At 62.5% G+C, this 56399-nt stretch carries 51 protein-coding genes and 3 pseudogenes (2 of these 54 only partly in view); 15 read left to right on the forward strand and 39 right to left on the reverse strand.

The features are described 5' to 3' along the window. The 5 genes from FBX99_RS04160 to FBX99_RS04180 all read right to left on the reverse strand — a co-directional run. A protein-coding gene (locus FBX99_RS04160) for a gamma-glutamyltransferase family protein (protein ID WP_144922539.1) crosses the window boundary here: on the reverse strand, positions 1–74 show its 5' end (the start). It extends 1537 nt beyond the left edge of the window; the window shows 74 of its 1611 coding nt (coding positions 1–74); the start codon lies at positions 72–74; its stop codon lies off the left edge, out of view. 28 nt (positions 75–102) lie between these two features. Beyond that, positions 103–882 (reverse strand): amino acid ABC transporter ATP-binding protein, encoded by a 780-nt coding sequence (locus FBX99_RS04165; RefSeq protein ID WP_144922542.1) that lies wholly within the window; start codon positions 880–882, stop codon positions 103–105. 2 nt (positions 883–884) lie between these two features. Continuing rightward, positions 885–1661 (reverse strand): amino acid ABC transporter permease, encoded by a 777-nt coding sequence (locus tag FBX99_RS04170; RefSeq protein WP_144922545.1) that lies wholly within the window; start codon positions 1659–1661, stop codon positions 885–887. Positions 1662–1672: 11 nt separating this feature from the next. Beyond that, positions 1673–2479 carry an ABC transporter substrate-binding protein gene (locus tag FBX99_RS04175; protein WP_144922548.1) on the reverse strand — a complete coding sequence of 269 codons (807 nt, stop codon included), beginning with the start codon at positions 2477–2479 and terminating at the stop codon, positions 1673–1675. 75 nt (positions 2480–2554) lie between these two features. Further along, positions 2555–3223, reverse strand: coding sequence for a GntR family transcriptional regulator (locus FBX99_RS04180; RefSeq protein ID WP_047703033.1), 669 nt, complete (start codon positions 3221–3223; stop codon positions 2555–2557). Here FBX99_RS04180 and FBX99_RS29105 point away from each other — a divergent pair. Then, positions 3222–3344 carry a hypothetical protein gene (locus FBX99_RS29105; protein WP_256662455.1) on the forward strand — a complete coding sequence of 41 codons (123 nt, stop codon included), beginning with the start codon at positions 3222–3224 and terminating at the stop codon, positions 3342–3344. The genes FBX99_RS04180 and FBX99_RS29105 overlap by 2 nt on opposite strands. 201 nt (positions 3345–3545) lie before the next feature. On the opposite strand, the gene FBX99_RS04185 is transcribed toward FBX99_RS29105, so the two are convergent. The 10 genes from FBX99_RS04185 to FBX99_RS04230 all read right to left on the reverse strand — a co-directional run bounded on the left by FBX99_RS04185 (position 3546) and on the right by FBX99_RS04230 (position 13831). After that, complete coding sequence (locus FBX99_RS04185; RefSeq protein WP_144922551.1) at positions 3546–4484, reverse strand: helix-turn-helix domain-containing protein; 939 nt, start codon at positions 4482–4484, stop codon at positions 3546–3548. A 78-nt stretch (positions 4485–4562) separates the two neighbouring features. Continuing rightward, a complete protein-coding gene (locus tag FBX99_RS04190; RefSeq protein ID WP_144922554.1) occupies positions 4563–5342 on the reverse strand; it encodes a 2-keto-4-pentenoate hydratase in 780 nt (259 codons plus the stop codon). Next, positions 5339–6946, reverse strand: a complete 1608-nt coding sequence (locus FBX99_RS04195) for a bifunctional 3-(3-hydroxy-phenyl)propionate/3-hydroxycinnamic acid hydroxylase (RefSeq protein WP_144922557.1) — start codon at positions 6944–6946, stop codon at positions 5339–5341. Before FBX99_RS04195 ends, FBX99_RS04190 begins: the two co-directional genes overlap by 4 nt. After that, positions 6946–7812 carry an alpha/beta fold hydrolase gene (locus FBX99_RS04200; RefSeq protein WP_144922560.1) on the reverse strand — a complete coding sequence of 289 codons (867 nt, stop codon included), beginning with the start codon at positions 7810–7812 and terminating at the stop codon, positions 6946–6948. The genes FBX99_RS04195 and FBX99_RS04200 overlap by 1 nt, the downstream gene beginning before the upstream one ends. A gap of 27 nt (positions 7813–7839) precedes the next feature. Further along, entirely contained in the window at positions 7840–8442 is a 603-nt protein-coding gene (locus FBX99_RS04205; protein ID WP_047703028.1) for an amino acid synthesis family protein, read from the reverse strand. Positions 8443–8456: 14 nt separating this feature from the next. Continuing rightward, positions 8457–8906, reverse strand: coding sequence for a VOC family protein (locus tag FBX99_RS04210; protein WP_145130708.1), 450 nt, complete (start codon positions 8904–8906; stop codon positions 8457–8459). Positions 8907–8917: 11 nt separating this feature from the next. Then, a complete protein-coding gene (locus tag FBX99_RS04215) occupies positions 8918–9955 on the reverse strand; it encodes a YCF48-related protein (protein ID WP_144922566.1) in 1038 nt (345 codons plus the stop codon). A gap of 12 nt (positions 9956–9967) precedes the next feature. Beyond that, positions 9968–10762, reverse strand: a complete 795-nt coding sequence (locus FBX99_RS04220) for an SDR family NAD(P)-dependent oxidoreductase (protein WP_144922569.1) — start codon at positions 10760–10762, stop codon at positions 9968–9970. A gap of 26 nt (positions 10763–10788) precedes the next feature. After that, the gene (locus tag FBX99_RS04225; protein ID WP_145130710.1) at positions 10789–12279 is read right to left on the reverse strand and encodes an aldehyde dehydrogenase family protein; all 1491 of its coding nucleotides are present in this window, start codon (positions 12277–12279) and stop codon (positions 10789–10791) included. Positions 12280–12289: 10 nt separating this feature from the next. Beyond that, positions 12290–13831 carry an acetolactate synthase large subunit gene (locus FBX99_RS04230; protein WP_144922575.1) on the reverse strand — a complete coding sequence of 514 codons (1542 nt, stop codon included), beginning with the start codon at positions 13829–13831 and terminating at the stop codon, positions 12290–12292. A 273-nt stretch (positions 13832–14104) separates the two neighbouring features. Here FBX99_RS04230 and FBX99_RS04235 point away from each other — a divergent pair, with 273 nt between their 5' ends. Beyond that, the gene (locus tag FBX99_RS04235; RefSeq protein ID WP_144922578.1) at positions 14105–14863 is read left to right on the forward strand and encodes an IclR family transcriptional regulator; all 759 of its coding nucleotides are present in this window, start codon (positions 14105–14107) and stop codon (positions 14861–14863) included. Positions 14864–14910: 47 nt separating this feature from the next. Here FBX99_RS04235 and FBX99_RS04240 read toward each other — a convergent pair whose 3' ends face one another. From FBX99_RS04240 to FBX99_RS04255, 4 genes are all read right to left on the reverse strand, one after another. Continuing rightward, entirely contained in the window at positions 14911–16236 is a 1326-nt protein-coding gene (locus FBX99_RS04240) for a hypothetical protein (RefSeq protein ID WP_144922581.1), read from the reverse strand. An 86-nt stretch (positions 16237–16322) separates the two neighbouring features. Beyond that, positions 16323–17672, reverse strand: a complete 1350-nt coding sequence (locus FBX99_RS04245; RefSeq protein WP_145130712.1) for an aminotransferase class III-fold pyridoxal phosphate-dependent enzyme — start codon at positions 17670–17672, stop codon at positions 16323–16325. An 11-nt stretch (positions 17673–17683) separates the two neighbouring features. Next, positions 17684–19105 carry an aldehyde dehydrogenase family protein gene (locus tag FBX99_RS04250; protein WP_145130714.1) on the reverse strand — a complete coding sequence of 474 codons (1422 nt, stop codon included), beginning with the start codon at positions 19103–19105 and terminating at the stop codon, positions 17684–17686. A gap of 88 nt (positions 19106–19193) precedes the next feature. Beyond that, positions 19194–20642 (reverse strand): APC family permease, encoded by a 1449-nt coding sequence (locus FBX99_RS04255; protein WP_144922590.1) that lies wholly within the window; start codon positions 20640–20642, stop codon positions 19194–19196. 359 nt (positions 20643–21001) lie between these two features. On the opposite strand from FBX99_RS04255, the pseudogene FBX99_RS29480 reads away from it, so the two are divergent. Together FBX99_RS29480 and FBX99_RS29485 are read left to right on the forward strand one after the other, a co-directional pair. Then, positions 21002–22195: pseudogene (locus FBX99_RS29480) on the forward strand (HAMP domain-containing protein); the annotation flags it as partial. Between the two features lie 342 nt (positions 22196–22537). Continuing rightward, a pseudogene (locus FBX99_RS29485) lies at positions 22538–23053 on the forward strand (methyl-accepting chemotaxis protein); the annotation flags it as partial. A gap of 138 nt (positions 23054–23191) precedes the next feature. Here the strand turns inward: FBX99_RS29485 and FBX99_RS04265 are convergent. The 10 genes from FBX99_RS04265 to FBX99_RS04310 all read right to left on the reverse strand — a co-directional run bounded on the left by FBX99_RS04265 (position 23192) and on the right by FBX99_RS04310 (position 34187). Next, positions 23192–23971, reverse strand: coding sequence for a DeoR/GlpR family DNA-binding transcription regulator (locus tag FBX99_RS04265; RefSeq protein WP_144922596.1), 780 nt, complete (start codon positions 23969–23971; stop codon positions 23192–23194). An 823-nt stretch (positions 23972–24794) separates the two neighbouring features. Beyond that, entirely contained in the window at positions 24795–25568 is a 774-nt protein-coding gene (locus tag FBX99_RS04270) for an enoyl-CoA hydratase (protein ID WP_144930423.1), read from the reverse strand. Positions 25569–25581: 13 nt separating this feature from the next. Further along, positions 25582–26709, reverse strand: coding sequence for an acyl-CoA dehydrogenase (locus tag FBX99_RS04275; RefSeq protein ID WP_145130717.1), 1128 nt, complete (start codon positions 26707–26709; stop codon positions 25582–25584). A 9-nt stretch (positions 26710–26718) separates the two neighbouring features. Continuing rightward, positions 26719–27906, reverse strand: a complete 1188-nt coding sequence (locus FBX99_RS04280; protein ID WP_145130719.1) for an acetyl-CoA C-acyltransferase — start codon at positions 27904–27906, stop codon at positions 26719–26721. A 14-nt stretch (positions 27907–27920) separates the two neighbouring features. Continuing rightward, positions 27921–28682, reverse strand: a complete 762-nt coding sequence (locus tag FBX99_RS04285; RefSeq protein ID WP_145130721.1) for an SDR family NAD(P)-dependent oxidoreductase — start codon at positions 28680–28682, stop codon at positions 27921–27923. Between the two features lie 16 nt (positions 28683–28698). Continuing rightward, positions 28699–30363 carry an AMP-binding protein gene (locus FBX99_RS04290; RefSeq protein WP_145130723.1) on the reverse strand — a complete coding sequence of 555 codons (1665 nt, stop codon included), beginning with the start codon at positions 30361–30363 and terminating at the stop codon, positions 28699–28701. Positions 30364–30627: 264 nt separating this feature from the next. After that, positions 30628–32085 carry a glycosyltransferase family 39 protein gene (locus FBX99_RS04295; protein ID WP_256664118.1) on the reverse strand — a complete coding sequence of 486 codons (1458 nt, stop codon included), beginning with the start codon at positions 32083–32085 and terminating at the stop codon, positions 30628–30630. A 67-nt stretch (positions 32086–32152) separates the two neighbouring features. Further along, entirely contained in the window at positions 32153–32446 is a 294-nt protein-coding gene (locus FBX99_RS04300) for a lipid-A-disaccharide synthase N-terminal domain-containing protein (RefSeq protein ID WP_047703009.1), read from the reverse strand. Between the two features lies 1 nt (position 32447). Beyond that, a complete protein-coding gene (locus FBX99_RS04305; protein WP_145130727.1) occupies positions 32448–33191 on the reverse strand; it encodes a glycosyltransferase family 2 protein in 744 nt (247 codons plus the stop codon). Positions 33192–33215: 24 nt separating this feature from the next. Then, positions 33216–34187, reverse strand: a complete 972-nt coding sequence (locus FBX99_RS04310; protein WP_145130729.1) for an NAD-dependent epimerase — start codon at positions 34185–34187, stop codon at positions 33216–33218. A gap of 578 nt (positions 34188–34765) precedes the next feature. Here FBX99_RS04310 and arnB point away from each other — a divergent pair. The 8 genes from arnB to FBX99_RS04350 are packed head-to-tail and all read left to right on the forward strand — an operon-like array spanning position 34766 to position 43563. Beyond that, a complete protein-coding gene (gene arnB / locus FBX99_RS04315) occupies positions 34766–35914 on the forward strand; it encodes a UDP-4-amino-4-deoxy-L-arabinose aminotransferase (RefSeq protein ID WP_144930431.1) in 1149 nt (382 codons plus the stop codon). Next, positions 35911–36930, forward strand: coding sequence for an undecaprenyl-phosphate 4-deoxy-4-formamido-L-arabinose transferase (gene arnC, locus FBX99_RS04320; RefSeq protein ID WP_144930432.1), 1020 nt, complete (start codon positions 35911–35913; stop codon positions 36928–36930). The genes arnB and arnC overlap by 4 nt, the downstream gene beginning before the upstream one ends. Next, the gene (arnA, locus tag FBX99_RS04325) at positions 36927–38918 is read left to right on the forward strand and encodes a bifunctional UDP-4-amino-4-deoxy-L-arabinose formyltransferase/UDP-glucuronic acid oxidase ArnA (protein WP_144930433.1); all 1992 of its coding nucleotides are present in this window, start codon (positions 36927–36929) and stop codon (positions 38916–38918) included. Before arnC ends, arnA begins: the two co-directional genes overlap by 4 nt. Beyond that, a complete protein-coding gene (arnD, locus tag FBX99_RS04330; RefSeq protein ID WP_145130731.1) occupies positions 38918–39802 on the forward strand; it encodes a 4-deoxy-4-formamido-L-arabinose-phosphoundecaprenol deformylase in 885 nt (294 codons plus the stop codon). Before arnA ends, arnD begins: the two co-directional genes overlap by 1 nt. Then, positions 39799–41448, forward strand: coding sequence for a lipid IV(A) 4-amino-4-deoxy-L-arabinosyltransferase (gene arnT / locus FBX99_RS04335; protein ID WP_144930435.1), 1650 nt, complete (start codon positions 39799–39801; stop codon positions 41446–41448). Before arnD ends, arnT begins: the two co-directional genes overlap by 4 nt. Beyond that, the gene (gene arnE, locus FBX99_RS04340) at positions 41445–41789 is read left to right on the forward strand and encodes a 4-amino-4-deoxy-L-arabinose-phosphoundecaprenol flippase subunit ArnE (protein WP_144930436.1); all 345 of its coding nucleotides are present in this window, start codon (positions 41445–41447) and stop codon (positions 41787–41789) included. Before arnT ends, arnE begins: the two co-directional genes overlap by 4 nt. Continuing rightward, positions 41786–42187 (forward strand): 4-amino-4-deoxy-L-arabinose-phosphoundecaprenol flippase subunit ArnF, encoded by a 402-nt coding sequence (gene arnF, locus FBX99_RS04345; protein ID WP_144930437.1) that lies wholly within the window; start codon positions 41786–41788, stop codon positions 42185–42187. The genes arnE and arnF overlap by 4 nt, the downstream gene beginning before the upstream one ends. Then, a complete protein-coding gene (locus tag FBX99_RS04350; protein ID WP_145130733.1) occupies positions 42184–43563 on the forward strand; it encodes a UDP-glucose/GDP-mannose dehydrogenase family protein in 1380 nt (459 codons plus the stop codon). The genes arnF and FBX99_RS04350 overlap by 4 nt, the downstream gene beginning before the upstream one ends. A 25-nt stretch (positions 43564–43588) precedes the next feature. Here FBX99_RS04350 and FBX99_RS04355 read toward each other — a convergent pair whose 3' ends face one another. Both FBX99_RS04355 and pssA read right to left on the reverse strand, forming a co-directional pair. After that, positions 43589–44605, reverse strand: coding sequence for an AraC family transcriptional regulator (locus tag FBX99_RS04355; RefSeq protein ID WP_145130780.1), 1017 nt, complete (start codon positions 44603–44605; stop codon positions 43589–43591). A gap of 11 nt (positions 44606–44616) precedes the next feature. Beyond that, positions 44617–45960: a CDP-diacylglycerol--serine O-phosphatidyltransferase gene (gene pssA / locus FBX99_RS04360; protein ID WP_144930439.1), complete on the reverse strand. Its 1344-nt coding sequence runs from the start codon at positions 45958–45960 to the stop codon at positions 44617–44619. A 195-nt stretch (positions 45961–46155) separates the two neighbouring features. On the opposite strand from pssA, the gene FBX99_RS04365 reads away from it, so the two are divergent. After that, entirely contained in the window at positions 46156–46725 is a 570-nt protein-coding gene (locus FBX99_RS04365; RefSeq protein WP_144930440.1) for a TetR/AcrR family transcriptional regulator, read from the forward strand. A 57-nt stretch (positions 46726–46782) separates the two neighbouring features. Then, positions 46783–47262 carry a nuclear transport factor 2 family protein gene (locus FBX99_RS04370; RefSeq protein WP_144930441.1) on the forward strand — a complete coding sequence of 160 codons (480 nt, stop codon included), beginning with the start codon at positions 46783–46785 and terminating at the stop codon, positions 47260–47262. Positions 47263–47481: 219 nt separating this feature from the next. Here FBX99_RS04370 and FBX99_RS29110 read toward each other — a convergent pair. Further along, positions 47482–47678: pseudogene (locus FBX99_RS29110) on the reverse strand (IS110 family transposase); the annotation flags it as partial. A 194-nt stretch (positions 47679–47872) separates the two neighbouring features. Between FBX99_RS29110 and FBX99_RS04380 the strand changes: the two are divergent. After that, positions 47873–48274 (forward strand): hypothetical protein, encoded by a 402-nt coding sequence (locus FBX99_RS04380; RefSeq protein WP_144930442.1) that lies wholly within the window; start codon positions 47873–47875, stop codon positions 48272–48274. Between the two features lie 9 nt (positions 48275–48283). On the opposite strand, the gene FBX99_RS04385 is transcribed toward FBX99_RS04380, so the two are convergent. The 7 genes in view from FBX99_RS04385 to FBX99_RS04415 are tightly spaced (at most 16 nt apart) and all read right to left on the reverse strand, a layout consistent with a single transcriptional unit that may run on beyond the window. Beyond that, positions 48284–48895 carry an RraA family protein gene (locus tag FBX99_RS04385; protein ID WP_145130735.1) on the reverse strand — a complete coding sequence of 204 codons (612 nt, stop codon included), beginning with the start codon at positions 48893–48895 and terminating at the stop codon, positions 48284–48286. Next, positions 48888–49709: an IucA/IucC family C-terminal-domain containing protein gene (locus FBX99_RS04390; RefSeq protein WP_145130737.1), complete on the reverse strand. Its 822-nt coding sequence runs from the start codon at positions 49707–49709 to the stop codon at positions 48888–48890. Before FBX99_RS04390 ends, FBX99_RS04385 begins: the two co-directional genes overlap by 8 nt. Before the next feature lie 4 nt (positions 49710–49713). Next, positions 49714–51597 carry an IucA/IucC family siderophore biosynthesis protein gene (locus FBX99_RS04395; RefSeq protein ID WP_145130739.1) on the reverse strand — a complete coding sequence of 628 codons (1884 nt, stop codon included), beginning with the start codon at positions 51595–51597 and terminating at the stop codon, positions 49714–49716. Further along, the gene (locus FBX99_RS04400) at positions 51594–52373 is read right to left on the reverse strand and encodes an HpcH/HpaI aldolase/citrate lyase family protein (protein WP_144930446.1); all 780 of its coding nucleotides are present in this window, start codon (positions 52371–52373) and stop codon (positions 51594–51596) included. The genes FBX99_RS04395 and FBX99_RS04400 overlap by 4 nt, the downstream gene beginning before the upstream one ends. Beyond that, complete coding sequence (locus tag FBX99_RS04405; protein WP_145130741.1) at positions 52367–54223, reverse strand: IucA/IucC family siderophore biosynthesis protein; 1857 nt, start codon at positions 54221–54223, stop codon at positions 52367–52369. The genes FBX99_RS04400 and FBX99_RS04405 overlap by 7 nt, the downstream gene beginning before the upstream one ends. A 16-nt stretch (positions 54224–54239) precedes the next feature. Then, positions 54240–55646 (reverse strand): DHA2 family efflux MFS transporter permease subunit, encoded by a 1407-nt coding sequence (locus FBX99_RS04410; protein WP_256664117.1) that lies wholly within the window; start codon positions 55644–55646, stop codon positions 54240–54242. After that, a protein-coding gene (locus tag FBX99_RS04415) for a type III PLP-dependent enzyme (RefSeq protein WP_144930449.1) crosses the window boundary here: on the reverse strand, positions 55643–56399 show its 3' portion. It continues 455 nt past the right edge of the window; only the last 757 of its 1212 coding nucleotides appear in the window; its start codon lies beyond the right edge, outside the window; it ends in the stop codon at positions 55643–55645. The genes FBX99_RS04410 and FBX99_RS04415 overlap by 4 nt, the downstream gene beginning before the upstream one ends.

The raw sequence follows: 56399 nt of genomic DNA on the forward strand, positions 1-56399 counted from the left end.
ACCATGCCTCGGCGGGCGAAAACGCTCTGGCGTTGCGACGGATACGGGTACTCGTGAGCAGAAAATTTCAACATGACAAACTCTCTTCACCTACAAAATGAGTCAGAGCACACGACTGAGAAAGGCCCGGGTACGCGGGTGACTGGGGTGGCTGAAAATCTGCTCCGGCGGGCCTTGCTCGATCAGCTCGCCCTGGTCCAGGACCACCACACGATCGGCCACTTCCCGGGCGAACCCCATTTCGTGGGTCACCACCACCATGGTCATGCCCTCTTGCGCCAGTTCCTTCATCACCTCCAGCACCTCGCCCACGGTTTCCGGGTCGAGGGCGCTGGTGGGTTCGTCGAACAGCATCGCCTGGGGCTTCATCGCCAACGCCCGGGCGATCGCCACGCGCTGTTGCTGCCCGCCGGAGAGCATGGAGGGGTAATGGCTGGCCTTGTCCGCCAGGCCGACCCGCGCGAGCAGGCTGCGGGCCTGTTCCAACGCGGCGGCACGCGGAATCCCAAGGACCTGGATCGGCGCCTCGATGATGTTCTCCAGGGCGGTCATGTGGGGGAACAGGTTGAAACGCTGGAACACCATGCCGATGTCCCGGCGCTGGCGGGCGATGTTGCGCTCCGAATCGCGCACCAGGCTGCCATCGGCCCGTTCCCGGTAACCCATGGCCTGGCCGTTGACACGGATGCGTCCGCCCTGGATGTCTTCCAGCAGGTTGATGCAGCGGATGAAGGTGGTCTTGCCGGACCCTGACGCGCCGATCAGCACCACCACCTCACCGCGGCGAACCTGCAGGGATATGCCCTTGAGGATCTGCAAGTCACCGAAGGACTTGTGAACGTCCAGCGCTTCGATGATCAGTTCTTCACTTTTGTGCGCCATGGTTAACGTTCCCTCAGCAATTTCAGGGTGCTGCGGCCGAACATCCGCGTGGCCGCCGGCGGTGGCGAAGACGGACGGTCCGATTGACCGAAGCGGGCTTCCAGCCAGCGCTGGAAGAAGCCCCAGAGGGTCGTCAACAGCAAGAAGTAGATCGCTACCACCAGGTACAGCTCGAACACCCGGAACGTCGCCGACGTCACCATCTGGGTGCTGAGCAGCAGTTCCTGCACGCCAATCACACTGACCAGCGTGGTGTTCTTCAGCATCACGTTGAACTCGTTGCCCAGCGGCGGCACGATCACTCGGAACGCCTGGGGCAGAATGATGCGCCGCATCAACCTGGCGAAGGTCATGCCCAGGGACCGGCCGGCCTCATACTGGCCCTTGTCGACCGCGCCGATGCCGGCGCGGATGATCTCTGCCATGTAGGCGCCTTCGTTGAGGCCCAGGGCGATGATCGCCGCCTGGATATTGCCGGGAATCACCAGGCCGAACAGATCGATGTCCTCGAAGCGGAAGATTCCGCCGGCGGCCAGTGCGGTATAGAGAAAGACAATCTGCACCAGCAATGGCGTGCCGCGCATCAGCCACACGTAAAAGCGCACCGGCATGTGCAGCAACGGATTCTTCGACAGCCGCAAGAGCGCCGCCGCCAGGCCCAGGACACAGCCCAGCAACATCGCCAGCACGCTGATCAGGCAAGTCAGCCAGAGCCCGGTGAGGTAGACCCCACTGGGCTGCAGCAGGTACTGCCAGAACACATCCCAATTGAAATTCATCGACGCTTACCTCAATCGAGAGTGTCGCCGGCGACATGCCATTTGTTGAGCAACTGGCTGTAGCTGCCGTCGCCGCGCATGTCGCTGATCACCTGCTGCACCGCGGCGCTCAGTTGCGGATCGTCCTTGCGGATGCCGATGCCGGTGAGAATCCGACTGAAGGCCGGCACCCCTTCCTCGAACAGATCGGGGGCCATGGCGGCGTAATAACCGGCGGTTTCCACGGTGGTGCCATAGGCATCGACCTGACTGATGCGCAGCGCCTGGAACGCATCGGTATCGGTGTTGTAGACCACCAGCTTCATCGCCGGTTTGCCGGCCTTGGTCAGCTTTTCATTCTCGGCGTCGAGCAGGGTCTTGATGGTGGAGCCGTTGAGCACCGCCACCTTGCGCGCGGAAAGATCCGGCAACGTCTTGATGGCCTTGGGATTGCCCTTGGGCACCACCACCGCCTGGCTGGAGTACATGTAGTTGACGATATCGATCACTTCCCGGCGTTCCGGCTTGTCGAACAACTGGTCGACGATCATGTCGCACTGTTTGGCCAGCAACGCGGGGAGCAATCCGGAAAATGGCACGACCCGCCATTCCACCTTCTTGTCGTCCAGGCGCCTGGCGATTTCCAGGCCCAGGTCGACGGTCAATCCCTTGGGCTTCTGTGCCTCGTCGAAGGACACCAGCGGCGGCGAGTCCATGCCCGAGCAATAGATGAGTTTGTCGGCCTTGATCAAGCGCTCCGGCACCACGGGGGCGGCGGACGCCCACTGTGCACAGAATCCCAAGGATATTGCGGCTATCAACACGCGAGGCTTATGCATGACCAGACACTCCAGTTCAGTGGGTAACGGGCAGTACTCAAAGTCAGAACACGGGCAGGCTCAGGCCTGCTCTGTTTATTTTTTCGCTTGCAGGAACTCGATCAATTCAGGGATGGTGCCTTCGATGTGCGCCCGCACCACCGCCTCGGCCTTGTCGGCGTCACCGGCACGGATCGCGTCGAGGATCACCACATGTTCCTGGCGCGCGCTCATGGGTTTCTCCACGTGCTGCAACCACAGGCGCATGGGCGCCTCCACCAGGGAATAAAGGGCACTGATCTGCTTCAGCAGCCTGGGGCGACCGCTGAGGCTGCACAGGTATTCGTGAAAGGCCCGATGCCGGCTGACCCACTCGGCGCTTTCGTCGCGGTAGTCGTCCATCTCGTCCAGCAACCGTTCCAGGGCGGCCAACTGGCGATCGCCAATGCGCCCTACCGCGACCCGGATCGCCAGGCCTTCGAGGGCACTGCGCATCTCGAACACCTCTTGCAGTTCGTCGATGTCCAGGCCGCTGACAACGGCTCCGCGATTGGGCCGCAGCGTAACCAAGCCCTGGGCATCCAGGCGCCGGAACGCCTCGCGCACCGGCATGCGGCTCATGCCGATCTCACTGGCGATGTCCTCGGCGATCAGCCGATCGCCTTTATGAAACCGCCCGCCACAGATGGCTTCCAGCAGGAAGTTGTAGGCTTCTTCCTCGGCGGTCACTGGAGGACGTTCAGTGTAAGACGGAGCAAATTGCATGGCTGCACCCTTTGTATTTTTGTATCCAATTATTCATGGATTCAAAAAAGCAGGATGCGTGCCAATACCGTTGACGGATATGCAAGTGATTGATGTGAAGGGGAAAGAATTGCGAGGCTGACCCGACAGTTAATCCAGCCTCAGGCTGGCCGGTGCGGATGTGCTACTTATTGGCCCAGGAGGCGCCCATTAACGTGCAAAGCAGTAGCCCGGTAACATTACCAGGCTTTCAAGCTCTGGCTCCTGTCATGCTGATGAACCTGTGGCGAGGGGATAAATCCCCTCGCCACAATGAACCGGGCAAGTCTTTAAGTGAACAGCACTATTTGGCCCTGGGGGTTTCCGAAGGGGATTCGCCGAACAGCTCCCGGTAGTGCGTGGCGAAGTGGCTCAGGTGGAAGAAGCCCATGGCCACGGCGATCTCGCCGACGTTCTGCGCGGTTGCCTGGGTCGTGATCAAGCGCCGCCGCACGGCATTGAGCCGCAGGTTGCGCAAGTACTCGACCGGACGCATCCCGGTCACGGCCTGGAAGCTGTTCTGCAGGGTCCTGCGACTGACCCGCAGTTGCTCGCAAAGATCGAGGATGCTCAGGGAAGTATCGCCGCTGTCCCCGGCCAGCTCCTGGCAACGCTTGACCAGATAGGCGCTGACGGCAAAGTTTCCGCGCCGCCCCCGGACTTCGTCCGAGGCATGACTGAACAGGTCGAGGAAGGCATTGAGCAGGACATCCTCGAGCATTTTTTCCGAGGCTGGAGTGATCGCGTCGGGCTGCTCCAGCAAACGACGAAACAGAGGATGGATCCTCTGCTGTACGCGCAACAGAACCGTCTCATCCACGCTGACCTGAGACACGCTTTTCAAGCGTTTGAGCTGATCGTCCGGCAGTTCATAGGCCGCCAGCTTGGCGAAACGCACCATGTCGACATTGATCGCGAAGAAACGCGTCCCTTCCGGAGCGTGCAGGACGAAATCCTCGCCATCGCGCAGCAGCACCACATTGTGGGCGTCGACCTGATGCCCCTGGACCACCGGCGCGTTGCCCAGGGACATGGCAATGCACAGACGTCCTTTTGGCGCGCAGCCGCGCTGCACCACACGTTTATCCAGCACTTCCTGGAAGATCTGGAAACGCTCGGCGCAAATGTGTTGCAGCTCGCTGGACAGGCATCCGCGACCGAGTTGGTCATAGACCTGCTGCCAGCCCAGGATCGAACCGGCGTGCTGTTGAGGATCATTGAAGGTACGGACTTCGGCGAGCATGATCAGTGTTCCTCGGTGGCCGGCGTTGTTCTACCGGCCGTTCATAAGGTGCTCGATCGTCCATGACAGCGACAGGCTCTAGGGGGCGCCGTTGCCGGCGCGGAAAACCAAAGCCAGTTCCGTGCCAAGCATATGCAAGCGGTACTCGGCGGGCTGGATGTCCATGGGCGGCAGCAACGCGCCCGACAGCACGACCTGCCCCGCTTCAAGGCGCTGCCCGTCCGCCAGCAATCGCCGGATCAGCCAGCAGAGATTGACCTGTGGCGTATCCTCCCGCGCTTGGGTGTCACCGTTACCGCAGGCCACCCCGTCTCGTTCCAGGCAATAGCTCACGGGGGGCATCCGCCCCGGCTCGAGCTCAGTGCGCGGGCCGACACAGTACAGCGCCGCCGCCGCGTTGTCGGCCAGGAACGCCCCGACGCCGAAACTCCAGCCCTGCCATCGACAATCGGCGATCTCGAACGCCGGGGCGACTGCAGAGACACAAGCCAGGATTGCCTCATCGCTGTGCTCGCCCGGCGCGAGGGTGCGCCCCAGAAAGCACGCCAGCTCAATTTCCAACTTGGGCTGGATCAGTCTCGCCAGGTCCACCGAACCGCCGGGCTCGACGACCATGGCGTCGGTCAACGCACCCAGCACCGGCTCCTGGATACCCATCCGCTTCTGCGCGGCGCTGCCGGCGAAGGCCACCTTCCATCCGCTCAGCTGCTCGCCTCGGGCCTGACGCTGGCGCAACGCTTCGCGCTGCAGGGCGTAGCCTGTCGGCAAGTCGAACGCCTGTGGGTCCAGCGGCGGCAGCGCCCGTGCTGTCAACGTTGCCTGCTGGAGCTGGCCCGGCAGTTCATCCCATGGCCTCATGAAAGTTGCTCCGCCAGTTTGCGCAGTACGCCTTCCAGTCGCTCCGGCGTGGTAATCGCGGCGACAAAGCGGTCCGGCCGCACCACCACAACACAATCGCGCACCTTGGTAAACCACTCTCCCAGGCGGTTATCGACGTCTTCCACGCAGATCGCCTGGCTCGCGGACAATGGCTGGTTACGCCCCTTGCCGCTGCGGGAACGATTGACCTGAATGAAGCGGGTGTTCCAGCGCGCCCAGTAGGCACGGGTCTCATCGCTGAGCGGCTCGTTCGGATTGACCCGATAGCCCAGCACGGCATAGGAGTGGCCCAGCACCTCGTCCAAGCGGCGACGCTGGCCTTGCTCATCTTCGACGGTCGGTTGGATGAACAACTGCCCTACGAGGTCATCCTCGTGCAGTTCCGCACGTTCGTGATGCACCAGCCCTTTGGTGATGGTCGCCTTGGGCTTGAACTTGAATTCCAGCAAGTGCGAGCGCAGGTTATCGACGCTGTTGACGGCCTGGAACAACCAGTCCCGTACACCCGCCATCAGCGGATTGGTCAGACCCAATACGGCGCCCATGTTGTCGGCCAGGGCGATGAGGTCGGTGGCATGCCCGCGTCGCTCCTGGTCGTAGCTGGCAAGTATCGAGGCCGAGGCACGTCCCTGGATGATGGCGGCGATTTTCCAGGCGATGTTCACCACGTCCCGCAGGCCTGAGTTGAGCCCCTGCCCGGCCCACGGTGGGGAAATGTGCGCCGCATCGCCCACCAGTGCCACACGCCCTTCGACAAACCGCGCCGCGACCCGGGAGTTATGGGTGTAGGCACGTATGCGGATGATCTCCAGGTCATCGGCGGCGTTGCCGATATGCCCACGGATCAAACCACGGATGGTCGCCTCCTCGCACATCGTGCTTTCATCTTCGCCCTCCAGCAGCATGAACTCCCAGCGGCGTTGCTGGTACGGCAAGTAAATGCAGACGAAGGGCCGTTGAGGATCGGCATGCAAGGCCGTATACGGGGCGTCCAGGGTGTCGTTGGCGGTATCGACCACCACCCATTTGCGCGGATGGGTCAGGCCCAGCAGTTCGATGCCGAGTTTCTTGCGCACGCTGGAACGGCCGCCATCGGCGCCGATCACGTATTGCGCGTGCAGCTGGTACAGCTCGCTCTGGGCGTCGCGCACTTGCAACGTCACCCCTTGAGCGTCCTGCTCCAGGTCGAGCATTTCATGCCCCTGGCGCAGCTCGACACCGGGGTGGCGGCCCAGATGCTCGCGCAGCGTTCCTTCCAGCAACTGCTGCATGAAGATGTTGCGCATTGGCCAGCCGTAGTGGGCGGTGCTCGGTTTGACTTCGGCAAAGCACACGCCCCGGGCGTTGTAGTAACGCAGGGGCACATTGCAGATCATGTCCCGGCTGGCCAGCTCGGCAATATCGATGCCTTGCAGCACACGCAACGCTTCATCATCCATGCCCACCGCACGGGGGTACGGCAAGATGCCGTCCGCCAGTTCGAGGACGACGCAATCGATACCGTACAGACCCATGTAATGCGCGGCGGTGATCCCGTTCGGGCCACCGCCCACGATGACCACCTGGGTTTTGTCCTGCTTCATCACGCTTCACCGCTTCGTTGTTGTGATTGTAGGTGTTGGCCGTGCAAGTAGTCCCTGACGACACGGTTGAAGGTTTTACCCTGGTCATCATGGACATAATGACTGGCGTCAGCGATCTCCGTGGTGTGCACCAGCGGATTGGCGGCCTTCATGGCCGTCAGGGTCGCCGCCGGCAGAAAGTCGGAACGCCCGCCCCGGATGAACAGCGTCGGACAATCCAGTGCGCGCACCGCCGGCCACAGGTCCGTCGGCGTGATACTCAGACGTGCCTGGGCAATGCCCTGCTGGTCGTGGCGCCACTCGATGCCTTCGAAGGTTTCCTTCATGGAATACGTCAACCTGGACGCCAGCGCCTCCTGGGACAACCCCGGACGCGCCCGCAGCCAGAATTGAGCGGCACTTTCCCAGTCGGGGAAACGCAGGGGCGTTTCACTCATTTCCCGGCGAATGCGCGCGGCACCGTCGCCGTTGATGGAGGAGCCGGGGCCGATGTCCTCGATCACCAGCGCTTGGAGCCGCCCGGGATTGAGCCGTGCATACTCCAGCGCATTGGTGCCACCGAGGGAATGCCCCACCAGGACGAACCGCTGCAAGCCCAGGTGCGCCACCAGGTCCTCCAGATCGCTGACATAGGCCTCGGTCCGGTAGGTGTCGGCAGGCGCCCACTCACTGTGCCCCCGGCCGCGCTGGTCCAAGGCGTAGCAACAATAGGGCTCGCCCAGGGCATCGGCCAGGGATTGCCAGGTCTGGGCATAGGATCGCAATCCATGGAGCAGCACCACCGCAATGCCTGACGGACTGCCCCAGGACAGATAGTGCAGGCGCATTCCCGTCCGATTGCTGAAGAAATGGCTGTTTGCGGACATTCGTTCGGTTCCCACGGTCAATGCCCCTTAATACAAGCCGTCGGTGCCCTTGACGTCCGCGGCTTGCAGGCCGCCCAGACGCGCATGCAAACGCCCACGGGTGGCGAAGGCCCAGATGATGACCAGTTCGTCAGCCGAAGGGCCGTCGCCAAACGAAAGCGAAATGCTGTCGTAGTGCGAACGCACGTACAGCGCATCCTTGTGGGCCAGCGGCACGTCGATGGTCACGCCAGGACCGCCACGCTTGCCGGTGGACGGCACCCACGACTTGCCGCCGCCCAAGGCGACACGAATCGGGTCCGCGGCCGGATTGGTCAGCAGCGCATTGCCATGCTCATACTCGCCCTGGCTACCAACCAGACACGCCTTGCCGTAGCTGACGATCTCGTGCTCGCCTGCCAGTGCCTGGATACGCCGGCCAAACTCCTGGCCCAGCAAGGGCGACGGTTCGATCAACTCGGCCAGGCTTTCGCTGTAGCGACCGGCATAGGGGTTGGCGATCACGGCGCCAATGGCATATTTGAACAAGGGTTCGCCATCGGCCAGCTGGCCGCTTTCGTTGGCCAGGGTTTCTTCGACGAAGCTGTACCATTTGCGGATGTGGTAAGTAGCAAAATTCGCGGTTTTCATGGCTCGGTGCTCTTTCAAAGTGGGTCGAGATCAAACTTGCGGCTGGGCGCGCCGGCGGCCCTGAAACGGGCCTTGCCGCGCGCGTCGTCATGTTCGGTTTCGAGGAAGAATTCCATGCGGTTGCCGTCGGGATCGTTGAAGTACACGCCATGGCCGATTTCGTGATCGGTGATTTTCACCACTTCGATCCCCTTGCCGAGCAACATGCCGTACAGCTGTCGCAGCGTGGTCATATCACCGGCGATCTCCAGCCCGTAGTGCTGCAATCCCAGCCCCCCCCGATGGGCGCCCGGCTCGGCCCGGAGCAACGCGATGTCGTGGTGCTTGGCACCAAACGCCATCATGATCCAGCTGTCCCCCCGGGCGCTTTCGTGCATGCCCAGGACATCGGCGTACCAGCGTGCCGACGTTTCCGGGTCGCGAACGAACAGCGACAGGTGGGTACGAACGACCTCGACTTTCATCGCGCGATACCTCAGTTCTTGATGATGGATTGGTGCCCGGACTTGATCTGCGCCACCGCCGGTGTCCAGAGCACATCGGCGATTTCACTGAACTCACGCCATTGCTTCTGCCAGCCGTCACCGCCGTTCTCGGAGATGAACAGGTGCCCGTACTTGGTGCCGGCGACGATCTGGCGCGGGTCGGCCGGGTTGCAGGCAATCGCCCAGACACACGAATTGGGCTGTTGCGGCAGGGGCAACACCTCCCAACTGACCGCCGCATCGCGGGAGACCAGCACCTTGCTGGTGGTGCCGGGCGTGCCGTCGGAAATGCTCAGGTAGAGCGTGTCCTCACTGCCCAGCGGTGCGTTCATGGCGCGCACGTAGTACAAGCCGAAGGTTTCGCGGGCGATGATGCCGGTCCAGGTCTGTCCTTCATCGAGGCTGCGGTAGACCGCGTTGACGCACACCACCACGATGACTTTCTGGCCGTGGTTGGGCAGCACCAGGATGTTGTGCACGTCCGAGTTGAAATCCCACAGCAGCCGGTCGTCGACGCGGGTCCAACTGTCGCCGCCATCGCGGCTATGGAACAGGCCGCCCTCTTCCAGGCCGAACCAGAGTTGGTTGCGATCCGTGGGGTCATAGGCGAAGGCCAGCAAGCGCGGCCGGCTGACCCCCTCGCAGAACTCCGGAATCTCCACCGGGGCACGGTCCCAGCTCTGGCCACCGTCAAGGGTGCGCCAGAGCACGGCGCGGGAAGGTGCGCCCGTACCGACGAAGATGCGCTGGGCGTCCGCCGGATCCACGGCAACCTTCCACACGGTCTGGCCGTTGAACGGCGAGTCCACCCGCTGCCAGTGACCGCCGGTGTCGTGGCTGACGCACAGGCCGACGTCGGTGCCGGCATAGATCACTTCGGGCGTACCGGGGTGCACGCTCAGCGATCGGGTGATTGCGTCGAACTCAAGGTCTTGCCCCAGGCCCAGACGATGCCAGGTGCGGCCATCGTCGGCACTGCGGATCACCGCCTGCCCGACGGTGGCGACCAAAAGGGTTCCATTACTCATTGCTGCTGCTCCTCAAATGAAGATGCCACGTGTCAGGCCGCCATCGATGCCGATGGACTCGCCCGTCACGGCGCCGGCCTTGGGCGATGCCAGGAAGCCGATCAGCCAGCCCATTTCGATGGGCGCCAGGGTGCGTCGGATCGGCGTCGCATCGATGTAGCCCTGCTCGACCTGCCCCGGCGTCTTGCCCTGCTTGACCCCTTCGCGCTCGTACAGCTCCTGGATGTGCGGGGTATCCACCACACCGGGGTGGATCAGGTTGACGGTGATGCCGGCAGGGCCGAGCTGGTCGGAGAGCGTCTTGGTCATGTGGGCGATGGCCAGGTTGCGCATCCCCGAGAGGACCTTGCTGCCGCGACCGGTCAGGCCGCCGATGTTGATGATGCGACCGAAGCCGCCCGCCTTCATGTGCGGGGTCACGGCCTTGGCACAACGGAAATAGCCAATGACCTTGGTGTTGAGGTCCGAGAGCAACTCGTCGTCGCCCGCGTGCTCGATGTCATTGCGCACCACGCCGGACGGCGCCGCGGCACCGTTGACCAGGATGTCGATACGGCCGAAGTGCTTGTGGGCGGCGTGCACCATGTCGGACACGGCCGACATCTGGTTGGTGTCACAGAACAGCGGCAGCACTTCGTTGCCGGTTTCTGCGGTGATTTCCTCGGCAGCTTGCTCCAGGTATTCCATGCGCCGCGCGCAGATCACCACCTTGCAACCTTCCTGGGACAGAAAGCGTGCGACTTCCTTGCCGATACCCATGCCACCGCCGGTGACGATGGCCACGCGGCCTTGTAATTCCAGATCCATAGCAGTTCCTCTTGTGATTGTTCGGCTCAGGCGAGATCGACGAAGACACTTTTGGTTTCGGTGTAGGCATCGATCACGTTCTTGCTCATTTCCCGTCCCCACCCGGACTGTTTGTAGCCACCGAATGGCGAGGCCGGGTCGACGACGTTCCAGCAGTTGATCCACACCGAACCGGCCTTCAGTTGCGCGGCCACGCGGTGGGCCGAGCGCAAGTCCCGGGTCCAGAGACCGGCCGCCAGGCCGTAGGGTGAGTCGTTGGCCCGCAGCAGCAGCTCATCGACCTCGGTCCAACTCATCACGGTCAGCACCGGGCCAAAGATTTCCTCACGGGCAACACAGGCACGCTCGGCGCGGTCAAGGAACACACTGGGTTGAATGAAGTGGCCGCGCTCCAGGTGGGACGGACGGTCGCCGCCGCAGATCAGCTCGGCGCCTTCTTCCTGGCCTCGCTGCAGATAGCCACGGACCGAGCCCAGTTGGCGGGCCGACACCAGCGGCCCCATGCTGCTGGCCGGATCCAGTCCGGGGCCCAGCACATGGGCGGCGGCGTGGCGCTGGAGTTCTTCCAGGACCTGATCGAGGACGCTGGCGTGCACATACAGGCGCGAGCCGGCGGTGCAGACCTGCCCCTGGTTGTAGAAAATCCCATCGGCGGCGCCCTTGGCGGCGCGCACGATATCGGCGTCCGGCAAGATGATGTTCGGCGACTTGCCCCCCAGTTCCAGGGAGACTTTCTTCATGTTGCCGGTGGCCGCTTGAGCGATCAGGCGGCCGACCTGGGTCGAACCGGTAAAGGCGATCTTGTCCACGTCCGGGTGCCCCGCCAGTGGCGCGCCGGTATGGGCGCCAAGCCCGGTGATCAGGTTGACCACCCCGGCCGGGAAGCCTGCGGCTTCGATCAACTGCACCAGGCGAATCGCAACCAGGGGCGTCTGTTCAGCCGGTTTCAGTACCGCGACGCAACCGGTCGCCAGCACCGGGCCAAGCTTCCACACGCACATGGTCAGCGGAAAATTCCACGGCACGATCAGCGCGCAGACGCCCACGGGTTCACGCACGGTGTAATTGAGCATCGGTGCGCCGCTGGCCGGCGACACCGGGTGCGTACTGCCCTCGATCTTGGTCGGCCAGCCGGCAAAGTAACGAATGATGTTGGCGGCGCTGGCCGCTTCACCGCGAGCATTGGCAATCGGCTTGCCGTTCTCCAGCGTGATCAACTGGGCCAATTCTTCGCGGTGCTGATCCAGCAGTTCCGCCAGGCGGAACAGCAACAGGCCGCGCTGGGCCGGCGAATGCTGCGCCCACGGCCCGGTGAAGGCTGCGCGGGCCGCCGCGACGGCCGCGTCGACATCCCGCTCGCCCCCTTCCGCGACTTCAGCCACGCGGCTTTCGCTGGCCGGGTTTTCCACGGCAAACCGACCGCCGCTGGCGGCGTCCTGCCAAGTGCCGCCAATGAACAGGCGACCGGGTTGCGACAGGAACTTCTCGACGGCAGGCAACAATTGGATCTGGCTCATATCCCCTCCTTCACAGCGCCATTTCAATCAGGCAAGGGCCGCCATCGGCGGCAGCGTTGGCCAAGGCGCGTTGCAATTCGGCATTGGTGTGCACCGTGCTCGCCGCCAGGCCGTAGCCCTTGGCCAGGGCCTTCCAATCGATACGCGGACGGTCGAGCACGGTCAGGCTCAGCGCTTCGGGGCCAAGGTCGGTCATGCCGAACCGGCGCAATTCGTTCTGCAGGATCGCGTAGCGATGGTTGGCCGCGATCAGGATCACCACCGGCAGCTGTTCCCGGGCGATGCTCCACAGGGTCTGGATGGTGTACTGGGCACTGCCGTCCGATTGCAGGCAGAACACTCGGTTGCCCCGCTCGGCCAGCGCCGCACCGAACCCCACCGGAATGCCCTGGCCGATGGCGCCTCCGGTATTGGTCAACACCCGATGCCGCGCGGCACGGGCCGACGCGGTGAAGAACGGGTAGCCGCAGGTGCCCCCCTCCACCGAGACAATGCTGTCGTCCGGCAGCGAAGCGGCCAACACCTGGCCAATCGACTGCGGGGTCAACTCGGCGGTGGCCGGCGGCAACTCGACACCCATCGGCGTCGGCACGAAAGCCGGTGCTTCCAGTGCGTCGGCCAGCGCGGTGAGTGCACCGGCCACGTCATCCCCGACGTCAGCCAGGTAAAGCAGGCGATCACGTTCTGCCAGGCGAGATGGAATGCCTTCGTAGCCGAAGTAGCTGATCGGCTCTGGAATGCCGGCACACACCACCGCGTCGTATTGGTCCAGGACGCCAATGGCCACTTCGGGGAAATAAGGCAAGCGGTCCAGGTCCGGCAGGCCACCGCCGCGATAGCTCAAGCGCGGGAAGGTTTCGGCGAACAGATGCACGCCAGGCAGTTGCGCCAGGCGTCCCGCGGCTTCAAGACCGGCAACCGACAGACCCTGGTCGCCGACGATGAACACCAAGCGTTGGCCATTGCGCAGTGCCTGGGCGACGGCTTCGATCCGATCGCCGGCAAACCGCCGAACCGGCGCGTGCAAAGTCTTGAAGGTGGTTTCCCGGGCCACTTCGTTGGCTTGCAGGTCCATCGGCAGGATCAGGCTGGCGATCTGGCCCTTGGCTTGCCAGGCGGACCGCACGGCCTCCTGGAGATCCTCGCCGATGCCCGACGCCGTGCGCGATGTACGTACCCAGCCGGAGACGCTCCCGGCCAGTGCCTGGATATCGCTGGCCAGCGGCGGATCGTAGTTGACGTGCCAGGAGGCGTGATCACCGATGACGTTGACGATCGGCGTGTTGGCACGACGGGCGTTGTGCAGGTTGGCAATGCCGTTGGCAAAGCCGGGCCCCAGGTGCGTCAGGGTCATCGCTGGCTTGCCGGCAATCCGGCCGTACCCGTCCGCGGCGCCGGTGCACACACCTTCGAACAAGGACAGCACCGGCTTGAGGGCCGGCGCGCTGGCCATGGCGGCCACCAGGGGGATTTCGGTCGTTCCGGGGTTGGCGAAGCAGTACTCGATACCGCTCGCCACCGCCGCCTTCACTATCAATTGCGCGCCATTCATTTCGAGCCCTCTTGTTCGAGCGTTTGCAATAGCTGAGATTTATCACACACAAAAACCAACATAACAAGCATTTTATTTTCGCTAAGCTCATATTTTGAGATTTATGTTAATTTATAAGCTACAAGAACTGACAGATATGCTTGCATTTCTCAAGCCCTGGAGTAACGTGGCAGCGCATCCGTCAGCCGGTGAGCAGGCTTTCCATCCCCGGCGCGTCTACCTATAGTGCTCACCGAACGGCCAGCCACGCGCCCTTCCCCCCTTAGGAGCCAAATGAGCAGTCTGAGTAAAATGTTGAGTGTCCTGGACCTGTTCGGCCCGCAACGGTTGAAGATCGACCCCGACACCATCGCCGAACACATGGGCCTCTCGCGGGCGACCGTGTACCGCTACGTCAAGGACCTGTGCGACGCCGGTCTGCTGAGCCGGGTGGATGCCGGCAGCTACGGTCTGGGGCCGCGGATCATCGAGCTGGACTGGATGATGCGCCAGTACGACCCGATCCTCGTGGCCGGTCGCGAGCTGATGCACGAGCTGTCGGAAGAAACCGGCCTGGCGGTGTTCGCCAGCGTTTTCTACGACGGACACATCATCAACACCTACATCGCCGAGCCCACCGACACTTACCAATTTGCATTCGGCCGTGGGCAACCGCTGCCGTTTTTCCGCGGTGCGCAGTCCAAGGTCCTGATCGCCTTCCAGAAGAGCCGGCGCCTGCAACGTCTGTACGACGAGCACATGGCCAACGACCCGGACAATCCCTACGACTGGGCAAGCTTTTCCAAGGCGGCGAAAAAGATCCGCAAGGACGGTTACTGCCTGACCCACGACGAACTCAACCAGGGACTGACCGGTATCGCGGCGCCGATCTTCAATCCCGGGATCGACGAGGTGGTGGGCAGCCTTTCCGCGGTCGGCAGCACCCAGAGCTTCAAGCTGCTGCGCCAGGAAACGGTGGTTGAAATGGTGATGGAGACCACCCGGCGCATTGCCGAAAAAATGCAGGAACCACCCACGCCCCTTCAGCACTAGACCGCAACGCTGCGGCGCACTCAACGGCCGCAGCCGATGTCTCCGTCTCAGAACGGAACGGCCACGCTCACCTGGCTGTACACATTGGTGCCGTTGCCGGTGGCTTGATTGCCGCCGGTGGTCGAGTCCCGATCCGGCTTGTAGAGCCCTACGAGCGGGGTGATGATCAGATGCGGGTTGACGGCCCACTCGGCATAGAAGTCCAGCTCCCGGGCATCAAGGTTCAACGCATTGCTTTTGCGTACCGTGTTGAAATCGAAGAACAACGCGCCGAGGGTCAGGTTTTCCAATGGCGTGGCCTTCAGACCGACGTGATGGATGGCCGTATTGCTGTTGAATGGCCCGGCGTAGTTGCCGGCCACCTCACCCTGGAACCAGGTCCCGTAACCGGTGCTCTGGCCAGTGAACAGCGAGTCCCATTTCTGCGAGTAGCGCGAGTAGCGGTACGTCAGTTTCGGTGCCCAGGCCACATCGGCAAAGGTGTATCCGGCCTCGGCGTACCAGGCTTTCTCGGGACCGGCGTCCTTGTCTTGCCAGGCGTATTCAAATGCCAGGCTGGCATTCTCGATCCCAGCATCGCCCTCGCCACGAATGCTGTAGACGTTCATGCCTCTGCGTTGCTTCTGGAAATCACTGGCCCAGCGGTCACTTACATCGATGCCATGCACCCAGGTCAGCCCCAGGGTTCCGGCCTTGGCGGTGTAGTCCAGAGTAGCGGCGGCCAGTTCGGTTTCGGCCTGGGCGCGGTTGTCGGATTTGAGCCACGCCATGCTGCCATGCACACCGTCCTGCCCACCCAGGCGCACCACGGCGGTTTGGTCGAATGCGTGTCGCGCCGCCAGGTAATAGGCGCCACCGCGGTTCAAGCGGCCATCGGCGGGGCCCTTGCCCAGGTTCGGTCCGTCGTCATTGATCAGGAAGCCCCTGCCCAGCTTGACCACCTGGCGTCCGCCGGAGATGTCGACGCCGTCCTGGCCCAACAGCGGGAACAGATCGGCGGAACGCCAGCCCAGGTAAGCGTCTTCGATTTTCGTGGTCCGCTCGGTTCCCAGGCTGTTCCCCGCCGCATCACCGTCGCCCCAGGTCGCGGAGCTGACCAGGCTGAATGCGCCGTAGGCGGTGCCACGGCCGGCCAGGGCCTGGTCGCCACTCACGCCATACTTGATGAAACCTTCCCGCCAGGTCGACCCGCCCGACGTGCCGTCGTAGTCCTTGCGGCTGTTGAAATGGCCGAACACCGCCAGCACGTCGGCGTTGAGGTGGCTGTCTTCGTCGGCGTACAACTCATAGGCCTGGGCCGGGCCCATGGCGCAGAACGCCAACGTGCAGGCGAGGCCGCTGCTGAAAAACTCGATACGCGATGGATACCGCATGGCTGAAGCTCCTTGTGGCGCGCCTTTCAAAGGCTGTCTTGGTTATTGGTGAAGCCGGCGCAGCTGGCTGCGCCGGTTTTGCAGGGTCAGCGGCAGGTGGCCAGAGCGTTATCGAGGGCCTGGACGATCAGGCCGGCCTCCTCGGAGGTGAGGGTCAGCGGCGGCGACAGAACGATCTTGTTGCCGATCGGGCGTACCAGCACGCCGCCACGGCGCGCTTCATCGGCAATCCGCGTGGCGAGGCCGGTCGCCGGATCGAGGGGCTGGCGGGTGGCCTTGTCCGTCACCAGATCCAGGGCGATCATCAGGCCCTTGCCACGCACCTCGCCGACCACCGCGTAGCGTTCGGCCAGCGGCTGTAAGTGCTCCAGCAACTGGGCACCGATTTTCCCGGCATTGCCCGGCAGATCCTCGGCCTCGACAATGTCCAGCACCGCCAGGGCCGCGGCACAGGCGGTGGGATGCCCGCTGTAGGTGTAGCCGTGCATGATCACACTGCTGAACCCCGGGCCGTTCTCGATGGCATCGGCGATGCGCTGGTTGAACACCGTGGCGCCCATCGGGATGTAACCGGCGGTGATGCCCTTGGCCAGACACAGGACGTCTGGGGCGACACCCCAGCCACGACTGCCGAGCATGCAGCCCGTGCGGCCGAACCCCGTCACCACTTCGTCGGCGATCAACAGGATGCCGTGGCGATCGCAGACCTCGCGCAATCTTTTCCAGTAGTTCGCCGGCGGCACGATGACACCGCCCGCCCCCTGCACCGGTTCAGCGATCAGCGCCGCGATGGTTTGCGCCCCCAACAATGCGATCTGGTCCTCCAACTGACGGATGCAGTGGACGGTCAGTTCTTCCGGATCGCGGCAATCCCAAGGGTTGCGATACAGCCACGGCGTGTCGAGCAAATGGCAGCCCGCGAGCAATTGCCCGTGGTTGTAGTGATAGACACCGTTACCGCCCACCGAGGTGCCGCCCATGTGCACGCCGTGGTAGCCGTTGCGCAATGACAGGAAGCGGGTGCGCCCAGGCTCGCCGCTGGCGATCCAGTACTGGCGGGCCATTTTCAATGCGGTCTCCACCGCATCCGAACCACCGGCGCTGAACAGCACCCGGGCCATGTTCTCCTGGGCAAACATCGAGATCAGCCGCTCAGCCAGGTCGAACACCCGTGGATGGGCGATGCCATCGAAGGTCTGGTAGTACGCCAGTTCGTCCAGTTGCGCAGCAATGGCTGCTTTCACCGAGGCCCGATTGTGGCCCACGTTGACATTCCACAAACCGCCGACGCCATCGAGCATGCGCTGGCCGTCGATATCGGTGATGTAATTGCCGTCACCCTTGGCGATGATCAGGGTTTTCGAGCGCTGGGCCGGTGCCGCGGAGCTCATCGGGTGCCAGAATTTCTTCTGCGCTGCCTTGTATTTCTCGTACATGATTCAAGTCCTCACTCAGTTTCACGGGTGCGTACAAACAGCAGTTGCTGGCCGGTGAACTCCAGCAACCCTTCAAGGCCGAACTCGACGCCGAACCCGGACATCTTGCTGCCGCCAAAAGGCGTATTCGGCTGGATCTGCGCGTGGCAGTTGACCCAGGCCACGCCGCTTTCCAGGCGACTGGCCAAGGCCTGTGCCTGGGCGAGATCACTGCCCCACACCGAGCCCCCCAGGCCCATGTCGCTGGCATTGGCGCGGCGCAGCACGTCCTCGACGTCCTGATAGGCAATCAGCGGCAGCACCGGACCGAACTGTTCTTCGTCGACCAGGCGGTGCCCGTCCGTGACATCGGCCACCAGGGTCGGCGGATAGAAAAACCCCGGCCGGTCCAGCCGAGCGCCGCCGCACAACACCCGGCCGCCATGGGCACGGGCGTCGGCCACCAGCACCTCGACCAGTTCCAGTTGTTCGAGGTTCTGCACCGGCCCGAAGGTGACGCCGGGTTCCAGGCCATCACCCACCACCTGACGCACAGCGATCCGCACCAGCGCGTCGGCAAAGGCCTCGTACTGGGATTCGTGTATGTACAGGCGCTTTAGAGCGGCACAGGTCTGCCCCATGTTCAGGAAGGCCGCCTGGAAAATGTCTTCGGCCACGGCTTCCACCGGGGTGCCGGGCAACACGATGGCGGCGTCATTGCCCCCCAGCTCCAGCGTCAGGCGCTTGAGGTTGCTCGCGGCGCCGCGCATAACGCTCTGGCCAGTGGCGGTCGAGCCGGTGAAGACGATCTTGTGGATGCCGGCATGGGAGGTGATCGTGCTGCCGAAACCCTGCTCTCCGGTCACGACGTTGATCACACCCTTGGGCACATGGCGGGCGATGATGTGCACCAGGCTCAGAGTGCTCAACGGCGTGAGGCTGGACGGTTTGCTGATCACGCAATTGCCGGCCCGCAGCGCCGGCATGATGTGCCAGATGGCGATCATGAACGGCCAGTTCCAAGGCGTTATCGACGCCACCACCCCCAACGGCTTGCGGTGCAGCTCGATACGCTGGGTCGGGCTTTCTTCCACCCGTTCCACCGGGATCTGCTGTTCGGCGGCGTACCGCGTCCAGGCCACCGCCCCCATGACTTCGAAAAGCGCCAGAGCCAGCGGCTTGCCCTGCTCCTGGACAATCAATCGGGCCAGCGCCTCGGCTTGCGCTTCGATGTCCGCAGCGATGCCCAGCAAGCGCTCCCGCCGATCTTCGTGGGTGCTGTGGCGCCACTCGCTGAAAGCCGCCTGTGCTGCGTCGACCGCCAGGTCCAACTGGGCCAGGGAGCCGGCGGGGCAGCGGGCGAAGGCGCGGCCGGTGGCCGGGTTGATGACATCGAAGCCACCCTGTTCACCGCTGACCGCAACCCCGTTGATGAGCATTTGATAATCGTGCATCAGTACCTCTCTTTCGCGCGCGGACGGGCCGGCCCGGACCACGCGGACCGGTATTTTTCGTGAGAATTTGAACAGTGCCGCGTGAGGCCTAGAGCTTGTGGCTGCCCAGCGCCATGAACCGTTCGGGGGAAACCCTGCGCAGCCGGGCCGCCAGGCATACACCGACGATCAGCGCGACGGGGATGATGGCGCAGAGGGTGTAGGACAGCAGCGTGCTGGCCCCGGTGAGCACATCGAAATGAATCACCGCGAGTGCCAGGACCACCAGCAACGCCAGGCAGGAAAACACCGGTAGGATCCGCCCGCGCCAGACGCCGAGCTTCAGTTCCGGGTGGCGCCGGAAGTAGACCACCACCGCCGCCGAGGTCAGCGCCATCAGCAGAATCACGCACAGGGTCGCCAGGTTGGAGAACCAGGCGAACAGCTGCAGGATCGGGTCGGCATCCAGCGCGGCGAAGATCAGCACCACCACGGCGGCAATCAGGCTTTGCAGCGCCGAGCCCATGTGCGGGCTCTGGTGGACGCGGTGGGTCGTGCCCAATTGGCGATGCAGCAGGCCGTCACGGCCGATAGCGTAAAAATAGCGGGCTGCGGCGTTGTGGAACGCCAGCAGCCCGGCGTAAATGCTGACCATGAACAGGATGCGGATGACCTGGGTCAGGTGCGGACCGACAAAGTGATCGGACAGGCCATAGATGAACGTGGTCGGGTCCTGTAATGCCTGCAACGTCGGCACGATCTTGTCCGCCCCCACGCCCACCACCATGGCCCACACCGACAAGGCATAGAACCCGCCGATCAACAGTACCGAGCTGTAGGTGGCGATGGGAATGGTGCGGTGCGGATCGCGGGCTTCTTCGCCGTAGATGGTGGTGGCTTCGAAGCCGATAAAGGCGGCGAAACAGAACAACAGACCGATGGACGGCGTACCGCTGAACACATGGCTGCGGTCGAACGAATCGAGATGGATGCCGCTGTCACCGCCGGTCTTGAGAATGGCGAAATCCAGGATCAGGATGGCCAGGTATTCGGCGATGACCACCACCGAGAGCACCCGCGCAGAAAGGTCAATCTTGCGATAGCCGAGAATCGCCACGCTCGCCATGGCCAGCAGCGAATAGCACCACCAGGGCAAGTCGAGGTTGAAGACACTGGCCATCGTGCCGCTGACGACCCCGCCGAACATCCCGTACAGGCCGACCTGAAGGATGTTATAGGCGAACATTGCCAACACCCCCGCCGCGCCGCCGGCCAGGCCGCCCAGGCCACGGGAAGTAAAGGCGTAGAAGCCGCCCGCGTTGGTCATGTGCCGGGACATGGCGGTGTATCCCGCCGAGAACGCCAGCAACACCAGCAGGGCCAGGATCAACAAGGCCGGCGTACCGGCACCGTTACCCAGCATGATGCCGATGGGGAAGCCTCCGGCGATGACACTCAGTGGGCTCGCCGCCGATACCACAAAGAAAATGATGAAGCCGACGCCCAGGGCGCCTCGCTTCAACTCCGTGGAGCTGCTGATCGGAAAAGATACGCTCATTTTTTTAACCTTATTGTATGAGGCCGCTGTTGCAGATCGGGCACGCCAGACTCACCGCTGCGCACAGGCTTGTTGTGTGTTGCCGGATCGATGCTATGCCCTCGCCAAAACCGTTCGCTATCCCAAATCGGCAGCATCGGGAGCTGCGCCCCAAAGTGGAGCGGCCGCGATGTCCGATGCTCGGCAGTAGCTGCCGATTCGGGCTAACGGCGCCGACATCGCGTCCGGCAAGATGACCTCGCCCGCCCTTGAACCAGGTCCGGGTACCCCACAATAACAATCAGGCGGGACGCGCCCTTCCAACGCCAACCCAGGCCTTGGCTGCGTGCGATCTGAAGCCTCCAGCAGGAAGTCCCGGCATGTTCTTCGCGCGTCTCAGTATTCAGTGGCGGATCACGCTCTTGAGTGGGCTGTCCCTCCTGGCCGTCGTCGGCGCATTGACCGGCGCTTCCCTTTACCAGAATCAGCAAAGTGCCCAATTGTTGAAGCACCAGAGCAGTCTGTTGCTGGGCCAGTCAGCCCTGGAACGCCTGGAGGCCCAGGCCCTCGCCCACGGCCAGCGGGTTGAGCGTTTCTTCAACGAAACAGCGTTGTACGGGGAAGGATTCAGCCAAGAGGTTCTTCAGTTGCGTACCCAGGCCCTGGACGGACGATTGACCGCCACACAACTGCGCCAGGCGTTGATCGGCGCCACCCGCCAGGCCCTGCTCAAGCGGGAAAAGATCCTCGGGCTGTACGTCGTGTTGTTGCCTGGCGCGCTGGCCGGGGACGATGCCGGTTTCTCCGGCCAGCGAGACCTGGCCGGGAACGAAAAAGGTCGCTTTGCCTTGTATTGGTCGCAAAGCCAGCCGGGACAACTGGTCCAGGAAGTGCTCAGCGAAGCCCAGATCGTGGCCAACAATGCCCCGCCGGGCAGCGAGCCGGGGAACGCCTGGTACTTCTGCCCACAGACCGAGCGGCGCACCTGCGTGACGGAACCCTACGAGGTCGAAGTCGAGGGCCGGAAAACCCTCATGAGCAGTATCTCGGTGCCGCTGATGGACAAGGGACAAGCCATCGGCGTCGTGGGCATGGACATCAGCCTCGACACCCTGCAGAAACTCGCCGCCACCTTGGCCGATGACTTGTATCCAGGCCATAGCGAGATCAGCATCCTGTCCCCATCGGGCCAACTAGCCGGCCACAGCGGCAGCGTGTCGGACACCTCCGTCGACGTGCGCCAGAGCGTGCAGACCGTCGCGAACGGCGCCCCCTGGCAGTTGCAGATACGCGTTCCCGAGGCGCTGGTGCAGGCGCCGGCGTTGCAGATGCAGGCGCAGTTGGATGAAAGGCAACAATACGCCAACTGGGTCAATCTCGGCTTGGGCCTGCTGGCCGGCGGCCTGGGCTTGTCACTCATCTGGCTGACCGCCTACGGCGTGACCCGGCCGCTGCTGAGCGTCGCCGAGATGCTCAACGCCATTGTCGAAGGCGATGGCGACCTCACCCGGCGCCTGCCCGACGACCGCAGCGACGAGCTGGGCCAGCTGGCCAATGGGTTCAACCGCTTCCTGGCCAAACTGCAACCTATCATTCGCGATATCCAGCAGGCATCCCAGGACACCCGTAACACCGCCGATACCTCCTCCCAGGTGGCCCAGGAAGTGAGCACGGGCATGTCCAGGCAATACCGGGATGTCGAACTGGCTGCTACCGCCCTGCATGAGATGAGCGCCAGCGCCCAGGAAGTCGCCCGGCATTCCCATCAGGCGGCGGATGCGGCCACTCGCGCCGAAAGTGCCAGCCGCTCCGGACGCGCCCTGTTCGCCACCGCGGTCAGCAGTATCGGAACCCTTGATCAAAGCCTCGAAACCACCCTCGGCCAAGTGCAGACCCTGGCCGACAACAGCCAGCAGATCACCCAGGTGCTGGACGTGATCTGCGCCATCGCCCAGCAAACCAACCTGCTGGCCCTCAACGCTGCGATTGAAGCGGCCAGGGCCGGCGAACAGGGGCGCGGCTTCGCGGTGGTGGCAGACGAAGTCCGACACCTGGCCAGCAACACCCAGAATTCGGTGGAACACATCCGCAGGGTAATCGAGGCGCTGCAACAGCTAAGTCAACAGGTCGTGCACAACACCCAACTCAGCCGTGAGCTGGCCAGGGGTAGCGTGGCTCAAGTGGAACAGACCCATGTCGCGTTACAGCACATCAGCGACGCCGTGGAAGTGATCGAGCAAATGAACCTGCAAATCGCTAGCGCGGCCCTGGAACAAAGCTCAGTGGTCGAAGACATCAGCCATCGCGTCAGCGACATCCGCACGATCAGCGAAACGTTGACCAGCCGGATGCAGGACGCTTCGCAAGCCAGCCTTCAGCTCTATGAAATGGCGAACCATCAGCAGCAACGGGTGGGGCACTTCCGCACCTGAGCCATCATCACTAGAGCCTAAATAGCTGCCCCATGGCCTTGCCCAACAGGGCCACCGCCTCATCGGTCTCGCCATCGGGCGAACGCATGAACACCACCTCATACTCCGGGATGACCGGCAAGCCCGGCAGCGAGCGACTTAACGAGACGCCGTCACGACATTGGAAATCCGGCTGAAGAACGGCTCCAGGCGCTCGCGCGGCGCATCGTGCTCAACCACCAGGGCAGAAACTTCAGCACATGCGGCCACCTGATAGTGCGCAACGCTGGAGAGTTTTTCGTTGGTCACCGCCACGACCACCTGGCCACTCGCCGCGACAACCGCGCGCTTGAACTCGGCGTCGTCCAGGCCGAAGGCGGTAATGCCGTTGTCCGGGTCGATGGCGCAGGCGCCGAGAAAGCACAGGTCGAAACTGAACTGCCGGAGCTGCTGTGCCGCGGCCAGCCCGATTGCGCCGCCTGCAACAGGGTTCAAGCGCCCGCCCAGCACGATGACCTCGGCGCGAGGCAACTTCATCAGTTGCACCGCAATCAGCGGCGAGTTGGTCGTGACGGTGAATTGGAGCTGGGGGTCAATGGCGCAGGCAATGGCCAGGTTGGTGGATCCGGCATCGATAAAGATGTGCTGCCCGCTGCTTAGCAACGCGGCGGCGGTCTGGCCGAGGTTGGTCTTGCGCCCGGCATCCTGCCTGACGCGAACGTCTATCGGTCGCTCAGCCGCGGGCAGGAGGATGGCGCCACCGTAGACGCGTTTGCATAGCCCGGCCGCCGCCAACGCACCCAGGTCGCGTCGGATCGAGTGCTCGGAGACATTCAGTTCACTGGCCAGATCGGCCGCAATCACACGGCCATATCGAGCAAGGCGTTCGCTGATCAACTGCTGGCGTTCGCCGGGAAATACATCGTTAGGTGAGTTCATAGGTTCATAACCTGCATAAACGAGCACCAATGCTCATAATCGAGCAAGCATGCCGCGTATGCTTCGGGTCGTCAAACCGCCGATTCGAATTGCTGTGTGTCTTCGCAAAATAATCGAAACGAGCGACTGCGCCAGGGGTCTAGACCATTAAGCCCATTCGATGAGAGCTCTACCATGTTGAAATTTCTTGGCAGTACCGTTGGCATTATTTTCCTGATCGGCCTGATCGTGGTCATCGCGTTACTCAAGTTCATCTTCTGAGTGAAACAGGCTGTTCAAGGCAAGATGCCTGCAAGCCGATAGGCCGCCATCGCGAGCAGGCTCGCTCCCACAGGGGGCTGTGGCGTATGCAAAGGCTGCGTGCACCGCAAATCCAGTGTGGGAGCGGGCTTGCTCGCGAAAGCGGTGCGTCTGCCATAGGGATGTTGAATTGTGCCGACGTCTTCGCGAGCAAGCCCGCTCCCACTGGGGTCTGTGGCGTATGCAAAGGCTGCGTGCGCCGAAGATCCAGTGTGGGAGCGAGCCTGCTCGCGAAAGCGGTGTGTCTGCCATAGGGATGTTGACTGTGCCGACGTCTTCGCGAGCAAGCCCGCTCCCACTGGGGTCTGTGGCGTATGCAAAGGCTGCGTGCGCCGAAGATCCAGTGTGGGAGCGGGCTTGCTCGCGAAAGCGGTGTGTCTGCCATAGGGATGTTGACTGTGCCGACGTCTTCGCGAGCAAGCCCGCTCTCCCACAGGGGGCTGTGGCGTATGCAAAGGCTGCGTGCACCGAAGATCCAGTGTGGGAGCGAGCCTGCTCGCGATGGCGTCCGCCAGGGCGCCGCTTACTTGTCCTGGAACTCCGGCGTCCGCTTGGCCACGAAGGCCGCCATGCCTTCCTTCTGATCCTGGGTCGCGAATGCTGCGTGGAACACGCGGCGCTCGAAACGCACGCCTTCGGACAGGCTCACTTCAAACGCACGGTTGACGCTTTCCTTGACCATCATGCTGATCGGCACCGACTTGGACGCGATCAGTGCAGCGGTTTTCAGGGCGTCTTCCAGCAACTCGTCGGCCGGTACGATCCGCGCCACGATGCCGCAACGCTCCGCCTCCACCGCGTCGATAAAACGCCCGGTCAGGCACATTTCCATGGCCTTGGCCTTGCCCACCGCACGGGTCAGGCGCTGGGTGCCGCCCATGCCCGGCAGGACGCCGAGGTTGACTTCCGGCTGGCCGAACCTGGCGCTGTCGCCGGCCAGGATGAAGTCGCACATCAAAGCCAGTTCACAGCCGCCACCCAGAGCGAAGCCGTTCACCGCCGCGATGATCGGCTTGCGGCGGTTGGCCACGCGGTCGCTGTCGCTGAACAGGTCGTCGAGGTAGATCTGCGGATAGGTCAGCTCGGCCATTTCCTTGATGTCGGCCCCGGCGGCGAAGGCTTTCTTCGAGCCGGTCAGCACGATGCAGCCGATCTTCGGGTCCGCCTCAAGGCTGTCCAGCGCGTGATTCAACTCGCTGACGATCTGCGCGTTCAAGGCGTTCAGCGCCTGGGGACGGTTGAGGGTGATCAGGCCGACGCGGTCCTTGATTTCCAACAAAATCGTTTCGTAACTCATGCAGGACTCCTGTTCAAAGATTGCGCGAAATGACCATGCGCTGAATGTCGCTGGTGCCTTCGTAGATCTGGCAGACCCGCACGTCGCGGTAGATGCGTTCCAGCGGGAAGTCGTTGAGATAACCGTATCCGCCCAGGGTTTGCAACGCCATGGAGCAGACTTTTTCGGCCATTTCCGAGGCGAACAGCTTGGCCATGGAAGCCTCTACCAAAGCAGGCTGACCGTTATCCCGCAGCGCGGCAGCGTAATGCACCATCTGCCGCGCCACGGCGATCTGGGTCGCCATGTCTGCCAGGCGGAACGCCACGGCTTGGTGCTCGATAATCGGTTTGCCGAAGCTCTGGCGCTCGCGGGCATAGTCCCGGGCCGCCTCGAATGCCGCGCGCGCCATGCCCACCGATTGCGCCGCGATGCCGACCCGCCCGCCTTCCAGGTTCGCCAGAGCGATCCTGTAGCCTTCACCCTCCTCCCCCAGCCGATTGGCAACCGGCACCTTCACATCTTCGAACAGGATCTGGCAGGTATCGGAAGCATGCTGGCCGAGTTTGTCCTCGACCCGCGCCACGCTGTAGCCCGGTGAGTCGGTGGGCACGATGAACGCGCTGATACCCCGCTTGCCCGCACTCGGATCGGTCACCGCGAACACGATCACCACCCCGGCGTTCTGCCCGGAGGTGATGAACTGCTTGCTACCGTTGAGCACGTAATGATCGCCGTCCAGTCGCGCCCGGGTCTTGAGGCTGCTGGCGTCCGAGCCGGCCTGAGGCTCGGTGAGGGCAAAGGCGCCGAGCATCGCGCCGCTGGCCAAGGGCGTGAGGAACCGGGCCTTCTGCTCATCGCTGCCGAACTTAAGGATCGGCACGCAACCCACCGAATTGTGCACGCTCATGATGGTCGAGCACGCCCCGTCGCCGGCGGCGATTTCCTCCAGGGCCATGGCGTAGGTCAGGTAGCCGGTATCGCAACCGCCCCATTGCTCCGGCACGAGCATGCCGAAGAAACCCAGCTCGGCCATTTCGCCGATGGCTTCCCTGGGAAAGCGGTGCTCGCGGTCCCACTCGGCGGCGAACGGTTTCAGGCGTTCCTGGGCGAACTGCCGGGCCACGTCGCTGATTTGGGTCTGTTCTTCAGTCGGGAGCATGGTGATTCCTTAGTACAGACATTCGACGGCCATGGCCGTGGCTTCGCCGCCGCCGATGCAAATCGCTGCGACGCCGCGCTTGAGGCCTTTCTGGCGCAGGGCTGAGAGCAGCGTCACCAGGATCCGCGCCCCGGACGCACCAATCGGGTGGCCCAACGCACAGGCGCCGCCGTGGATGTTGACCTTGTCGTGGGGGATTTCCAGTTTACCCATCGTCACCAGGCCCACTACGGCGAAGGCTTCGTTGACCTCGAACAAATCGACCTCAGCCAGCGACCAGCCGGTCTTTTGCATGAGTTTTTTCACGGCGCCGACCGGCGCGGTGGGAAACAGGCTCGGCGTGTCGGCAAACGCCGCGTGACCGTGGATCACCGCCAGGGGTTTCAAACCCCGCTCGACGGCCTGGCTCTGGCGCATCAGCACCAGCGCAGCGGCGCCATCGGAAATCGAACTGGAGTTGGCCGCCGTGACCGTGCCGCCCTCCCGGAACGCCGGTTTGAGGGAGGCGATCTTGTCGATGCGCGCCTTGGGCGGCTGTTCGTCATAGCGCACGGTCACTTGTTCCTTGCCCACCATGACCTGCAGCGGCACGATCTCGGCGTCGAAACTGCCGTCCTTGATCGCCTGCTGGGCGCGGGTGGTGGAAGCAATGGCGAAGGCATCCTGGGCTTCGCGGCTGAAGCCGTTGGCCTCGGCGCAGTCCTCGGCGAAAGTGCCCATCAGGCGGCCCTTGTCGTAGGCGTCCTCCAGACCGTCGAGGAACATATGGTCAAGTACCTTGCCATGGCCCATGCGCAAGCCACTGCGGGCACGATCGAGCAGGTACGGCGCGTTGGACATGCTTTCCATGCCACCCGCTACCACCACCTCGGCGCTGCCAGCGACGAGCATGTCATGGGCGAGGATCGCCGCTTCCATGCCCGAGCCGCACATCTTATTCAGGGTGGTGCAACGGGTCGACTTATCCAGCCCGGCGCCCAGTGCAGCCTGACGTGCCGGGGCCTGGCCCTGCCCGGCCGCGAGCACGCAACCGAACAATACCTCTTCAACTGAATCAGCGCCGATGCCCGCACGCTCTACCGCTGCCTTGATGGCGGCGGCGCCCAGTTGCGGGGCGGTAAGGCTCTTGAGTTCGCCCTGGAAACCACCCATGGGGGTACGAACAGCACTGACGATGACAATCGGATCGTGGGACATGGATAAGTCCTCCTTCATTTGGCGGCCATGCGCAAGGCACCGTCGAGACGGATCACCTCGCCGTTGAGCATGCTGTTTTCAATGATATGCCGGACCAGCGCCGCGTACTCATCGGGTTTGCCCAGCCGCGGCGGGAATGGCACACCAGCGGCCAGGGATTCGCGTACTTCAGGCGTCATGCCGGCCATCATCGGGGTTTCGAAAATGCCGGGGGCAATGGTCATCACCCGGATGCCATAGCGGGCCAGTTCCCGGGCGGCCGGCAGGGTCAGGCTAGCGATGGCCCCCTTGGAAGCAGAATAGGCTGCCTGGCCGATCTGGCCATCGAACGCCGCCACCGATGCGGTGTTGATGATCACCCCGCGCTCACCGTCGGCGTTGGCCTCGGTTTCGGCAATGGCCGCGGCGGCCAGACGCAGCAGATTGAAGCTGCCGATCAGGTTGACGTTGATCACCTGGCTGAAGCTGGCCAGTGCATGGGGGCCGTTCTTGCCGAGGATCTTCTCGCCACGCACGATCCCTGCGCAGTTCACCAGGCCATTCAGGCCGCCGAATGCCTCGACGGTGGCCTTGACCGCCGCTTCGGCCGCCGCCTCGTTGCTGATGTCCGCCACCACGCTCCGGCAGCCGAGCTTCTGCGCCTGGGCGGCCACGGCTTCAGCATTGAGGTCCACCAGCATCACCTGGGCGCCGGCCTTGACCAACAGCTCGCCGGTGGCCGCACCGAGGCCGGACGCGCCGCCGCTGACGAGGAATATTTTGTTGTCGATCTGCATCATGGTTTCCTTGGATTCAAGCTGAAACGTTAGCTGCCGCAGTCTCTTGAACTTTGGCGATTTCCTGGTTGCGCAAGATAAAGCGCTGCAATTTGCCGCTCGGGGTTTTCGGCAAATCGCTGACAAATTCGATTTCACGGGGATACGCATGGGCGGCCAGGCACTTGCGCACGTGTTGGCGCAGTTCTTCGGCCAGCTCCGGCGCGGCACGGTACTGGGCACTGAGCACGACGAAAGCCTTCACCAACTCGGTACGCTCCGGGTCGGGTTTGCCGACCACGGCGGCTTCCACCACGGCCGGGTGTTCGATCAAGGCGCTTTCCACGTCGAAAGGACCGACGCGATAGCCCGACGTGGTGATCACGTCGTCACTGCGACCGACGAAGCTGATACTGCCGTCCGGGTTCAGTTCGACGGTGTCACCGCTCAGGTAATAATTGCCAACGAACGCCTTGGTCGGCCCTCCTGCGTAACCGGCGAACCAGCACATCGGCGACTGGCTGCGGTCTACGGCGAGAATGCCTGGCTGGCCGACACCCAGTTCCTGGTGGTTCTCATCCAGTACCACGATCCGATGACCCGGCGAGGCAAAGCCGGCCGCCCCGAGGTGCACCGGATGCTCAAGCCCGTGGTGGTTGCACAGCACCATGCCCAGTTCGGTCTGGCCGTAATGGTCGTGGATCACCACGCCCAGGTTATCGGCGAACCAGCGGATCACTTCCGGGTTCAGCGGCTCGCCGGCACTGCTGACGATGCGCAGCCGGCCCTTGATCGAACGGGCGAACTGCTCGCCTCCGGCAATCAGCAGGCGATAGGCGGTGGGCGAGCCTGTGAGGTTGGTGATGCCGTATTTGTTGATGACCCGGCAGGTGCTTTCCAGGGTGAAGGGCCCATCGTAGAACGTGATGGGATGGCCCATCGCCAAGGGGCCGGTCACGCCGAAGTAGATTCCGTAGGCCCAGCCTGGATCGGCGAGGTTCCAGAAGGCATCTTCGGCACGCAGATCCACGGCGTCGCGGGTATAGCTCTGGAACGCGACGATGGCCTTGAGCGGTACGGCCAACGCCTTGGCCGGCCCGGTGGTGCCGGACGTGAACATCAGCAGGAATGGGTCTTCGCCGGTGAGCATCACCGGCTCGCACTGGTTGGAGTGGTTTGCCACTTCAGCCCAGAAACTGTAGTCGCCCCGCACGATTCCCCGGCCTTGTTCGCCGCCGATGGTGACCACCGTGGGGCAACCGCTCACTTCGTTGAGTTTGGGCCGGTTGACGCTGTCGGTGACGACGATGCGCGCGCCAGAGCTGCCGAGACGGTGCTCGATGGCCTTGGGTCCGAACGCGGTGAACAATGGCTGATACACGGCGCCGATGCGCCAGGTGGCAAGCACCACGATCAGCAGCTCCGCGGTGCGAGGCAACAGGCCGGCGACCTTGTCGCCCTTGGTCACGCCCTGGGCCAGCAGGAAATTGGCAAAGCGTGCGGCGTTATCCTGCAGGTCACGGTAGGTCCAGGTCGCGTCACTGCCGTCACGGCCTTCCCAGAACAAGGCGATACGTCCCGGCAACGCATGCCGGTCGCAACACTCGACACAGGCGTTCAGCGCCTGGAGCGAACCGTGCAGCGCGGCGTTGACGGTGTTCAAATAATCGAACTGCGACGTGGCGGACGAGTAATCGCGCATGACTAGAATCCCTCTGTACTTTTTATTGGTTGGGGAACCGTGAACAGAGGAATACTCGCGCCGAAGGGCTTGGGCGACAATGGTCAAAGCTATCAAGTTGGCTGACTGGTTTGGCCATGGTTTGATGCAGAAACTGGACTATGCAATGCACATTGTGGGAGCGGGCTTGCTCGCGAAAGCGTCGGACCAGTCAGCATATTTGCAAACTGCCCCACCGCTTTCGCGAGCAAGCCCGCTCCCACAGCGATTTGCGGCCAGCTCCCGCTACAAAGGCTGTTTCCAGGCAAACGAATACACCTTCCCCGGCGCCGGAGGCTGACATTGCTGGTTATCCGCATCGGCCCCCACCAGGAACCACTCGGCCCTGGAAGTCTCGCCGACGCTGCGAGCCTTTTGCGGGTCGTAGCAGCGCGCCAGCTCCCGCGCCGGCACCAACGCGTAGGCCTGCGGGTGGCTGCGCAGCCACAACGCGGACTGTTCCAGGGACTGATGGCTATAGAAGCCAAAATGCACGATGGGTTGTCGGGCGAACAACCAGTGCCCTTCACGCCACCCCACCAGTACCAACTCGGCGTTGTTGCTCAGTCGCGCGACGTCAGCCATGAGGGTTTCGTGAGGATTGACGCCCTCCTTATGGGGTTCGACGAAGCCACGGACAAACCAGGCGCACAGCCACACCACGGTCAGGACAAGGAAGACCTTCCTGCCCCGCGGACGTCGGCTGAACCAGCAGCGCAACATCCACGGAACCAGCGGCGCCACCAGCAGAATCAGCCCTGGCAATGCCGGAAAAATATACAGCTTGCGCTTGCCGCTGCTCAGGCTGAAGAACAGCAGCACCAGCACGACCCAGCCGAGCAATACCAGCACCCGCCCATCGTGCTTGAGCAATTGTCGGCGCCAGGCCGGCACCAGCCAGGGCAGCATGAAGAAAATCGGCAACCAGTACTTCGGGATCACCTCGACGAAGAAATACCAGAAGGGTTCACGATGCTCCCACGCGTTGGCATAGCGACCCGCCGTTTGCTTGAACAGGATTTCCTGGGCGTAGGCCACGCTGTCGGTACTGCCTTGCGCCACGATCAGCAACAACGGGCCCAGCCACACCGCAATGGCAGCCAGCGCCACCGGCAACCCCAGCCACCAGTGAGCGGTTTTCCCAGGCATCGGCGCCACGCCCTTCCAGCCTTTGCGCACCGCATAGGCATAGGGAATCAGCATCAACACCGGCAGAAAGCCAACCCCTTTGCTGATGATGCCGAACCCCATCGCCGCGCAGGCCATGTAGTACCAGCGCCAGTCCGGACCGAGCAGCAGGTGCCGGCACAGGCCATAAAGTCCCAGGATGGTCCAGAGCGCGAGAAAGCCATCGATCTGTCCGGTGCGCAGGATGCTGTAGGTCTGGTAGGTCGCCAGGAACAACAGCGCGGCGATCACGCCGATGCGCCGTCCCCACAGCCGCCGGCCCAGGTCATACAGGCAGGCAGTGGTCACGCTGCCGGCCAGCAGCGCGGGCAAGTACAAGGCAACTTTTGGCAAGTGGGTCAGTTGCACGAACAGCGCCACCGCCCACATGAACAGGGGCGGCTTGTCCGCATAGATTTCCCCGGCCCGATGGGGAATGAACCACGAGCCGTTCTGCAGCATTTCCAGGGCTACGCCGAGGAAACGTTCTTCATCGACATTCAGCGGTTGCCGCCAGCCGAGTCCGGCGCCCACCATGACCAACGCCAATAACGCAAAGCCCAGCCCTTCCAACCGTGGGGAAGCTAATCGTATCCGCACCGCTTCAGCCCCTTTTGTCCAGCTCGAGGCCTTTGTGTTCATGCTGCCTGGCGATCAATTGCAGATTGCGCAGGTACACAATGAAGCCGAAGGACTGGCCGAGAATGAACACCGGGTCTTGGCGATAAATGGCGTATGCCAGAAGCAAGGCACTGCCGGCGATGCTCAGGTACCAGAATCCGACCGGAATCACGCTGCGCTTCTTGTACTCGCTGTAGAGCCACTGCAAGGCAAAGCGCCCGGTAAAGACCAACTGGCCCATGAACCCCACGGCCAGCCACATCGATTCCCTGCCCATGTCAGGCCTCGCTTTCTTGCGCGTTGACGTCCAGGCGGGTGCGTTTTATCAACCACCACACCCCCAACAGATCGACGATGCCCACCAGGGCCCGGTCCAGGTTTCCATAATTGGACACTCCTGCCCCGCGTTCACGGTGGTTGACCGGCTGGACCAGCATCCGGCCGTTATGACGACGGATCAGGGCAGGAATGAACCGGTGCATGTGATCGAAGTACGGCAGGCGCAGAAAGGCGTCGCGCTCGATCAGTTTGATGCCGCAGCCGGTATCCGGGGTCTGGTCTTTCAGCAGGCTGGCGCGCAGCTTGTTGGCAAACCGCGAGGCCCAGCGCTTGCTCGCCGTGTCGCGACGGTTCACCCGGTGCCCCGCCACCAGCTTGACGCCCGCGGGCTTGCCCTCCGAACCGCGCACCAGGTCGAGCATCTTCGGCAAGTCGGCCGGATCGTTCTGACCATCACCATCCAGGGTCGCCAACCAGTGCCCGCGGGCCACCACGGCGGCGTGGTGGATGGAGGTGCTCTGCCCCAGGGAACGGGCATGGCTGAGCACCCGTAGTTGAGGGTAGCCCTGGCCTTGTAGCGAGCGCAGCTCGGCCGCAGTGGCGTCGGTGCTGCCATCGTCCACCACGATGACTTCGAAGGCCTCGTTGACCAGCGCCCTACGCACCTCCTCCAATAACGGAATGAGATTGCCTGCTTCGTTCTTCGCCGGGATCAAGACGGATACATAAGGGGTTTCGTGCATGACTTACCTATTCGAAATGCGCGGTTAAACGCGGTAATAGTCGCGGTACCAATCGACAAACGACCGCACACCGTTGGACACCGGAACCTGCGGACGAAAATCCACCCGCTCTTCCAGGTCACGGGTGTCCGCCCACGTGTCGACCACATCGCCTGATTGCAACGGCAAGAAATTCTTGATGGCGCGGATACCCGTCGCCTCTTCGATGCATTCGACAAACTGCAGGAGTTTCACCGGCGAACCGCGTCCAATGTTGTAGACCTTGTTCGGTGCACCGCTTTCATCGGTAGGCGGCCGCGGCAGTAATCGCACGAGGCCTTCGACAATGTCGTCGATGTAGGTGAAATCCCGAGACATCGCGCCATCGTTGTACACATCGATGGCGCGGCCGTTGAGGATGGCATCCGTGAACTTGAACAGCGCCATGTCGGGTCGGCCCCAAGGCCCATACACGGTAAAAAAGCGCAGGCCGGTCGTGGGGATGCCGTAGAGATGGGAGTAGGAATGAGCCATCAACTCATTGGCACGCTTGGTCGCGGCGTAGAACGACATGGGTCGATCGACCGGGTCGGTGGTGGCATACGGCAGGTGATCGCTCAAGCCATACACCGAACTGCTCGAGGCATAGATCAGATGCGCCGGCCCATGGGCACGACAGGCTTCGAGGATGTTGAGGAAGCCCACCAGATTGCTTTGCGCGTAGGTGTCCGGATTGTCGATGGAGTAACGCACGCCGGCCTGGGCAGCCAGGTGGATGACCTGTTCGAAACACTGTTCGGCAAACAGATCCTGCAACGCTTGCTTGTCAGCCACATCGAGCCAACGGAACTGAAAGTTGGAACAGGCGTCCAGTTGCGCAAGCCGGTCCCGTTTCAACTCGACGCTGTAATAGCTGTTGAGGTTATCGACACCAATGACCTGGTGACCATCGGCGCATAAGCGCTTGACGGTATGAAAGCCGATGAAACCGGCGGCGCCGGTGACCAGAATTTTCATGCGTCGGATTCCTGTCCAACCGGGAGACAGGAGATCGCCTTGAAACTGACATACCCGCTACTCAAAACAGTCACTTGTATACGTCACTCTGCTGGATGGCCCGACTTCTCGGCACTTGCAGAACTTTTATCAAACTTAAATGACGGTTTTGTGATCGAAACATGACTCGCTGGACGCTCGAATGCCGAACGTAGAAAGCGATCAGCTGCGCGAGCCTGTTGATAGGTTCAAACAGCATCCACCCAGTAGAAGAACATGTAATACAAATAGAAAATGCCTCGTAAGCATTTTGCTACTACCCATGTAAGAAACAGGCTCTAACGTAAAAAACGCCTATAAGTGAAGTTTTTTTTACCCAGCTGTTTTTCACACTTATTTCAAAAAAAACCGCCTAACCTCAAAGAACAGGGGCCAACTCGACCTGAATATGCATCTGCCCAACCGAAACCGAAACACTTCCTGTGATGCTTCTCTTGCGAGGTAACTCCTTGATACAGCCTTGCTTTTAGGGGCTACGCTATCTTGGATCCAATCTATCGTTTCAACGTCTACTGACTCTTCAGTTCCCTGGGGTACCCATGACTCAATCGTTTCTTCCCTTCTCTCGCCCCAGCATTGGCGATGAAGAGATTGCCGCTGTAAATGAGGTACTGCGCTCCGGCTGGATCACCACGGGTCCAAAAAATCAGCAACTTGAAGAGCAGTTCGCCGCGTATGTGGGTTGCCGCCACGCTGTTGCACTTTCTTCGGCCACCGGCGGTATGCACATTGCGTTACTGGCACTAGGCATTGGCCCGGGCGATGAAGTCATTACGCCGTCCCAGACCTGGGTATCGACCGCCAACATGATCTGCCTGTTGGGTGCCACGCCAGTATTCGTCGACGTGGACCGCGACACACTCATGAGCGATCTTTCGAGTATCGAAGCCGTTATCACCTCGCGCACCAAAGCAATCATCCCGGTGCACTACGCCGGCGCCGCGTTCGATCTCGACCCTCTCTATGCATTGGCGGACAAACACGGCATCGCCGTTATCGAGGACGCCGCGCACGCGGCTGGCACCCTCTACAAAGGTCGCCACGTCGGGGCCCAAGGCACGGCAATTTTCTCGTTCCATGCGATCAAGAACATGACTTGCGCCGAAGGCGCCATGTTCGTCACGGACGATGAAGCACTCGCCGCCCGGGTGCGCATGCTCAAGTTCCACGGCCTCGGCGTTGACGCCTACGACCGCCTCACCCATGGTCGCAAACCCCAGGCGCAGGTGATGGAGCCGGGGTTCAAATACAACCTGGCCGACATCAATGCCGCCATCGCTCTCGTGCAATTGGAGCGCCTGGACGAAATCAACGCCAAACGCACCGAACTGGCCAAGGCCTACCTGCAACGGTTGGAAGGTTCAAAGGTGCAGCCATTGGCGCTTCCGGCCTATGCGCAGCAGCACGCCTGGCACCTGTTCATCCTGCGCATCGATGCCGAGCGCTGCGGCCTGGACCGCGAAGCGTTCATGAAAGCCTTGCAGGCGCAGGACATCGGCACGGGCATCCATTTCATCGGAACGCACCTGCACACCTACTACCGCCAGCGCTTCCCCGACGTCCATCTACCCAATACCGAATGGAATTCGGCACGTCTGTGCTCGATTCCGCTGTTTCCCGACATGACCGGCGATGACGTGAACCGCGTTGTCGACACCATTGAAAACGTCTTGGACGCCCACCTGTGAAACCTTACCCGATCAATTGCGTGTCGATTGTCATCCCGGTCTACAACGAACAAGAGAGCCTGCCCGAGTTGCTTCGACGTACCGAAGCGGCGTGCCGGCAATTGCACCACAAGTACGAAATCGTGCTGGTCGACGACGGCAGTCGGGACGAGTCGGCGCAGATCCTGGAAGAGGCTGCGACGCTGCGAGGCAGCCCGATCGTCGCGGTGATCCTGAACCGCAATTATGGTCAGCACGCCGCGATCATGGCCGGTTTCGAGCAGTGCAAGGGCGATGTCATCATCACCCTCGACGCCGACCTGCAAAACCCGCCCGAAGAGATTCCACGCCTGGTGGCCCAGGCCGAACTGGGCTATGACGTGGTCGCCACGGTACGCAACAACCGCCAGGATTCGGCCCTGCGGCGCTGGCCGTCGAAGCTGATCAACCTGGCGGTGCAGCGCTCCACCGGCGTTGCCATGAGCGACTATGGCTGCATGCTGCGCGCCTATCGGCGGTCCATCGTCGACGCCATGCTCGCGTGCCGCGAACGCAGCACCTTCATCCCGATCCTCGCCAACAGCTTTGCCCGGCATACCACAGAGATCCTGGTGAGCCATGCCGAGCGCGAGCACGGAGAGTCCAAGTACAGCGCCATGCGCCTGGTCAACCTGATGTTTGACCTGATCACCTGTATGACCACCACACCTCTACGGCTGCTGAGCATCGTTGGCTTCGCCATGGCCGGCCTGGGCGTGCTGTTCGCCATGGCCTTGATCGTGCTGCGGCTGGTCTTCGGTGCCAGTTGGGCCGGCGGCGGGACGTTCGTGCTGTTCGCCGTGCTGTTCGTGTTCACCGGCGGGCAGTTCATTGGCATGGGTTTGCTGGGCGAGTACCTGGGGCGGATGTACAGCGACGTGCGAGCGCGCCCACGGTTCTTCGTCGAAAAGGTTCTGCGTGGACAGCCTGCCGTGCCCCCACCCGTTATCACCGTTGATGGCCTCACTTCCACTTCTTCAGACCAGGTTCTCTCATGAGCGTAAAAGCCGTTGTTTTCGCCTATCACGATATTGGCTGTGTCGGTATCGAAACCCTGCTCGACTCCGGCTTCGATATTGTCGCGGTGTTTACCCACGCCGACGACCCAAAGGAGAACACCTTCTACGGCTCCGTCGCGCAATTGTGCGCACGCAAGGGCATCCCGGTTCATGCTCCCGAAGACGTCAATCATCCGCTGTGGGTCGAGCGCATCGGCAAACTCGATCCCGATTACCTGTTCTCGTTCTACTACCGTCACTTGCTGAGCGAACCGCTGCTCGCCATCGCCCCTAAAGGCGCGTTCAACCTGCACGGCTCCCTGCTGCCGCGCTATCGTGGACGGGCGCCAGCCAACTGGGTACTGGTCAATGGTGAAACCGAAACCGGCGTGACCCTGCATCGCATGGTCAAGCGCGCGGATGCCGGTGCGATCCTGGCCCAGCAACGGGTGGCCATCGAGCGCAGCGACACCGCGTTGACCTTGCATGGCAAATTACGCCAGGCGGCCACCGACCTGCTGCGCGACACCCTGCCCACGTTGCTTGCCGGTGAAGCCAGCGAAACGGAGCAGGACGAATCCAAGGCCACGGTGTTCGGTCGGCGCACGGCGGCGGACGGCAGACTGGTCTGGCAGCGCCCGGCCGAAGAACTGTTCAACCTGGTCCGGGCGGTGACCCAGCCTTATCCCGGGGCGTTTTGTGCCGTCGGCGAACACAAGCTGATCGTCTGGAGCGCGGAAGTCGTCGAGGGCAACGAAGGCCAGGATCCGGGGCGCGTCATCAGCGTCGATCCGCTGCGCATTGCGTGTGGCGTGGATTCGTTGGTGATCACCTCGGGCCAACGCAACGAAAACGGCTTGTACCTGGGCGGGCCACAATTGGCCAACGAGTTGGGACTGGTCGACGGCTCGTTGCTGCACGGCACTGAGTCCCGCCGGGGCCCACGGCGTACCCGGGTGTTGATCCTGGGCGTCAACGGTTTCATCGGCAATCACCTGTCGGAACGCTTGCTGCGCGACGATAAATACGATGTCTATGGCCTCGACATCGGCTCCGATGCCATCGAACGCCTGCGCAGTCATCCGCATTTCCATTTCGTCGAAGGCGACATCAGCATCCATTCCGAGTGGATCGAATACCACATCAAGAAATGCGACGTCATCCTGCCGCTGGTCGCCATCGCCACCCCCATCGAGTACACCCGAAATCCGCTGCGGGTGTTCGAGTTGGATTTCGAAGAGAACCTGAAACTGGTTCGCTACTGCGTCAAGTACAACAAGCGCGTGATCTTCCCCTCGACGTCCGAAGTCTATGGCATGTGCCAGGACAACAACTTCGACGAAGACACCTCCAACCTCACTGTCGGCCCGATCAACAAGCAGCGCTGGATCTACTCGATTTCCAAGCAACTGCTCGACCGGGTGATCTGGGCCTACGGCCAACAAGGCCTGAAATTCACTTTGTTTCGCCCCTTCAACTGGATGGGCCCGCGCCTGGATCGATTGGATTCGGCACGCATCGGCAGCTCCCGAGCGATTACCCAATTGATCCTCAACCTGGTGGAAGGTACGCCGATCCGCCTGTTCGATGGCGGTGAACAGAAGCGTTGCTTCACTGATATTGCCGACGGTGTCGAAGCACTGGCGCGGATCGTCGACAACGAGAACAACGCCTGCAACGGCCAGATCATCAACATCGGCAACCCGGACAACGAAGCCAGCATTCGCCAATTGGGCGAGGAGCTGCTGCGACAGTTCGAGGCACACCCGCTGCGCGACAACTTTCCGCCCTTCGCCGGGTTCCGTGATGTCGAAAGCAAGGCCTTCTATGGCACCGGTTACCAAGACGTCTCACACCGCAAACCGAGCATCGCCAATGCCAAGCGCCTGCTGGACTGGACGCCAACCGTGCAGATGAGTGAAACCATCGGCAACACGCTGGATTTCTTCCTGCGCGAAGCCATGCGCGAAATCGCGGACAAGCGTTGATGCAGGCGGGTCTTCGAATCGATGTCGACACCTACCGAGGCACACGTGAGGGTGTGCCGCAGTTACTGGACATTCTCCAGGAGGCACAGGTCAAGGCGACGTTTTTCTTCAGCGTTGGACCCGACAACATGGGGCGTCATCTGTGGCGCCTGTTGCGGCCGCAGTTCCTTTGGAAAATGCTGCGCTCCAACGCCGTCGGGTTATACGGCTGGGACATCTTACTGGCCGGCACCGCCTGGCCTGGCAAGCCTATCGGCCGCGATCTCGGGCACCTGATGCGTCAGGCCCGGGCGGCTGGCCATGAGGTCGGTTTGCACGCCTGGGATCACCATGGCTGGCAGGCCAATGCCGGACGCTGGGAGCACGCGCAGCTGATCGAGCAGATTCGCCGAGGCGTAGACAGCCTCAGCGATATCCTCGGTGAACCCGTTACCTGCTCGGCGGCGGCCGGTTGGCGCGCGGATGAGCGTGTGATCGAGGCCAAGCAGGCGTTTGGCTTTCGCTATAACAGCGATTGCCGGGGGCAGAGCCTGTTCCGCCCCGCGCTGGCCGATGGAGGCCTGGGCACGCCGCAGATTCCCGTAGACCTACCGACCTTCGATGAGGTGGTCGGCCCAAGCGTCATGGCCAAGGATTACAACGCTTTCATTCTTGAGCGCTTTGCCGCCGGCAAACTCAACGTCTACACGATCCATGCCGAAGTAGAAGGGATACTGATGGCCAACCATTTCCGTCAATTGCTGGCGCAAGCACGCCAGCGAAGCATCCGTTTTCAGCCCTTGGGTGATCTGCTGCCCACCGCCGTTGACGGCTTGCCTGCAGGTCGTGTGAAGCGCGGCACGCTCGAAGGCCGCGAAGGCTGGCTGGGAGTGCAAGGCGCATGAGCAAGCCTTGGGCACTACCGCTGCTGCTGGCGACCTGTCTGTTGGCTTACCTGCTGCCGCTGGGCAGTCATGGGCTGTGGATTCCCGACGAAACCCGCTATGCCCAGATCAGCCAGGGCATGCTGCTGAGCGGCGACTGGGTGTCGCCCCAGTTCATGAGCCTGCGCTACTTCGAAAAACCGGCGGCCGGCTATTGGATGATCGCCGTCGGCCAGGCGCTGTTCGGTGAGAATCTGTTCGGTGTGCGCATCGCCTCGGCCATCAGCATCGGGCTCAGCGTGCTGCTGTGCTACTTGCTTGCCCGCCGGCTCTGGAACGATCCTCGCAAGAGTTTCGTCTGCGCGCTGCTGTACATGAGCCTGACCGTGGTCGCCGGCGCCGCGGGCTACGCCAACCTCGATCCGCAGTTCACCTTCTGGGTCAATCTGAGCCTGGCCGCCTTGTGGTTTGCCCTGGATAGCAGTGTCCGCCGCCAACGCCTGATCGGCTGGGCGATGCTGGGGCTGGCCTGCGGCATGGGTTTCTTGACCAAGGGTTTTCTTGCCTGGTTGTTGCCGGTGCTGATCGCCCTGCCCTGGATGGCCTGGCAACGCCGCTGGCGTGAGTTGCTGGTCTTCGGGCCGCTGGCGATCGCCGTGGCCATTGTCGTCAGCCTGCCCTGGGCCCTGGCGGTGCACACCGAAGAACCGGATTACTGGCGGTTCTTCTTCTGGCACGAACATATCCGGCGCTTTGCCGGGGACGATGCCCAACATAACGCGCCCTGGTGGTTCTATCTGCCGCTGCTGGTGGCGTTCAGTCTGCCCTGGGTCGCGCTGTTGCCCCCTGCGCTGCGGCAGGCGTGGCAGACCCGGCGCCAGGCGAGTATCGCGTTCCTGTTGTTGTGGCTGTTGATGCCGCTGGCGTTTTTCAGCCTCAGCAAAGGCAAGTTGCCAAGCTACATCCTGCCGTGCCTGCTGCCCCTGGCGCTGCTCCTGGGCCATGCCCTGGCGGACCGGCTGAAGCACAAGCAGGGCCGCTCCCTTGTCATCAATGGTTGGCTCAACCTGACACTGGGCCTGCTGGTGCTATTCGCCCTGGTCTACCTGCAACTGAAAAAACCGCTGTACAACCATGAGCCGCAACACCTGACATTATTGTCCGTCGGCCTGGTCGGCTGGATCATGACCAACCTGCTGCAAGCTCTCCAGCCGTTGCGCTGCTGGGCTGCTCCGGCCTTCGGTAGCTTGCTGTTGATCGGGTTGCTACCGGCGGCAATGCCGGCGTCCGTGGTCACCAACAAGATGCCCGATCAGTTCATCCTCGAACACCTCGAGGCGCTCAGCCATACCGACAAGTTGCTGAGCAACGATCTTGGCGCCGCGTCCGCCCTCGCCTGGCGCCTGAGGCGCACGGAAGTGGCGTTGTACAACACCATTGGCGAGCTGAAATATGGCCTTGCCTACCCTGATGGCCTACGGCAACGGGTCGACCCGCCACAGGTCGAGCAATGGATGCGCGACGCCCGTCGAAACGGTCCGGTCGGCGTGGTCATGCGGGTCAAGGGTGAGGAAGAACTTCAGGAAATCGAACGGTTGCCCAAGGATGGGAAACGTTACGAACGGGGCAACCTGGTCATCCTGATCTTCCCACAGGACGCGTCATGAGCCTGTTGCTGTTATTGGCTGCCTGCGTGCTGACGTGCCTGGGACAGATAGCCCAGAAGTACGCCGTCGAGGGTTGGCGTGGCCGATCATCGGGCTGGGGCGAGAAGCTGCGCTCGCCATGGCTGTGGCTGGCGCTGGCGGCGCTGGGGGCCGGCCTGCTGGTGTGGTTGCTGGTATTGCAACGCCTCGAAGTGGGCGTCGCCTACCCGATGCTGAGCCTGAATTTCGTATTGATCACCCTGGTCGCCCGGTTTGTGTTCCACGAGACCATCGACCACCGCCATTGGCTGGGCGTCGCCCTGGTGATCGCCGGGGTGATATTGCTGGGACAGCACGCATGAACCTTCGTCGCGGTGTCATCTTTGCGCTGGGCAGCGTGTTACTGGTCAGCCTTGCGCAGTTGGCTTTGCGTTGGAGCATGAGTCGTCTTCCGCTGCCCGGACAGTGGCTCACAGGCAGCGTCGATCCAACGGCACTGGCCGTGGTACTGGGTGCCGTTGTTGCCTATGCCTTGTCGATGCTCTGTTGGCTGGTTGCGCTGCGGGATCTGCCGTTGGGCCGAGCCTATTCGCTGCTGAGCATCAGCTATGCGCTGGTGTACCTGCTTGCCGCCGTGCTGCCGGTCTTCAATGAAGGCTTCAGCCTTTCGAAAAGCCTCGGAGTGACCTTGGTCATCCTCGGCGTCCTCACCATCAACTCTCGCCCCGTTCAAGCATCCGAACCCAGGAAGGTCGTATGAAAATCAGTGTATTCGGTAGCGGCTATGTCGGTCTGGTCCAGGCAGCCGTGCTGGCAGAGGTCGGTCATGATGTCGTCTGCATGGACATCGACTGTGAGAAGGTGTCCGCCCTCAATCAGGGGCACGTCAACATCTTCGAACCTGGCCTGGCCGCGTTGGTAAAGGACAACCTGGATAACGGAAGGCTGCGTTTTACCTGCGAGGAAAAGCCTGCCGTGGAGCATGGCAAGGTCCTGTTCATCGCCGTAGGCACGCCTTCGCAGCCGGACGGTTCGGCAGACCTGAGCAGTGTTTTCGCGGTGGGTGAAGCCATCGCCCGGCACCGTAGCGAGCCCGTCATCGTCGTTGAAAAATCCACGGTCCCCGTGGGCACGGGAGATGCCCTGCGTGATCGGATAAACGAGGCCCTGCGGCACCACAGCCGAATACTGGATTTCGATATCGTCTCAAACCCGGAGTTTCTCAAGGAAGGCTCGGCCGTCGCCGATTGCAGGCGGCCTGACCGGATCGTCATCGGGTGCGAGCGGGATGATGTCCGCGACGTGATGCGCGAACTCTATGGGCCCTTCAATCGCAACCATGAACGCATCATGTTCATGGACCTGCGCAGTGCCGAGCTGACCAAATACGCGGCTAACTGCATGCTTGCTACCAAGATCAGCTTCATCAACCAGATCGCCGAGCTGGCCGAGCATCTGGGCGCCGACGTCGAATCGGTGCGCCTGGGCATCGGTGCCGACTCGCGCATCGGCTATGACTTCATCTACCCCGGTTGCGGCTATGGCGGCTCCTGCTTTCCCAAGGACATGCGCGCGTTGATCCACAGCGCCCAGCAGGCCCGATGCTCCAATGACCTGTTGCAGGCGGTGGAAGCGATCAACCAGCGACAAAAGCAAAAACTGTTCGAGCGAATCAACGCGTTCTACGAGGGCGATCTCCAAGGTCGAACGTTCGCGGTGTGGGGCCTGGCATTCAAGCCCAACACCGATGACATGCGGGATGCGCCCAGCCGGGCACTCATGGAAGCGCTTTGGGAAGCCGGCGCACATGTCCGGGCATTTGACCCGGAGGCCATGCGCCAGACCCAATCGTTGTACCCGGATCATCTCAATCTCAGCCTGATGGGCACACCGGAAGCAACCCTCAGCGGTGCCGATGCGCTGATCATCTGCACCGAGTGGCAACAGTTCAAGGCGCCGGATTTCGACCTGATCCAAAAACGGCTCAAGGCCCCGGTGATCTTTGACGGTCGCAACCTGTACGACGCAGAGCGCCTGGCACAACGGGGGTTCCAGTACTTTCCGATAGGCCGTGGCGACTCGTGCAAGTTGCCGATTTCACATCAAACAAAGTGGGAAGCCCGCATCGCGCGCTGAAAGCCGAAACCCGGGGCCCGATGAATCAGCGAGGGTCGTTGAGAATCAAGCTGCGATAATGCCCCGGATTGGACCCTGACCACTTGCGAAACGCCTTGTAGAACGAGCTGGCATCGGCAAAGCCCAGGCGCGACGCGATGTCGACGAAGCTGATGGAGGGCTCGGCGAGCCAGGTGATTGCCAGCTCCTTTCGCACGCTGTCCTTGAGCCCCTGGTAGGTCTGCCCTTCTTCCGCCAGGCGCCGGCGCAGGGTCGACGCCGACACACACAACTGCTGGGCCAGGGCTTCGGTTTCCGGCCATTGCTCGGCCGGCAACTGGCGCAGGTCGTGGCGGATCCGGCTCGCGAGGCTCTGCGGGTCGCGGTATTTGACCAGGATATTGGCCGGTGCCCGGGCCAGGAAACGCTTGAGTTCGTCGACACTGCGGCGGATGGGCAGGTCCAGGTACTCGGCGGCGAAGATCATCCGGGTACGGGGGCGGCCGAAGCGCAGGTTCTGGGAAAACATCACCCGGTAATCGTCACAGAAGTCCGGCGCCGGGCAGCGCAGCTCGACGGACAGAATGGGAATGCGCCGCCCTGCCAGCCAGCAGGCCACGCCATGGACGATCATCCAGTAGGTGAAGTAGGTAAACGCCCGCCGTGGTTCCGGATCGTCTTCCAGCAGGACGATTTCCGCCAGGCTCTGCTGGCGGACCCACTGGGCAGGCAACTGTTCAAGCATCAGTGACAGGAACCCCAGCCCCGCCGTCAGGCCGGCCGCCAGGGTTGGCTGCGCCATGGCGCACTGGCACAGGAAGGCCAGGCTGCCGGACTTGAGCTTGCGCGGGTCCATGCCGAAGAACTCATCGTCAAGGCGCCTTGCGAGCAAGCGCCAGAGCCGCGCATAGGCTGCGGCCGGCACCCGCGCCTGAGGATCGTCGAGCCACGCCGGAGCAATGCCGACCTTGTTCAGCACCTCATCGGTTGCAGGGCCTGGGGCGCAGCTTTGCAGGAGCGCCTCACGCACCAGCTGGATGGAGATGGTGTCTTTTTCCGCCATGGCGCCGGTGTTCACAGGATCCGGTAAAGCAGCCGCTCGATCCGCACCCGGCTGACCCGTTTGAGGAACTTGGCCACCGCCGCCGGGTAGTCCGGCAACGCCTCCAGGTCCAGGTAGCGTTCGATTCGGCGGGTATGCCGGTAGATCTGCTCAAGCTCGGCCTGACGGGGGCCCAGCAACTCGCCTTTGGGATCGTCCAGCAGCAAAGCGTTTTCCAGGTCCAGGCGGAAGGCCCGCGGGTTGAGGTTGTTGCCGGTCAGCAAGGTGTAGCGCTCGTCGACCCACATGCCCTTGAGGTGATAGCTGTTGTCGCCGTCACGCCACAGGTGCAGGTTCAACTGACCGCTGTCGATGTAGCGCTGATGCCGCTTGGCGAAGCGACGCAGGCTGATTTCATACAGGTAAGGCAACGCAGCGATGATCTTGAACGGCTCGCTGGGCGGGATGAAGAAGTCGTTGGCGGTCTTGTCGCCGACGATGATATCGATCTTGACCCCTCGGGCCAGGGCGCGGTTGAGCTCCCGGGTCACCGCCAGGGGCAGGTTGAAATACGGCGTACAAATGGTCAGTTGCTGGCGGCTGCTGGCGATCAGTTCGCCGATGACCCGACTCAGCGGATTGTTCTTGCCGACGCCCAGCAACGGGCTCACCGACAGGCCACTCTTGTCGAGGCTGCCGGCCGTGGTGTCATAGGCCGCGTACTTGAGTCGACTGCGCAGGTCACCAATGTCCTTGCGCAAACTGCGGGTGCTGGGCAGGTTCGGCAGGTCCAGGCGATGCACCGCCTTGGAGGTGATCAGGCCGTGCTGCACCAGATGATGCATCGAATCGGCCAGCGCCGTGTTCTGCAGCAGGTGATAGCGGTCGTAGCGATACTTGTCGAACTTGTGCAGGTAGACGTTGTTCAGGCTGGCGCCGCTGTAGAGCACGCAATCGTCGATCACGAAACCTTTCAAGTGCAGCACCCCGAACAGCTCACGGGTCTGTACCGGCACGCCGTAGATCGGCACTTCGCTGGCATGGATGCGCGTCTGCTCCTGGTACCACGCCGAGTTGCCCGGCTGCTTCTTGGCGCCGATCAGCCCGCGTTGGGCCCGCAACCAGTCCACCACCACGACCACGTCCAGTTCCGGACGCGCCGCTTTGGCGGCATGCAAGGCATCGAGAATTTCCTGGCCCGCTTCGTCCTGTTGCAGATACAGGGCGACGATATAGATGCGCTGGGTGGCCTGGGCGATTTTCTCCAGCAGGCAACGGCGGAACTCGGCTGCGCCATCGAGGATGGTCACGGCATCGGCGGTCAGTGCAAAGCTGCGCAGCTTGGGCAGCAGGGAGCGTTTGAAAAGCGACGGCATAGGGCTCGCAAAAGGTCGATTCCGAAGAGCCGCTGAGCTTACACCATGGCGGATGGGTTTGGGACTCTGGGTGGGAGCACGGCTTGCTCGCGATCGCGTTGGCGAAGCCCCATCGCCAGCAAGCCATGGTTCCGAAAGTGAAACTATTGAAAAAATCATTTGACCAAGAAGAACGATCGTTCCACTGTAAGCGCCATGAACGAGATCATCAGCAATGACACACGAGACATCATCCTCGATGTCGCCGAAAAACTGATCTATAAAAGTGGCATTGCGGCCACCGGCATGGATCTTCTGGTGAAAACCGCCGGCGTCTCCAGGAAAAGCGTCTATCGCTATTTCGCCAACAAGGACGACCTGATCCTGGCCGCCCTCGCGCGGCGGGACGAGCGCTGGATGCATTGGTTCAGCAGTGAGGTCGACAAGGCCCTTACCCCGACTGCACGGCTATACAACCTGTTCACTGTGCTCAAGGGCTGGTTTGACAGCGACGGCTTCAGAGGCTGTGCGTTTATCAATACCAGTGGCGAAACCGGAGACCCACAGGATCCGGTCCGTCAGTTGGCTAAGTTGCATAAACAGAAGTTGCTCGATTACGTCACCCGGTTATGTATTGAACAAGGTGTCGAAGATCCCGAGGCCCTGGCCCGACAGTTACTTATTCTGATCGATGGCGCGATTACTGTCGCACTGATCATGGGCGACCACAGCGCCGCCGATCACGCCCAGGCCATGCTGAAAGTGCTGTTGGTTGAGAAAAAATAAAAAGCTTCATCCGCTGAACGTCGTGCAACTTGATTCATCACTCGCCGGAGAATTGCCATGTCGTCCCCTGCTGAAGTTCGTCCACCCCTGCCGCCGTTCACCCGTGAATCGGCCATCGAAAAAGTCCGCCTGGCCGAAGATGGCTGGAACTCCCGCGACCCGCAGCGAGTGTCCCTGGCGTACACCCTGGACACCCAGTGGCGCAACCGAGCCGAATTCGTCCATAACCGCGAAGAAGCCAAGGCTTTCCTGACCCGCAAATGGGCCAAGGAACTGGACTACCGGCTGATCAAGGAACTCTGGGCGTTCACCGACAACCGCATCGCCGTGCGCTATGCCTACGAATGGCACGACGACTCGGGCAACTGGTTCCGTTCCTATGGCAATGAGAACTGGGAGTTCGATGAGCAAGGCCTGATGTCCAACCGCTACGCCTGCATCAACGACCTGCCGATCAAGGAAAGCGAACGCAAATACCATTGGCCGCTGGGACGCCGGCCGGACGATCATCCCGGGTTGTCCGAGCTGGGGTTGTAGACACCGAGCAGTGCTGGACAGGAATGCTGGTGTCATACCCCCCCCCAGAACACTGTGGAAGCCGGGCTTGCCCGCGATGACGACGGTACATCCAAAATAGATGCAAGCTGGCTCATCGCTTTCGCGGGCAAGCCCGCTCCCACAGAGATCCGGGGTGGATACAAAATTCTGTGAACACCCTGAAACACTGTGGGAGATTCTATGGTTGAGGGGAAGCCCTCAAGCCGCTTTGGGTTGGTATTCACTTTGCTCTTTCAGCAGAGCGAATACGATCCGAGCAAGCTTGCGAGCCAGCATTACCGCCGCCTGAGCGTAGTGAAACCACGAGCTCTTTGCTTTTCATAGAAACCTTTCCAGGCAGACGTGCGGCTAGCCGACATGGCGGCGTTATGTAACAGCCGACGGAGCGGACCGCAGCGTCCTGTCTGTCTTGAGGGTGCTTGCCCTGGAAAATTTGATCGGATCGGCGGATAAACAGACGGGCGGACCATGCCGGTGACAGACCAGCGGCCCTATGACAGGGTTGACCGCACTGTCGCCAGGCATCAAATTGCCTGGGCCGCCGATGGACTCAACGGTGGCTTCGTCATACCCCGGACCTGTGGAGCCCATGACCGCGTCGATTCCGATCCGTCCCCCCTGCCCGCCTGGCGTCTGCGACTGCGGGCGCGAGGCCTTGCTGGAAACGGCGGGCAGCGACCTGCGCATCCTCTGCCTGAATCGCCAGGAAGAAAAGCGCCTGCTCGAACGGCTGGAAAACATCCAGGACCTGGCCGAACTCGAACGGTTGCAACAGCGGCTTTACGAAAACCTCGGCATCCGCCTGACCATCGAGCCGGGCTACAACGAAGTCCGGACCATGCGCGGCATCGCCATCGAGTTCCAGGCGCAACCCGGCCTCTGTCGCAAGATTCGCCAATCGATCCCGGCCGCCATTCGCCGCGGCCTGGAAAAGCGCCCGGAAATCGCCTGGCGCCTGCTGGATGCCCACGACCTGTTCCGCGACGCCTGAGGCTCAGCCTCAGCGCCGGATCCGTTGCAGAAACTCGGTTCTCTTCAGCCGATCAGCCTGCTCTTTCGCCAGCAGCTTGGGCAGCAGATCGATGGCCTGTTGCACCCCGAGGATGAACACACCGTCGTCATCGCCGATGGCAATGTCACCCGGATGCACGGTGACGCCTGACACCCGGATAGGCTGATTGACTTCACCGCCAAGCCCAAGACTGCGGGTCGTGAATGCGCTGACACCACGACTGAACACCGGTAGGCGATGGGCCCGCAAGGCGGCCACATCGGTCACCGCGCCGCACACCACGACGCCGGCCAGACCTTTGATCAGACCGGCCAGGGTGCGCAGTTCTCCCCAGCAAGCGCAGTCGGGGTCACCCACGCATTCCACCACCAGCACATCCCCTGGCTCGCTCAACAGCAAGGCTTCGCGCAAGACACTGCCATCAGGCGTGAAGAGCCTGACCGTGACCACCTTGCCGAGCATGCGCAGGTTATCGAACAGCGGGCGAATGCCCCGCAAGTAACCGCTGTCGGTGAAATGCCCCAGGGTGGACGAAGCGATACCTCGGTACTGTGCCAACAGCAAGTCAATGACTTGCGCTGGCGAGATTGAATCATCCATGTCTTGTTCTCTTGCGCAGCAACGGGCAGGCCGAACAGTATTCGACCGGGTTGCTCGCTTGGTAATAGAAACAGCACGTGCGCCGCAACCGCCGACAGCCTCCCTCGGCAAGCGGCATGGGCGCGCGACGAAAATGCTGCAATGGGTTGTAATCCAGACCGAACAACCCAGGATCGGCCTGGTTCAGCAACCAGTCGAAGTCGGCGTCGATGCGTCGGCGCGTGGACGGGTCCCGCAGGCCGTCCATGCGTTTTTCATACAGCGAATAGACCCGCACCGCCGTGTTTTCCCAGAGGATGCGTCGGGAAATGCCGCTGACCTGGACGAACCGGTCCCACAATGGCTTGAGCAGCCCGGCGAACAGGCTGCCGACCAACGCTTCGCGCCAGGCCTCCCGCGCGCCAGCGGCATAGCCACTGGGCTCAAGGTCCAGCAGTGGCATCGACGAGGTCCAGCGTCCCTCGTCGTGACCGTATTCGATAACGCTGTTGTCCAGGGACATTCGCAGCCCCTTGTCACAGGCCGACAGCGCATACAGGCAAGCATTGGTGGTGAGGAACGCTATTCGCTTGCTCAACAGCGAGGCGGTGATTGCCCGGGACGGCGAGCCGAGGATCGGCGTCAGCTCGTCCAGCAGCCGCAGGCATACTCCACCATTCAGCAGTTCATGGGCCGCCAGGGAACGCGACGAATCCCGCTCCCCGGCCGATTTCAACCGCAAGGGGCCGCTGAGCACGGCCCATTCGCCGGGCGTAAACCGGCAGGCAGCATCGGCGAATGCCGGTTCTATTCCGAGCACGCGAGTGACCGCCATGCCCTCAGGCCTCCAGCGACAGCCGGCGGAACGGGTTGACCACCTCGCCCTTGCCGAACGGCATGCTGCCCGGCCCGCCGGCCCGCTCGATCATGGGCGTGAGCAACAGCTTCTGCGGCCAGTTCGGCGCGTCGAACAGTTGTGCCTTGAGCATCGCCCGGGCCTCGGGGTCGAAGTCGATGGTCTCGATCAGTTCGTCCAGCACGTCCCGCAGGGCCTGCCACAAGCCATTCACCGGCATCGAGTAGACCTGCGCCAGGGTGTCCATGATTGCCCGCATGTTGACCTGGATGCCCAGGGTCTGCAGCCAGAACAGCAGATCTTCAGGACGCTCGTGGTACAGCGTGTTGGCGTGACCTTTCTTGATGCGGTACACCGGGTCCGCCATGCCGTTGCGCTCCAGCCAGGGTACGAAGATCCGCAGCGAATCGTGGTCGCGCAACAGCAGACCCTCGGCATGGCCGTCCTTCCACACCAGCACCGCGTTCTGGCCGTGGACTTCCCCCAGCATGCCGAGGCGGAACATGCGTAGGTTGATATCGAAGAAGCTGCGGGCCAGTTCACGGAACAGGGTCATGACCGACTCGGCGTCCGCCGGCAGGTTGCGATACTGCATCCAGTCATCGAAGAAGTGACGGTTGCTGCCCGGCAGCGGCGTGCCCAGGGCGGCCATGGGCAGCAGGCGGGTGTCGGCGTCGTTGAGCAACGCGCTCGGGTAGCCACGAACCATGGCCGACAGGTGCCGTGGTGCCTCGTCGAACAGCGTGGCCTCGGGCGGCATGAACGCCCACCACTTGGCCTCGTCGCACAGGTGCAGCGACTGACGCAGGGTCGCGTCTTTGTCCAGGACCTCGTGGAGCAAGGCTTCGCTCAGGCCACCGTTGATCATCTTCACCGCCGGCAGGTAGCGCGATGCACCCAGGGAGTGGATGGCCATCGGCAGCTTGAGGTAGTCGGCGCTGTCGAAACACGGCGTCATGGAGCGCAGCGACGAGGTGGCGAAGAAGTCGCCCTCGTTGAAGCTCAAGCGCTGGCAGTCACCCTTGGCGAATACCTCACCCAACTGTTTGTCGAGGACATGTTCCCACTGCCACGGATGGACCGGCAGCGCGATGTGGCTGTCGGCCAGGCCCCGTGCCTGCATTTCCTCGGCAAGCCGGACCCGCAGAAGCTCAGGCAACAGATAACGTGCCGGATAACACTGGGTCAGATCCCCCACGCCTTCACCGCATAGCAACAGCGTGCGGTCCACCGCCACCCAGTTCAAGGCCACCGGGCGCGCGAATTCGGCCTGGTAACGCAGGTATTCCTCGTCGTCGAGCCCTTGCTTGGCTTTGGCCAACGGGTGATAAGGCCGATCGCGCAACGACGCCCACTGTTCCATGGTGCGGAAAAACGTCGCCGGATCCTGGGCCATCAGCTCACGGCCATCGACCGCATGGGACAGGGACTGTGCAGTCTGTTTGACGCTGGTGCGCAGCACATCGAGAAACAGCACCAGACCTTTATCGTTGTCCTTGAAGCGCTCGGTCATCGAGCCGAACACGCGCTTCATGAAGTCTTCCGGCGAGAGCACGCTCCATTGCTCCTCCTGGCGCGCCAATACCGGTGTACCCGGCACTTTTTCCCACTGCTGAGTGATGCCCGCACGCAGGGCAATACTGATGAAGCGCTGTTCGGTCGGGTCGTAGCACCAATCCCAGATACGCTGTTGCGGGGTCAGCCCGGCGAGCGCTGGTGCTTTCGGATGGGCCTGCTGCCAGACGCCGATTTCAACCAGGGGCAATGGCTCACTGCCGAAAAAGTGTTCGGCCAGCAAGCAATCCACCAGATCCTGCATGACGGTTTCGGCGGCGTGGGCCAGGGCGTGAGAGGTCAGGCGAGTCATCTTGATTCATGTCCTTCTGAAAGTGTGGCCAAGCGGCCCTGGAGGGCGCGAAACGCGATGCCGCGCTCGTCGCCCAGTACAAAGGTGTTCACCCCTCGGGCACGCCAGCGGGCGTGGTCGTCGGGTTGGCGGGGAATGGCGCAATAAGGAATGCCGGCATCGCAGGCCGCCTGCCAGGTCTCCAGCAGCGCCTGCTGCACCGCCGGCGTGTTGATCTGCCAGGGCGTGCCGAGGGACTGGGACAGGTCCGCCGCGCCTTCGAGAATCATGTCCAGTCCGGGCACCGCCGCGATGTCCGCCGCACGCCGTGCGCCTTCGGCGCTTTCGATCATCGCCACCACCATGATCTGCTCGTTGGCCAGGCCCACGTACTCGGCCAGGCTGTGTTTGCCAAACGAACCGGGGCGCCCGGCGTTCAGGCTGCGCCGTCCCAACGGGTGGTACTTGCACGCGGCAATCGCATCGGCCAGTTGCGCCGGGCTTTCGATCATCGGCAACACGATGCCCTGGGCTCCGCCGTCGAGTAGACGCAGCAGGGTTTTCGGATTCAGGTCCGCCACCCGCACCAAGGGTGTGATGGCGTAGGCTTCGGCCATGCGGATCATGTGCTCCACGGTTTCCGGGTTGATCAGCACATGCTCCATGTCGATGATCACGAAGTCGTAGCCCGCTTCGGCGATCAGCTCGATCGCCACGGCCGACGGAATCGAACTGATCAGGCCGTAGGCGACCTGCCCCGCACCGAGCTTGAACTTCAGGCGATTGGTCCTCAGCATGGCAGCGGCCTGAAGGCGTGCAGCGGATTGGGCACCGACTTGAAGCGCCGCTCCCCATCGCCCAGCAGGCGACGCTTGGTCAGCGCCTCCACTTCATAGGAAGGCGCGAATACATCGAACAGCGCGAAGCGCTCGCGGTGCTGCGGGTGCGCAGTCTGGTAAGCCGTGATGACGTCGGCGGTCATCTGCCAGAAGCGGGTCTCATCCAGCTGATAGTGCTGGTGCAGGAAAATCGCCATTTCCGCCAGACAGATGAAGAAGAAACAGTCGCAGGAGAAATCCCGCACCGCATTCACGTCATCGGTGAGAATGAACGAGTTGCGGTTCAGCTTTGCGTGGCTGGCGGGCAACGGCACCAGGGTCGGGCACAGCTGCGGCCGCGCCAGGTGCGCCGGGGAGTAGCGCACGCCGTCGTGGAAGTCCTTGAGGGCAATGCGTTGCGGCCAGCCGTCCCGGGTGATCAGCACGATGTTCTGGCCGTGGGACTCCATGCCGATGCCTTCGGCGTAGAGCATGTGGATGATCGGCGGCACCGTGACTTCCAGCAGCCGCTGGGTCCAGGCCTGCAAACCGTACTGGGCGATCCAGACATCGATGAACGGCAACTGCTCGCCCTGGCCGTAGCGGTTTTCCACGTGGCTCAGGCCATTGAACGGCACCGCTTGTTCATCGGCCTTGAGATAGGCGTGAATGCTTTCACGCCAGATCGCGCCGAGGGTGCCGTAGGCCTGAGGCGCACGGGTGGCCGGCAGGTGGTCGTAGCTGAAGCTGACCCCGGCCACCTCGCCGAGAATAACGAAGTCCAGGGCGCGGGCGGTGCTGTCGGTGGCGATCAGTTGTTGCAACCAGTCGGTGATGATCGGGCCGTTCATCACCGTGTGCCGCGCCAGGATGCGCGTGCTGGAGGTGTTGGTCATGCTCATCGCCAGCTTCACATACGGGCGCTCGGGCGCGCTGGCGTTGGCCAGGGTGCGGATCGATTGCTGGGCCTTGTACTGATCCTGCGAGGTGCCCAGGTAGATCAGTTCGCCGCTGAGCAGCTCGGGGTAGAACGTCGGGACAATGGTGTTTTCCCACTGCCACGGATGAACCGGAATCACCCAGTAAGCGTCCGGCGACTGACCGCGGCTTTCGAGGACCGCGGCCAGCTGTTGCAGACGCTGCTCCCCTGCTTCCTGACGGACGAACGCCTCGAAATCCACCTTGTTCGAATGGTTCATCGCGCCGCAGGACTTGGCCACGGCCAGCCAGACGATGGCGATGGGGTTGGCGAACTCCGGTCCGTAGCGGGTGTTGTCGTGCAACGAGAAACCGATCCGCGACTTGTAGCACGGGTGGTAACTATGGGCGTCCATGAAGTGCTGTTCCAGCGCATCCACATCCAGCCGATGGGCGGCACGGGGTGCACGGTAGCCCTGGCTGCGCGATTGCAGATCCTTGAGCTGGGTCTGTTCCAGCTCCTGGATAAAGCGCGGCAGATGGGCGCTGCCCGCGAATTCGCCAAGCAGTTCGGCCAGCGCCTGGTGCAGGTCAGGTGTCTGGGATTGGCCCGCGGCATCGACGCGCTCAAGGCTGGCGTGATCCAGGCGGATCAGCTCGAAACTGCTGCTGCGCAGGCCGTTGCAGTGGTATTGCACCGGTTGTTGAGCGGCATCGGTGCCTTGCACGATGAAGCGATACCGGCCGTTCGCAAGCGGCTCGCATTGGTACGCCAGCACGTCTTCGTACAGCAGGGTTTGCAGCAGTTGACCGACCACCCGTTGTTGGACTTTTACCCGGACATCGGCATCGGTGCCCGCCAGCCAGGCACCTGGCGCGGTAGATTGCGGGGCTTGTTCAAAAATCGTCATGGGAATTCCTTATCGATTAACGTTGTTCAAGGGCCACGGACGGCGCCTCGGCCGCCCGTTCCGGCATGGGGAAGCGCCAGGCGCAGGGCAAGGCCAACAGGATCAGCACGCCGGTGGCGATAAACACTTCGCTGACAGCGCCCGAGGTTCGCAGCGCCGAAGCCGCCTCGGCGCCCAGGCGCATTTCCAGCCAGAGCGAGGCGATCACGATGGCCAGCGACGACACGAGGCGTCGGGAAATGTTGTTCATCGCCGCGCCCTGGGTGACCATCGGCTCCGGCAAGGCGTTGAGCCCGGCGGTGGTCACCGGCATGTAGGAAAGCCCCAGCCCGGCACCGCGCAGCATCATCAAGACGAACACCGTGGCGATGCTGGCCTGCGGGCCGAGCATGCCCAGTGCCAGGGTCGATGCACCGGTCAGCAACATGCCCGCCGACACCACGGCCCGTGGCCCGTGCCGGTCGAGCAGCTTGCCGCCCATCTGGCCGAACAGGCTGGCGAACCCGGCAGTACACAGCAGCGCCAGTCCGGTCCAGATTGCGCTGTAGCCCAGCACCATCTGCACCAGCAGCGGCACCAGCACCAGGCACTCGAACATGCCCACCGATTGCACCACGGCAATGATCACGCTCAGGCGGTAGCCGCGCAGGTTGAAGATCCGCAGGTTGAGCAGCGGCTCCGGACGGCTCAGCTCGACGCGCACGAAGGCGATCAGGCACAGCGCGCCGGCCGCCAGCATGGCCAGGTTGAGCGGATCCAGCAGGCCGTCGGCGTGATGCAGGCGACTGGTGGCGACCATCAGCAAGCCGATGCCCGAGGCGATCAGCAGGTACCCGGCGAAATCGAACGGCTTGCGCTCCGGCGGTTCGGAAGCGGGCAACACACCCAGGCCGAGGGTCAGCGCCAACAGCCCGATGGGCACGTTCATCAGGAACAACGAGCGCCAGCTGAACCACTCCAGCAGCAAGCTTCCGCACAACGGCCCCACCGCCGGGGCGAGCATGACCACGGCACTCCACAGCCCCGTGACCCGCCCCCGCTCGTCCTTGGCATACACCGAAAAAATGATCGCCAGGGACAACGGAATCATCAGCCCGCTGGCAATTCCCTGGACCACCCGCGCCGCGATCACCAGCGCTATCGAGTCAGCCACCACGCCCATCAACGAACCGCCGATGAACAACGCCACGCCCCACAGGTACAAGCGCTTGCGGCCGAGGCGCTGGCTGAGGAAGCTGGTCAGCGGCATGGTCATGCCCATGGCGGTCATGAAGCCCGCGACGATCCAGGTCGCCATCAGCGGCCCGATGGCAAACGCCGCCATGAACGCCGGCAACGCCGGGTTGAGCGAGCTGTTATTGAGGCTGACCGTGAGCGTGCCCAACATGACGTTGATCACCACCCAGTGACGCGGCACCGTCACGACCGTGCCCCAGAGGCGGTAGCGCCGACGAACTGTTGCTGCGGACGCGGATGGCACAGGAAGTCCGCGTGGGAAATGTTGTAGCCATAGGCGCCGGCCATGGGCAGCACCAACAAGTCACCCACCTCGGCCCCCTGCAATTGACGGCCGCGGCTCAACACATCCTTGGGCGTGCACAACTGGCCGACCACGGTCCAGGTCTGAGCGGTATCGGGCTGCGGCTTGCGCCGACGTGGCAGGTGGATGACCGGGTGATCGTGACTTTGCGCCGCCGGCAGGCGGAACTGATGGGTGCCACCCCGACAGACCAGGAAGTGCTCGCCGTGGCTGGTCTTGGTGTCCAGCACTTCGATCACGTAGTAACCACAGAATGCGCTGATGAAACGGCCGGGTTCGAAACGCACCACCGGTGGCTGCTCATGCTGCGCCAGGGAGTTGCCCAGGTGCCGGCACAGACGCTGCCAATCGAAGCGCTGCCCGCTCAGGTAGTCGACGCCGATGCCGCCGCCGACGTTCAAGTGGGTCGGTTGCTCATTCCCGGTCGCCAGCGCTTTCCATTCAGACCAGCGGTGCAGGTAGAAATCCAACAGTTGCTCGTGCCGTTCCACCGAGTTCTGGTGGGACATCGCATGCACATGGAAACCCTTGAGGCTCAGGTGACTGAACGCCTGCACCCGCCGCACGGCTTCGGGCAGTTCCGCTTCGTCGATACCGAAGGGCGTCGCCGTGCCGGCCATCGCCAGTTTGCTCGAC

The sequence above is a fragment of the Pseudomonas sp. SJZ074 genome (assembly GCF_007828215.1).
Taxonomy (GTDB): Bacteria; Pseudomonadota; Gammaproteobacteria; order Pseudomonadales; family Pseudomonadaceae; genus Aquipseudomonas.

Excerpts from the sequence above, each read along its gene's own strand:
- FBX99_RS04165 (WP_144922542.1), bottom strand. The coding sequence starts at position 882 with ATGGCGCACAAAAGTGAAGAACTGATCATCGAAGCGCTGGACGTTCAC.
- FBX99_RS04170 (WP_144922545.1), bottom strand. The coding sequence starts at position 1,661 with ATGAATTTCAATTGGGATGTGTTCTGGCAGTACCTGCTGCAGCCCAGT.
- FBX99_RS04175 (WP_144922548.1), bottom strand. The coding sequence starts at position 2,479 with ATGCATAAGCCTCGCGTGTTGATAGCCGCAATATCCTTGGGATTCTGT.
- FBX99_RS29105 (WP_256662455.1), top strand. The coding sequence starts at position 3,222 with ATGGCTGCACCCTTTGTATTTTTGTATCCAATTATTCATGGATTCAAA.
- FBX99_RS04180 (WP_047703033.1), bottom strand. The coding sequence starts at position 3,223 with ATGCAATTTGCTCCGTCTTACACTGAACGTCCTCCAGTGACCGCCGAG.
- FBX99_RS04185 (WP_144922551.1), bottom strand. The coding sequence starts at position 4,484 with ATGCTCGCCGAAGTCCGTACCTTCAATGATCCTCAACAGCACGCCGGT.
- FBX99_RS04190 (WP_144922554.1), bottom strand. The coding sequence starts at position 5,342 with ATGAGGCCATGGGATGAACTGCCGGGCCAGCTCCAGCAGGCAACGTTG.
- FBX99_RS04195 (WP_144922557.1), bottom strand. The coding sequence starts at position 6,946 with ATGAAGCAGGACAAAACCCAGGTGGTCATCGTGGGCGGTGGCCCGAAC.
- FBX99_RS04200 (WP_144922560.1), bottom strand. The coding sequence starts at position 7,812 with ATGTCCGCAAACAGCCATTTCTTCAGCAATCGGACGGGAATGCGCCTG.
- FBX99_RS04205 (WP_047703028.1), bottom strand. The coding sequence starts at position 8,442 with ATGAAAACCGCGAATTTTGCTACTTACCACATCCGCAAATGGTACAGC.
- FBX99_RS04210 (WP_145130708.1), bottom strand. The coding sequence starts at position 8,906 with ATGAAAGTCGAGGTCGTTCGTACCCACCTGTCGCTGTTCGTTCGCGAC.
- FBX99_RS04215 (WP_144922566.1), bottom strand. The coding sequence starts at position 9,955 with ATGAGTAATGGAACCCTTTTGGTCGCCACCGTCGGGCAGGCGGTGATC.
- FBX99_RS04220 (WP_144922569.1), bottom strand. The coding sequence starts at position 10,762 with ATGGATCTGGAATTACAAGGCCGCGTGGCCATCGTCACCGGCGGTGGC.
- FBX99_RS04225 (WP_145130710.1), bottom strand. The coding sequence starts at position 12,279 with ATGAGCCAGATCCAATTGTTGCCTGCCGTCGAGAAGTTCCTGTCGCAA.
- FBX99_RS04230 (WP_144922575.1), bottom strand. The coding sequence starts at position 13,831 with ATGAATGGCGCGCAATTGATAGTGAAGGCGGCGGTGGCGAGCGGTATC.
- FBX99_RS04235 (WP_144922578.1), top strand. The coding sequence starts at position 14,105 with ATGAGCAGTCTGAGTAAAATGTTGAGTGTCCTGGACCTGTTCGGCCCG.
- FBX99_RS04240 (WP_144922581.1), bottom strand. The coding sequence starts at position 16,236 with ATGCGGTATCCATCGCGTATCGAGTTTTTCAGCAGCGGCCTCGCCTGC.
- FBX99_RS04245 (WP_145130712.1), bottom strand. The coding sequence starts at position 17,672 with ATGTACGAGAAATACAAGGCAGCGCAGAAGAAATTCTGGCACCCGATG.
- FBX99_RS04250 (WP_145130714.1), bottom strand. The coding sequence starts at position 19,105 with ATGCACGATTATCAAATGCTCATCAACGGGGTTGCGGTCAGCGGTGAA.
- FBX99_RS04255 (WP_144922590.1), bottom strand. The coding sequence starts at position 20,642 with ATGAGCGTATCTTTTCCGATCAGCAGCTCCACGGAGTTGAAGCGAGGC.
- FBX99_RS04265 (WP_144922596.1), bottom strand. The coding sequence starts at position 23,971 with ATGAACTCACCTAACGATGTATTTCCCGGCGAACGCCAGCAGTTGATC.
- FBX99_RS04270 (WP_144930423.1), bottom strand. The coding sequence starts at position 25,568 with ATGAGTTACGAAACGATTTTGTTGGAAATCAAGGACCGCGTCGGCCTG.
- FBX99_RS04275 (WP_145130717.1), bottom strand. The coding sequence starts at position 26,709 with ATGCTCCCGACTGAAGAACAGACCCAAATCAGCGACGTGGCCCGGCAG.
- FBX99_RS04280 (WP_145130719.1), bottom strand. The coding sequence starts at position 27,906 with ATGTCCCACGATCCGATTGTCATCGTCAGTGCTGTTCGTACCCCCATG.
- FBX99_RS04285 (WP_145130721.1), bottom strand. The coding sequence starts at position 28,682 with ATGCAGATCGACAACAAAATATTCCTCGTCAGCGGCGGCGCGTCCGGC.
- FBX99_RS04290 (WP_145130723.1), bottom strand. The coding sequence starts at position 30,363 with ATGCGCGATTACTCGTCCGCCACGTCGCAGTTCGATTATTTGAACACC.
- FBX99_RS04295 (WP_256664118.1), bottom strand. The coding sequence starts at position 32,085 with ATGGTGGGCGCCGGACTCGGCTGGCGGCAACCGCTGAATGTCGATGAA.
- FBX99_RS04300 (WP_047703009.1), bottom strand. The coding sequence starts at position 32,446 with ATGGGCAGGGAATCGATGTGGCTGGCCGTGGGGTTCATGGGCCAGTTG.
- FBX99_RS04305 (WP_145130727.1), bottom strand. The coding sequence starts at position 33,191 with ATGCACGAAACCCCTTATGTATCCGTCTTGATCCCGGCGAAGAACGAA.
- FBX99_RS04310 (WP_145130729.1), bottom strand. The coding sequence starts at position 34,187 with ATGAAAATTCTGGTCACCGGCGCCGCCGGTTTCATCGGCTTTCATACC.
- arnB (WP_144930431.1), top strand. The coding sequence starts at position 34,766 with ATGACTCAATCGTTTCTTCCCTTCTCTCGCCCCAGCATTGGCGATGAA.
- arnA (WP_144930433.1), top strand. The coding sequence starts at position 36,927 with ATGAGCGTAAAAGCCGTTGTTTTCGCCTATCACGATATTGGCTGTGTC.
- arnD (WP_145130731.1), top strand. The coding sequence starts at position 38,918 with ATGCAGGCGGGTCTTCGAATCGATGTCGACACCTACCGAGGCACACGT.
- arnT (WP_144930435.1), top strand. The coding sequence starts at position 39,799 with ATGAGCAAGCCTTGGGCACTACCGCTGCTGCTGGCGACCTGTCTGTTG.
- arnE (WP_144930436.1), top strand. The coding sequence starts at position 41,445 with ATGAGCCTGTTGCTGTTATTGGCTGCCTGCGTGCTGACGTGCCTGGGA.
- arnF (WP_144930437.1), top strand. The coding sequence starts at position 41,786 with ATGAACCTTCGTCGCGGTGTCATCTTTGCGCTGGGCAGCGTGTTACTG.
- FBX99_RS04350 (WP_145130733.1), top strand. The coding sequence starts at position 42,184 with ATGAAAATCAGTGTATTCGGTAGCGGCTATGTCGGTCTGGTCCAGGCA.
- FBX99_RS04355 (WP_145130780.1), bottom strand. The coding sequence starts at position 44,605 with ATGGCGGAAAAAGACACCATCTCCATCCAGCTGGTGCGTGAGGCGCTC.
- pssA (WP_144930439.1), bottom strand. The coding sequence starts at position 45,960 with ATGCCGTCGCTTTTCAAACGCTCCCTGCTGCCCAAGCTGCGCAGCTTT.
- FBX99_RS04365 (WP_144930440.1), top strand. The coding sequence starts at position 46,156 with ATGAACGAGATCATCAGCAATGACACACGAGACATCATCCTCGATGTC.
- FBX99_RS04370 (WP_144930441.1), top strand. The coding sequence starts at position 46,783 with ATGTCGTCCCCTGCTGAAGTTCGTCCACCCCTGCCGCCGTTCACCCGT.
- FBX99_RS04380 (WP_144930442.1), top strand. The coding sequence starts at position 47,873 with ATGACCGCGTCGATTCCGATCCGTCCCCCCTGCCCGCCTGGCGTCTGC.
- FBX99_RS04385 (WP_145130735.1), bottom strand. The coding sequence starts at position 48,895 with ATGGATGATTCAATCTCGCCAGCGCAAGTCATTGACTTGCTGTTGGCA.
- FBX99_RS04390 (WP_145130737.1), bottom strand. The coding sequence starts at position 49,709 with ATGGCGGTCACTCGCGTGCTCGGAATAGAACCGGCATTCGCCGATGCT.
- FBX99_RS04395 (WP_145130739.1), bottom strand. The coding sequence starts at position 51,597 with ATGACTCGCCTGACCTCTCACGCCCTGGCCCACGCCGCCGAAACCGTC.
- FBX99_RS04400 (WP_144930446.1), bottom strand. The coding sequence starts at position 52,373 with ATGCTGAGGACCAATCGCCTGAAGTTCAAGCTCGGTGCGGGGCAGGTC.
- FBX99_RS04405 (WP_145130741.1), bottom strand. The coding sequence starts at position 54,223 with ATGACGATTTTTGAACAAGCCCCGCAATCTACCGCGCCAGGTGCCTGG.